Genomic DNA, 47,488 nt, shown 5'->3' on the forward strand with positions numbered 1-47,488 from the left:
CGCTCGACCTGCGCACGGGCCGCTTCACCAGCCCGCACCTGGAGAAGATGAGCGAGCGGATCAGCATCGACGGGGAGACCCTGACCGACGAGGAGTTCGTGCGTGCGTTCAACGACGTGGCGGCCTACACCCACCTCGTGGACGCCGACCAGGCCCATCCGCTGAGCTTCTTCGAGACCATGGTCGGCATGGCGTACGCCGCCTTCGCCGACGCGCCGGTCGACGTCGGCGTGATCGAGGTCGGCATGGGCGGGACGTGGGACGCGACCAACGTCGCCGACGCCGACGTGGCGGTCGTGCTGCCGATCGCGGTCGACCACGCGCAGTACCTCGGCGACTCCGTGAGCGCCATCGCTGACGAGAAGGCCGGCATCATCAAGCCCGGCTCGATCGCCGTGCTCGCCCAGCAGGAGCCCGACGTGGCCGCGCTGCTCATCGAGCGCGCGACCGAGGTCGGCGCGACCGTCGCGCGCGAGGGCATGGAGTTCGGCGTGGTGTCCCGGGTCCCCGCCATCGGCGGCCAGATGGTCGCCCTCCAGGGCATCCGGGCCCGGTACGACGACGTCTTCCTGCCGCTGTACGGCGCGCACCAGGCGCAGAACGCGGCCGTGGCCCTGGCGGCGGTCGAGGCCTTCGCCGGCGACGAGCCGCTGGACGAGGACCTCGTCCGCGCCGCCTTCGCGGAGGTCACCTCGCCGGGTCGGCTGGAGATCATCCGCCGCAGCCCGACCATCGTGCTCGACGCCGCCCACAACCCGCACGGGGCGGCGGCGACGGCGGCCGCGATCGAGGACTCGTTCACGTTCTCCCCGCTGATCGGCGTCATGGCCGTGATGGGCGACAAGGACGCCGTCGGGCTGCTGGAGGCCTTCGAGCCGCACCTCGAGCACGTCATCTGCACCCAGAACTCGACCTCGCGCTCGATGAGCGCCGACGCGCTGGCCGCGGCGGCCATCGAGATCTACGGCGAGGACCGGGTGACGGTGGTCCGGGACCTGGCCGACGCCATCGAGCGGGGTGCGACCCTCGCCGAGGCCGGTGAGGCGTTCGGCGACCCGCTGGGCTCCGGCGCCGTGCTGGTCACCGGGTCGGTCGTCACGGTGGGGGAGGCGCGCAGCATGCTCCTGCGCCGGGGGCACAAGTGAGCGACGTCTCCGCACCCCACGGGCAGTCCCCCCAGAACACCGAGCGCTCCCCGCGGCGCGGGATGTGTGCCGCCGTGCTCTGCCTCGAGGCCATCACCATCGGCCTCACCACGCCGGTGCTGATCACCATCGCCGACGTGCCGGTGGGTCGGTCCCTCGTCATCGGCCTCGGGCTGGCCCTGGCCTGCCTGCTGCTCGCGGGGATGCTCCGGAAGCCGTGGGCCTACGCCGTCGGGTGGGTGCTCCAGGTCGGTGCCGTCGCCATCGGCTTCCTGGTCCCGCTGATGTTCGTCCTCGGCGGGATCTTCGCCCTCCTGTGGGGGCTCGCCGACTTCCTCGGGCGCAAGATCGAGCGCGAGCGCGCCGAGGCCTGGGCGGCGTACCGGGCCGAGAACCCGGGCTGACCCCGAGCGAGCGCCGGCGACCCGCCCCGGCGAGCGGTGGCCCAGCCACCTTTTCCCGGCTGCGAATGTCGCTCGCGCACCACCCACCCGGCGTGTCCCGGCGACGCGCCCGGGTGGCGGTGGCCCAACCACGTTTCCCCGGCCCGGAATGTGGCCTGCTCACCGCTCCGCGGGCGGACCCGAGCGCCGCTCCCGGGCCGGACGACCGGCCGAGAGCCCGGGCTGACCCCGACCCGACCCGCCGGATAGGCTCCGGCCCATGACTGAGCGTTCTCTCGTCCTCGTCAAGCCGGACGGTGTCCGACGTGGCCTCACCGGTGAGGTGATCCGTCGCGTCGAGGCGAAGGGCTACCGCCTCGTCGCGCTCGAGCTGCGGCCCGCCACCCGCGAGCTGCTCGCCGAGCACTACGCCGAGCACGAGGGCAAGCCCTTCTACGAGCCGCTGGTGGAGTTCATGCTCTCGGGACCCGTCGCCGCCATGGTGCTCGAGGGGGAGCGCTGCATCGAGGGCTTCCGCTCGCTGGCCGGCACGACCGACCCGACGACCGCGGCGCCCGGCACCATCCGTGGCGACCTGGGTCGTGACTGGGGCCTGAAGGTCCAGCAGAACCTCGTCCACGGCTCCGACTCGCCCGAGTCCGCCGCCCGCGAGATCGGCATCTGGTTCCCGGGACTCTGATCCCGTGAGGCGCGCGCTGGTCGCCGGGCTGCTGCTGTCCGGACCGGTGTGGACCGCCTGCACCTCTGCGCCCACGCCGCCCGGGGAGGAGACGACCCGGACGGCGCGGGTCGTGGACTGCRGGATCGCCTACGACGACGTCCGCGGCCCGGAGCCGGGGGAGCCCCACGGCAGCCTGCGGGACTACCGCGCCGCCGACGCCGTCTGCGACGCGTGGTGGCTCGACCTGCCCGACGACTTCGTCCCCCAGGGCCTCGAGATCGCCGCGTCGGCGGCGTACGTCGTGGGGCACCGGGCCGGCGACGTCGGGAGCAAGCCCTGCCAGGTCGCGGCCGTCGCGCTGCCGTCCGGGGACACCCGCGCCTTCGCGGAGCGGCTCGACCCGCCCGGCGCCCCGTCCGGCGGCACGACCTACTGCCGCCACGGCGGCGGCGCCGCGCTCACCGACGCCGGGCTGTGGGTCGTCGAGACCTCCCGGCTCTGGCTGCTGGACCCCGACCGCCTCGACGCCGACCCGGTGCTGCGGGTGTGGCAGCTCGGTGAGGGCGTCCGCGGCTCGACCATGGCGGCGACCCGTGGTCAGCTCGTCATCGCCGGCTACCGGCCCAGCGGTCCCGGCCGCGCCCGCTGGTACGACGAGTCGTCGCTGCTGCGGACCGGCGTCACCACCCTCGTGGAGGGCGACGCCGGCGCGGGACAGGTGGCGATGACCCGCTCCACCCGGGTGCCCAGCCGCCTCCAGGGGCTCGCCTTCACCCGCGCGGGTCTGGCATGGGCCGTCTCCTCACGCGTCTCGTGCGGTGTCGTGCGCCCCGGCGGTCCGCCGCTCGACTTCGTGCCCGGCGCGGAGGACCTCGTGGTCGACCGCAGGAGCATCTGGACGGTCAGCGAGGCGAGCGCCCCGCCGTACCGCGACCCCGCGGGGGCGCTCGTGCCGCGGCTGCTGCGCCTGGACCGGGCGGCCGTCGAGGACGGCGGCCCGGCGACATGCGAGCTGTGACCCGGACGGTTCACACACGCCGCGCGTGTCCTGCCGAGATGGCGCGCGTCGCCTCCTTACCCTGAGCGGAGGGCCGGCGACCCGGGTGTCGGCTCCTTCCCCGACCCGCAGTGTTTCGACACGCGAGCACAAGAGGCAGCGCAATGGCACACAGTCTCATCGGCCGCGACATGGCCGTGGACCTCGGCACCGCCAACACGCTGGTCTACGTCCGCGGCAGGGGCGTCGTCCTGGACGAGCCCTCCGTCGTCGCCATGAACGCCAGCACCGGTGAGGTGCTGGCGGTCGGGCACGAGGCCAAGCGGATGATCGGTCGCACCCCCGACAACATCACGGCCATCCGTCCCCTCAAGGACGGCGTCATCGCCGACTTCGAGGCGACCGAGCAGATGCTGCGCTACTTCATCCAGCAGGTGCACCGGCGCCGCTACTTCGCCAAGCCGCGGATGGTCATCTGCGTGCCCAGCGGCATCACCGCCGTCGAGCAGCGCGCCGTCAAGGAGGCCGGCTACCAGGCCGGCGCCCGCAAGGTCTACATCGTCGAGGAGCCGATGGCCGCCGCGATCGGCGCCGGGCTGCCCGTCCACGAGGCCACCGGCAACATGGTGGTCGACGTCGGCGGCGGCACGACCGAGGTCGCGGTCATCAGCCTCGGCGGCATCGTCACCAGCATGAGCGTGCGCACCGCCGGTGACGACCTCGACCAGGCGATCATCGCGTGGATGAAGAAGGAGTACTCCCTGATGCTGGGGGAGCGCACCGCCGAGGAGATGAAGATGACCCTCGGGTCGGCCTTCCCGCTGCCCACCGAGCCGGAGGCGGAGATCCGCGGCCGCGACATGGTCTCGGGCCTGCCCCGCACCGTCGTGGTCTCCAGCGCCGAGGTCCGCCAGGCCCTCGAGGAGCCGCTGCACAACATCATCGACGCCGTCCGCGGCACGCTGGACCAGACGCCGCCCGAGCTGGCCGGCGACATCATGGACCGCGGCATCGTGCTCACCGGTGGCGGCGCCCTGCTCCGCGGTCTCGACGAGCGGCTGCGCCACGAGACCGGGATGCCCGTCCACGTCGCCGAGGACCCGCTGTCGTCGGTCGCGTTCGGCGCCGGCAAGTGCGTCGAGGAGTTCGAGGCCCTCCAGCAGGTGCTCGTCTCGGACCCGAGGCGCTTCTGATGCCCGACACCCGTGAGCGGCGCTGGCGCGGCCTGGACCGCCTCGACGCCCGCAACCGGCCGCCCCGGTCGCTGTTCGTGGCGCTGCTGCTGGCGAGCGTCACGCTGATCACCCTCGACTACCACGGGGGCTCCGACTCGGCGATGGAGCCGGCCCGCCGCGCGGTCGGCGAGGCCTTCGGTCCCGTCGAGTCGGTCACCGCTGCCGTGGTGCGCCCGTTCACCTCCGTGCCCTCGTGGATGCGCAGCCAGGGTGCGCTGAGCGACGAGATCCGCGACCTCGAGGCCGAGAACTCCGCGCTCCGCACCGAGGTCGAGACGGCCGGCTTCGACCGCAACCGTCTCGAGTCGTACGACGGCCTGACCCAGGCCGCCCAGGACCTCGGCCAGGCGCTCGTCCCCGCCCGCGTGGTCGCGGTGGGCCCGTCGCAGTCGTTCAGCAACACCGTGACCATCGACGCCGGCTCCCAGGCCGGGATCGGACCGGACATGACGGTCGTCAACAACGACGGCCTGGTGGGCCGGGTGCTGCGGGTGACCCGCTCGACCGCCACCGTCCTGCTCGTCACCGACACCGAGTCGATCGTCGGCGGCCGGGTGGGCTCGAGCATGGAGATCGGCTTCGTCCACGGCCGCGGCTCGCTCGCCGACGACGGCGGTCTCGACCTGCGCCTCATCGACAACGCCGTCGTCCCCGCCGAGCACGACACCGTCGTGACGTGGGGCAGCGCGAGCGGCCCCTACGAGCGCGGCGTACCGATCGGCGAGGTCACCGAGGTCTACAGCAGCCTGCTCGAGACCTCCCAGCGCGCGGTGATCAAGCCGTTCGTCAACTTCTCCGCCCTCGACGTCGTGGGCGTGATGGTGCCGACCGGCACCACCAGCGACCGCGCCGTGGTCGAGGCGGACGGGGCGCTGCGATGAACCGCCTCCGCGTGCTCGTCGCCCTCGTGGCGATCCTCGTCGCCCTCGTGCTCCAGGTCTCGCTCTTCCCGCACCTGGCCTGGCAGGGGATCGTGCCCAACCTGTGCCTGCTCGTCGTGGTCGCCGCGGCCCTCACGCTCGACGCACCCTCCGCGCTGCTGCTCGGCTTCGCCGCCGGGGTCGCCCTCGACCTCGCCCCGCCCGCCGACCACGTCGCCGGTCGCTGGGCGCTGGCGCTGACGGTGGTGGCCTTCCTCGCGGCCCGGGTCCGCCAGGACGTGCGCCCCACGGCCGTGGCCGTCGTCGGCACCGTGGCGGCGGCGTCCTTCATCGGCACCTCGATCTTCGCGCTCACCGGACTCGTGCTCGGCGACGCCTGGTCGGTCTCGGAGCTGCTGCGGGTCATCGTCATCGCCGTGGTCTGGGACGTCCTGCTGACCCCGTTCGTGCTGCCGCCGCTGATGAAGCTGTTCGGGCGCCTCGACCCCCGGTGGGCGTCGGCCTGATGGGCGCAGTGAACGGTTCGCAGCGCAGCCGCCTGCGCCTGGTGGTGGTGCAGGCCCTCGTCTTCTCGCTCTTCGCGACGCTCTTCGTCCGGCTCTACTACCTCCAGGTCGTCGGCGGCGACGACTACCAGGCGATGGCCGCCGACCAGTCGGTGCGCGACATCGTGGTGCAGCCGCAGCGCGGCCTCATCGTGGACGACCAGGGTCGCCCGCTCGTCGCCAACCGCACGTCGTGGGTCATCTCGATGGACCGCAACCTGATGGGCAAGATGACCGACCGGCAGCGCACCGAGCTGGTGCGCCGGGTGTCGGTCGTGGTGGGCGAGACCACCGAGGGCATCGAGCAGCGCCTCGTGACCTGCGGCCACGAGGACAGCATCCGGGGCACCTGCTGGAACGGCTCGCCCTACCAGCCCGTCCCGGTGGCCACCGATGTCTCCAAGGACGTCGCGCTGCGGGTGCTCGAGCAGCCCGAGGACTACCCGGGCGTGGTCGCCGAGCAGCAGAGCGTGCGGGCCTACCCCAAGCCCTACGGCGTCAACCTGGCCCACGTGCTCGGCTACCTCAGCCCGATCACCGAGGACGAGTACGACGCGGCGCAGGACGTCGACGACCAGTCGCTCAACGGCGGTTCCTCGGTGGGTCGTGCCGGCGTCGAGAAGCAGTACGACGAGTGGCTGCGCGGCCTGCCCGGCTACCGGCGGGTCGCGGTCGACTCGATGGGCCGCGTCCTCGGCGACGACTCGACGGTGGAGAGCACCCCCGGCGACACGCTCGTCACCTCGATCGACGCCAAGGTGCAGAGCGCCGTGGAGAAGGCGCTGGCCGAGCGGATCAAGGTCCAGCGCGCCACCTTCGACCCGGTGACGGGCCGCAACTACGAGGCGGACTCCGGCGCTGCCGTGGTGCTCGAGGCCAGGACGGGTCGCGTCGTCGCGATGGCCAGCCAGCCGACGTACGACCCGGGGGTGTGGGTCGGCGGCATCAGCAACGACGAGCTGGACCGCCTCTACTCCGAGCAGGCCGGCACGCCGCTGCTCTCGCGCGCCACCCAGGGCCAGTTCGCACCCGGCTCCACGTGGAAGCCGATCATGACCGCCGGTGCGCTCACGAACGGCTACCGCACCGACAGCACCCTGACCTGCCCGTCGGGGGTGCAGATCGGCAACCGCGTCTTCCACAACCACGAGTCGTCCGCGATCGGCGGCGCGGTCGGCTTCGCCAAGGCCCTCGAGGTGTCCTGCAACACGTTCTTCTACCAGATCGGCTACCGCTACTGGCAGAAGTTCGGCAGCGACGAGGCCGACGTGGACGCGCGCGACCCGCTCGTCGAGGAGGCCAAGACCTTCGGGTTCGGCTCGCGCACCGGCATCGACATCCCCGGTGAGGCCCCCGGCCGCATCGCTGACCGGCACTGGAAGCGCGACTACTACGACTCGATGAAGGACTACTACTGCGGGATCGCGGACAAGCCGCAGGACGGCAAGACGAGCGACTTCGTCTACCAGTTCTCCCGCGAGTTCTGCATCGACGGCTACGCCTACCGCGCCGGCGATGCGGCCAACTTCGCGATCGGTCAGGGCGACACCATCGTCACGCCGCTCCAGCTGGCGCGCGCCTACGGGGCCATCGCCAACGGCGGCACGCTCTACGCCCCGACCATCGCCAAGGCCCTCGTCAGCCCGGACGGCGAGGTGCTGCAGCGCTTCAACCCCCGGCGTACCGGCTCGGTGCACGTGCCCAAGAAGGACCTCGACTACATCGACGAGGCGCTCAAGGGCGTCACCCGGGTCGGCACGATGGCCTGGAAGATGGGCGGCTTCCCGCTCGACGACGTCGTGGTGCGCTCCAAGACGGGCTCGGCCGAGGTCTACGGCAAGCAGTCGACCGGCTGGGTCGCCTCCTACACCGACGACTACGTCGTGGTGATGATGATGAGCCAGGCGGGCACGGGATCGGGATCGGTCGGCGACGGCGTCCGCAAGGTCTGGGAGGCGCTGTACGGCGTGGACGGCGAGACGGTCAAGCCCCGCAACGCCTCCATCCCCGGCGTCGTCTCCCCGAAGAAGCTCCCCAACTTCCTCGACGACGGCTCCATCCTGCCGCCGGCCGTGCCGGGCGCGGGAGGCCTCTCGTGAGGACCACCCACGCACCCACCGGGCGGTCCGCCCTGCGCGCCCCCGGCCTGGACTGGCTGCTCATGGGGGCGGCGCTCGGCCTGGTCGCCATCGGCACCCTGCTCGTCTGGTCGGCCACCTCGACCCGCGCGGACCTCACCGGCGGCGACGCCACGGCGTACCTGCGCAAGCAGCTCGTCAACGTCGCCATCGGCCTGGTGCTGATGGTGATGGTGCTTGCCACCGACCACCGCTGGGTGCGGATCCTGGCCCCGCTCGTCTACGTCGGCTCGATCGTCGGCCTCCTCGGCGTGCTCGTGGCCGGCAGCACCATCAACGGCTCGCGCTCGTGGCTCCAGCTGGGGGGCATGTCGATCCAGCCGTCGGAGTTCGCCAAGCTCGCGGTGGTGATCGGAATGGCGTTGCTGGTCGCCGAGCGCAGCGAGGGGCGGTGGCGCCGCGGCGTCAAGACGCCCGAGGTGCTGGGCATGCTGCTCATCGCCGGCGTCCCGGCGGCACTGATCCTGCTGCAGCCTGACCTCGGCACCATGCTGGTGCTCTCCGCGACCGTCTTCGGGGTGCTGGCCGTGGCCGGCGCGGCCCGCCGCTGGCTCATCGGGCTCACGCTCGTCGGGGTCGGCGGCGCCGCGGTGGCGGTGGCGGCCGGGGTCCTCAAGGACTACCAGGTCGACCGGTTCATGGCCTTCACCAACCCCGGGCTCGACCCGCGCGGTGCCGGCTACAACACCGAGCAGGCCCGGATCGCGGTCGGCAACGGTGGGCTCTTCGGCCAGGGACTCTTCGAGGGCTCCCAGACCCGCTCGGGCTTCGTGCCCGAGCAGCACACCGACTTCATCTTCACCGTGGCCGGCGAGGAGCTCGGACTCGTCGGTGCCGGCCTGCTCATCGTCCTGCTGGGCGTCGTGATCTGGCGGGCGCTGGCCATCGCGATGGACACCGACGACGTCTTCGGCCGGGTGGCCGCGGCCGGCATCGCCTGCTGGTTCGGCTTCCAGGCCTTCCAGAACGTCGGCATGTGCCTGGGCATCATGCCGGTCACCGGCGTGCCGCTGCCCTTCGTGTCGTACGGCGGGTCGTCGATGTTCGCGGGCATGCTCGCGCTCGGCCTGCTCCAGAACATCCACCTGCGGGCCTCGGCGCCGCTGCCGACCCGGTTCCTCGCGAGCCCGCGGGTGCTGGCCAGCCGCTGAGCCGGCCTCAGCCCCGGCGCCGGCGCGTGGGGCAGTCGGTCGAGGCGGGCACCACGTAGTCGACGTAGATGCGGGCGTGGTCGGACACGGCCGAGCGGAGGACCTGGGCGCGCTGCGGCTCCAGCGTCGGGCTGGCCATCACGAAGTCGATGCGCGAGCCGTTGGGGCCGGTGCCCTCGGGGCCGGAGCCGGCGACCGGCCAGGCGTCGACGAGCTGGGCGAGCAGGGGGCCGAGCGTCGGGGTGTTGGCGGTGGCGTTCATGTCGCCGCCGAGGATGGTCGGCTGCTCCTCGCCGGCCAATATGCCGGCCACGTGGCGGGCCTGGGACTCCCGCAGCCCGACCAGCTTGTTCTGGAGGTGGGTGGTGTAGACCCGCACCTCCTGGCCGCCGATCTCCAGGCCGGCCCACTGGAGGCCTCGGGGCTCGCCGCCGGCCGCGTTGGGCAGCGGGAAGCGCCCCGAGTCGAGGATCTCGAAGCGGGACAGGATCGCGGTGCCGTACTGCCCGCTGCCCTGGACGACGTTGGGGCTGAAGGTGCCCTGCATGCCCAGCGCGTCGGCGAAGTACGCGACCTGGTCGATGCCGCCGGTCCGGCCGTGGAAGCGGTCCACCTCCTGGAGCAGCACGATGTCGGGGTCCAGCGAGCGGATCTCCTGCGCGATGGTGGCGATCCCGCCGAAGGAGCGGTGGGTGTTGAACGAGACGACCCGGACGTCGACCGACTCCTGGAGCTTGCGGCAGGCGATCGCCTCGATGCCGGGCGGGGGAGTCGGGATCTCGTCGGTGGGTCCCGGGGTACCGGGCTTGCCGGGCTTCCCCGGCTTGCCGGGCTTGCCGGTGCCCTCGGCCGACGGCAGCGGCGTCTCGATGGTCACCGACGGGGTGGGCGTGGCGACCTCGACGCCCTCGGGCAGGTCGTCACCCCGGCGGCGGTCGACGACGATGAGGGCCGCCACCACCCCGAGGACGAGCACGAGCAGCGCGGCGCGCACCAGCTGCTCCCGTCTCGTCACGCAGAGAAGTGTGCACGGCGCCGCCCAGAAATCGGGGGACCGGTCCCTTTTCGCTCACCGCACCGCGCGGCGTACCCTTGAGGGCTGGCCCTTCCCCCGACTCCTCGAGGTGTTCCCGCGTGTCCGTCTCCACCTCCGTGCCCGCTCCGGCGTCGGTCTTCCCGCTGCTGGAGTCCCGTCTCCCGTCGGTGCAGAAGCCCATCCAGTACGTCGGCGGTGAGCTCAACTCGACGGTGAAGGAGTGGGACTGCGCGCCGGACGGCGAGTCGGTGCGCTGGGCCCTGATGTACCCCGACGCCTACGAGGTCGGGCTGCCCAACCAGGGCGTCCAGATCCTCTACGAGGTCCTCAACGAGCGCGACTGGATCGTCGCCGAGCGCACGTACGCCGTGTGGCCCGACATGGAGGCCGTGATGCGGGAGCACGACATCCCGCAGTTCACCGTCGACAGCCACCGCCCGGTGCGCGCCTTCGACGTGCTCGGCCTGTCGTTCTCCACCGAGCTCGGCTACACCAACATGCTCAACGCCCTCGACCTCGCCGGCATCGCGCTGCACGCGGTCGACCGCGGCGACGACGAGCCGATCGTCCTCGCCGGCGGGCACGCGGCCTTCAACCCCGAGCCGATCGCCGACTTCATCGATGCCGCCGTGCTCGGTGACGGCGAGGAGGTCGTGCTGGCGATCTCCGAGGTCGTGCGCGAGTGGAAGGCCGAGGGCCGGCCCGGGGGTCGCGACGAGCTGCTGCGCCGGCTCGCGGTGAGCGGAGGCGTCTACGTCCCCAAGTTCTACGACGTCGTCTACGCCGCCGACGGGACCATCGAGGCCGTCGTCCCCAACAAGCCCGGCATCCCGTTCCGGGTCCGCAAGCACACGCTGATGGACCTCGACGCGTGGCCCTACCCGGCCAAGCCCCTGGTCCCGCTCGCCGAGACCGTCCACGAGCGCTTCAGCGTCGAGATCTTCCGCGGCTGCACGCGCGGCTGCCGCTTCTGCCAGGCCGGCATGATCACCCGTCCCGTGCGCGAGCGGTCCATCAAGACCATCGGCGACATGGTCGAGAACGGCATCCGCAAGTCCGGCTTCGAGGAGGTCGGCCTCCTGTCGCTCTCCAGCGCCGACCACACCGAGATCGGCGAGGTCGCCAAGGGCCTGGCCGACCGCTACGAGGGCTCCAACGTCTCCCTGTCGCTGCCCTCGACCCGCGTCGACGCCTTCAACATCACCCTGGCCAACGAGTTCTCCCGCAACGGGCGCCGCTCCGGGCTGACGTTCGCGCCCGAGGGCGGCTCCGAGCGGATGCGCAAGGTCATCAACAAGATGGTCAGCGAGGAGGACCTCATCCGCACGGTCGCGGCGGCGTACTCCCACGGCTGGCGCCAGGTGAAGCTCTACTTCATGGTCGGACTCCCGACCGAGACCGACGAGGACGTCCTCCAGGTCGCCGACCTCGCCAAGAAGGTCATCGCCAAGGGCCGCGAGGTCGCCGGCCACAACGACATCCGCTGCACCGTGTCGATCGGCGGCTTCGTGCCCAAGCCGCACACGCCGTTCCAGTGGGCCGCCCAGCTCGACCACGAGACCACCGACAGCCGCCTCAAGAAGCTGCGCGACACCGTCCGCGAGGACAAGCGCTACGGCCGCGCCATCGGCTTCCGCTACCACGACGGCAAGCCCGGCATCGTCGAGGGACTCCTGTCCCGCGGCGACCGCCGCGTCGGCCGGGTCATCGAGGAGGTCTGGCGCGACGGTGGCCGCTTCGACGGGTGGAGCGAGCACTTCTCCTACGACCGCTGGATGGGCGCCACCGAGCGTGGCCTCGCCGGCACCGGTGTCGACGTCGACTGGTACACGATCCGCGAGCGCGAGTACGACGAGGTCCTGCCCTGGGACCACCTCGACTCGGGCCTCGACAAGGACTGGCTGTGGGCCGACTGGGAGGACGCGCTCGCCGCGGCCGACGGTGCCGACATCGAGGTCGAGGACTGCCGCTGGACGCCCTGCTACGACTGCGGCGTGTGCCCGGAGATGAACACCGAGATCCAGATCGGCCCGACGGGTCAGACGCTGCTGCCGCTCAGCGTCGTCTGACGCCCGGGCGCGTCACCCCCGTCAGGAGAGCCCGGTGTCGGGCAGGGCGCCGCGGAAGTGGTCCTCGATCTGCTCCCGGCTGTACGACGTGGGCTCGGGCGGGGGCGGCTGCCCGAGCCCGAAGAGGTCCCGGAACGCCTGCCGGTCGTTGAGGTTCGGGACGGGCCGGTCCGGGACCGGCACCCCCAGGAAGTCGCACAGCGGCTCCCACCCCTCGGTGATGTCGTAGACCAGCAGCCGGTCGGCGGGCACCCCCTCGACCACCTCCCGGTTGTGGCGCTCGTAGGCGGCCATGAGGTGGTCGGGAGCCTGGTCGGCGTACGGCGCCGGGAACGAGCGCGTGGTGAGCACCCGGCCGAAGTGGTCCAGGCCCGCCAGCTCCGGGCCGACCTCGGCGGGGTCGAGGGGTGGTTGTCGCATCAGCGCGTGGATGGTGTCGCGGTAGGAGCTCCACCACCGCTCGCGGGGCCGGACGGTCAGCAGCACCCGGGCGTCGGGATGGACCTCCATCAGCTCGCGCCACAGGGAGCACCCGGGCCAGTCGACGGTGGCTCCGTAGGGGGCCAGCACGTCGGGCAGCCGGGAGGGGTCGCCGTCGGCGGCCGCCAGCCAGGCGGGGTGGTGCTCGAGGTGCGCCAGGGCCTCGAACATGTGGTAGCACGGCCGCCCCAGCAGGATCTCGAGGGCGGCCTTGGTCGACGTGGTGCCGGTGCGTCCGAACCCGGCCCCGATCACCTGGAGCATGCGGCCTCCCTCGCGTGGGTGCCGTCCAGTCTGCTCCCCCGGATGCGCTGGGTCCACGGGTGAGGACGTCAGCGACCGGTCAGGAGAGCTGCTCGTCGAAGTAGCGGACGGTCCGGTCCATGCCGGCCGCGAAGGCGGGGCCGAAGGCGTGCCCGTCGTCGTACCACGCGAGCGTGCTCCTCACCCCGGCGCGCTGCATCGCCCGCTGGGTGGCCCTGGCCCAGCGCGGGGGACACGTGTCGTCGAAGCGGCCGTGCACGAGCAGCACCGGCTCGGTGATCGCGTCGAGGTAGGGCCGCGCAGAGGCGGCGCGCCAGAAGGCCGGCCGCCGCTCGGGCAGACCGTGGGCCTGCACGACGGCGTCGCGCCGGGCGTCGCCGTCGGGGCGGATGAACTGGTCGAAGTTGTCGCCCTCGAGCGAGGAGACCGACGCCCACAGTGACGCCGCCTGCACGAGGCCGGGCTCGGCGACGAGCGCCTTCATGACCACACCGCCGCCCATCGAGCGGCCCATCAGTGCCACCCGGTCGTCGTCGACCGGGACGTCGCGCGACGCGCGCAGGGCCTTGACCGCGGCGATCACGTCGGCGGAGTAGCCCAGCCGCAGGTCGCGGTCCGAGCGGGGGTCGTCGGTCGACTCGGCGTGCCCGCGGTAGTCGACGTGCAGGGCGACGTACCCCCGGCCGGCGAGGACCCCGCGCTCGCGGGTCATCCCCTGCCCGCGCACGTAGTAGGCCGGGTCGATGTAGCCGTGGGCCAGCACCACCGCGGGGAAGGGGCCACGCCCGGTCGGCACGTTGAGCACGCCGCTGATGGTGAAGCGCCGCGTCCCGCGGTCGTCGGTGGTGGTCGAGCGGTAGGTGACGTCGTACGACGTGTAGGCGGCTGTCCGCTCGCGCACGGCGCCCAACCGGAGCCGGTCCCCGGTGTGCTCGGCGGCGGACAGGGCGGCCATCGACACGGGGTCCGGAGGCTCGGTGGGCTCCGGCGTGGGCTCCGCGGCGGCGGAGGAGGAGGGCGTCGTGGGGGCGGCGTCCTCGCCGTCCGGGCCCGCGGAGCAGGCGGCCAGGGCGAGCACGGTGGCGAGGGAGGCAGCCAGTCCGGCGACGGGGCGGCGTACGGCCTGGAGAGTCACGTCCGGGATCCTCGGGTCGGGACCTCCACGGTACGGGGCAGGCGTGACGATAGGGTCGCGCCGTGGCTGACCAGGGACAACCGGACCCGCTCGGGGAGCAGACGCAGCAGGAGATCACGCGCCTGRCCGAGGAGCTCGCGACCACCCGCGCCGAGCTCGCCGCGCTGCGCCGGCAGGCCGAGCAGTGGGGGGAGAAGGAGTCCAGGATCCGCACCGCGCGCGACCGGGCCGTGAAGTCCGCCGACGAGCTGTCCGCGGCCCTCGCCAGGCGGCTGCGCATCGACGCGGCCGGCGACGCCGGGGGCCGCAAGGGCGTGGCCCTCTTCAAGGACCGCCAGCAGCCGGTGACCAAGGAGGAGGCCGCCCAGCTCGAGGTCATCCGCGGCTCGTCCCTCTTCGACGACGCGTGGTACCTGCGGACCTACCACGACGTCGCACACCTGGGGGAGGACCCGGCGCTGCACTTCCTGCGCCACCCCTACAACCCGTTCCGGCGGCCCAGCGACGACTTCGACATCGGCCAGTACGTCATCGACCACCCCGAGGTGCTCGCCGACGACGTCAACCCGCTCGTGCACTTCCTGATGTCCCCGGAGTCCGAGGGCGCGGACGCCTACCCGCCCCGGCCCCGATGACCGAGCTCGAGCAGCGCCGCGAGGCCGTCGCCGACTTCCAGCGCCGTTGGTGGCGCTTCGCCCGCCAGTGGCGCGCGGCCGCCCGTCGGGGTCCGCAGGAGGCGTCCGCGCTCGTCGACAGGGTGTTGGCCGAGGGGCTGCCGCCGATCGCCGACGGCGACCCGCAGCCGCCCCCGCCCGAGGTGCAGGACGACGCCCACCGTGCGGTGGTGGCCGCCAGCGGCTTCCTCGACGCCGACGAGTACGCCGTCCAGCACCGGCTGCTGCGCCGCCAGGACCCGGCGCGCCACTTCGTCGAGACCGGCTGGCGCACCCTGCGCGCCCCCAGCCTGCGCTTCGACCTCTGGCACTACTGGGCCACGCACCTCGATCCCACCGGCGAGGAGGTCGACCCGCTGCTCCACTTCCTGCTCGTCGGTCGGCACGCGGGGCTCGAGCCGCTGCCCCGCCCGGCGCCCACCCGCACCCCCACGACGTACGCACCGGGACGGCAGGTCCGGCGGGCCTGCCTCTTCGCCGGCTACGACGCGGACGGCCTGGTCGACGACTACGTCGTGGACTACCTGACCGAGCTGGCCCGCCACGCCGACGTCTTCTACGTGGCCGACGGCGTGCTCGAGCCCGGCCAGCTGGACCGGCTCGACGGGATCGTCGCCGACGCGTGGAGCGTCCCGCACGGCGCCTACGACTTCGGCTCGTTCTCGCTGCTGGCCCGCGACCTCGTCGGCTGGGACCGCCTGGACGACTACGACGAGGTGATCCTGGCCAACGACTCCTGCTACCTGCTGCGACCGCTCGACGAGGTCCTCACGGAGATGGACACCCGCGCCTGCGACTGGTGGAGCCTGCAGGCCACCTCGATGGAGCACGACGAGTCGTACGTCGTCGACGACGCGCCGATCCCGCTCGCCGAGGCCAAGGCCCGCCTCCTGGGCCACCGGCAGTGGACCGACGTGCGGCACCTGCACCTGTCGTCGTACTTCCTGGTCTTCCGGCGTCCCGTGCTCGACGACCCCGGCTTCCGGTGGCGCCTGGACCACGTCGCCCCGCAGGGCGACAAGATGCTGGTGATCCACAAGTACGAGGTCGGCATCAGCCGCTACCTCACCGACTCCGGCTTCGACTTCGACACCTTCATCCCCGAGCTCTACGCCTTCCACCCGCTCTACTCCCGGCACTTCTTCGAGCTGGTCGAGCGCGGCTTCCCGCTGGTCAAGCGCAACTTCCTGGGCGAGAACCCGCGCCACGTGCTCGGCCTCGAGCAGTGGCCCGAGCGGCTCCGGGAGCTCGTCCCCGACCTGCGGCTGGACCCGATCCTGGCCAACCTCGACCGCGTCAGCCCCGTGGACCGCCTGCACGAGGCCCACGACATCCGGCTCGACACGGACGGCCGGCGCCGGCTGATCCCGCGCCGGGCCGTGTGGGGAGGCGCGCTGCGCACCCTCGACCGGGAGAGCCCGACGTTCGAGCACTGGTGGGCCTTCGTGTCCTCGCCCACCACGGGACGCCTGGACCCCGGCGTGCGGGCCGTGCTGGACGAGGTGCGCGACGACCCGAGCATCCACAAGGTCGTCCTGTCGCGCTCGCGCCGGCTGCCCGACGACGTGCGCGGCGAGAACCTCACGGTGCTCCCGATCCACACCGTCGACGGCCAGCACGCGCTGGTCCGGTGCGGTCGCATCGTCGTGGACGTCGAGCCCAACGTCGCCATCGACCTGCCGCTGTCACCCTCGCGCCACGACTTCCTGCACGTCGGGATCGGCGTGCCGGTGCTGGCGCACGACGCGTCCCGCACGCCGGGAGGGGAGTGGCGCAAGGTGCTCGCCGCCGCGGTCACCTCGCAGGCCGACGCGCTGGTGCGCAGCGCCGGCGACCCGGACCTCGGCCTGGCCAAGGCCTGGCCGACCGGCCTGCCGCGCCACGACCTCCTGGTGCGCGAGCACCTGCCGGCCGACCTCGCGGCCGAGGAGGCCCGCGTCCGTGGGCTGGTCGGGGACCGGCGCCTGGTCGTGTGGTGGCCTCACGCCGGGACGGTCGCGACCTGCACCCCCGACGAGGTGGCCCGCCTCGCCGCCTGGGCGCGCGAGCACGGCGTGGTCCTCGGCGTCCGCGAGCCGCGCGTCGACCGGATGGACGGGTGGACCCGCGCCCTGGCCGACGCCGGCGCGCTCAGCCTCTCGGCGCGCAGCGTGCCCTGGTCGACCGTCGTGCACCGGGTCGCCTCCGCCGTGGTCACCGACCGCTCCCCGGAGGCGTACGACGCGCTGGTCACCGGCACGCCGCTCCTCGTGCAGGCACCCCCGGCCGGTCCCACCCACCGGGTGGAGGCGTCGTACGGGGGCGACGGCTGGCCGCAGCCCCGGGAGGTCGCGTCCCTCGACGCGCTGCTGGACACGCTCTCCGAGGTCGCCGCCGGCGGCTGGGCCGTCGTGCCCCCCGCCGCCGCACGACCCGGTGTGGCGCCCCTGGACGGGCACGCCGCCTGGCGTTTCGCCCAGCGGGTGCGCGAGCTCAGCCTGCGCTGACGTCCTGCTCCCACTCGGCGTAGGGCAGGTAGGTCGCCTTGATGCGGTGGACCAGCCGCTCGCCGCTGTGCCCGTCGCTGGCGGAGTGCAGCGACCGACCCCACGCCAGCCAGGCCTCGTCGACCGGGGTGCCGTCGAGGAACGCCTCGACCGCGACCAGTCCGTCCGCCAGCGTCGGGTGCTCCACGAGGGGGCTGCCGGACGCACCCGGCAGGGCGACGAGGGGCACCGGGAGCACGGCCGCGTCGGCGAGGTCGGAGCTCCAGCCGGTGGCGACCACGTCGGCGATCCGCCAGGCCATCTCGGGCTGGACCGGGTGCGGGGCGAGCGCGTGGGGCCGCAGCAGGGCCGCGTCGTACAGGTCGACCAGCGGCGTCGGCACCGGCGTGGTCCAGCCGGGCGGGGCGGCCCACAGGAGCGCGACGTCGTCGTGGTCCTCGGCCCAGGCGCCCAGGGCGTCGACGTCCTCGGTGGTCGCGGCCAGCGGAGAGACGACCACGACGCGCCGTCCCGACACCACCGTCCGGAGGGCGGCGAGGTCGGCGCGCAGCGCGGCCGACAGGTCGGCCTCGTCGGCGAGCAGCAGGTCCACCCGCGGCGACCCGGTCGCCCACACGTCGTCGGGCGCGACGCGGCCGTGCGTCGCCACGACGCCCTCGACGAGGGACGGAGACGACACGACGGCATGTGTCACGAGCGAGCGCTCGTAGGCCTCGGGCGGCGGGTCGTGCTCGCCCCAGAGACCGGTGAGCACCATCCGCGGCGGCTCCAGGCCGGCGGGGGAGCCGACCTTGAGGAAGCGGTGGTGGCGGGCCGAGAGCGGGTGGTTGACGTCGCTGCGCGGGCCGGCGGTCACCACGATCGTGCCGGCGCGCAGGGCGTACATCTGCCCCGGGGCGCTCTCGCCGGGGACGGTGACGACGCGCGCGCCGCCGACCTTGACCGGACGGTGCGCGGACAGCACGATCGCGTGGACCGAGGGGTCGTCGCGGATCGCCTCCAACAGCCCGCGCACCTCACCGGGCAGCACGCCCGTGCGCGGGTCGACGGGGAAGACCCACCAGTGCGGGTGCGTCGGCGTCCAGCGGTCCTCGTCGTCGAAGGTGTCCGGACCCGGGGCCRCCGGCAGCTCGATCGTGCCGTCGGGCCGCGAGCGGATCGCGAAGCTGCGGTGCAGGCTCCATGCCGGGGCCACGCGGTGCAGGTTGCGCTCCATGGCCTCGACGTCGGCGCCGGGGGCGATCGCGAGGACGCGTTCCTTCCACTGTCGTAGGTCCGGCCGCGAGAAGGGGTTCTCGTACAGGAACTGCCGCTTCAGCAGCGGGAAGCCGTCGCGCATCAGCTCGAAGGCCGACTCCCGGTAGACGGGGTGGTAGGGCAGGATCCCCTCGACGAACGTGGCGAGGTGGTAGCCGCCCAGGATGAGCAGGCGCGAGAAGCCGATCTCGTACTTGAGGATGATCGTCGTCTTGTCGGTCTGGGCGGTCACGCCGTCCAGCCGGGCCCGGAACGCGGGGTCGTCGATGACCCGCCTGCGGTAGCCCACGAAGTAGGAGCCGACGTGGATGAAGTCGTTGTAGCGCCACAGGTCGATCTGGCGCATCTGCTCCTCGACGTCGTCGATGGCCAGCGGTCGTCCCAGCCGCTCGAAGTCGGAGGTGGTGAAGTCCTCGTACGTCGCCTGCATGCCCCACCAGTCACAGGCCCGCGCCTCCATCCGGGCGAAGACCTGGTCGAAGGGCTGCACCAGGTAGCACGAGTCGTTGGCCAGGAGGAGCTCGTCGTACTGCTCGATCGTGTCCCAGCCGACGAGGTCGCGCGCGAGCATGGAGTAGGAGCCGAAGTCGTAGCGGCCGTGCCGGATCGCCCAGCGACCCCGGGTGTACGGCGCGACCTTGTCCAGCTCGGACTGCTCCATCTCGCAGTCGGCGAGGTAGTAGACGTCGGCGAACCGGCTGAGGTCGGCCAGGTAGGCGACGACGGTCGGGTCGACGACGCCGTCGAGGTCGTAGGCGGCGAACAGGCACACCCGGCGCAACGGACCCGTGGGTGCCGGGGCGGGCTCGAGGACGCGCACCTCGGGCAGGGTCGCCAACCCGGCTCGGCGGCCCTCCAGGACGTAGTGCAGGAACGGGTTGACGGCCTCGCTGGTGGGGTCGAGGTGCGCGTTCCAGTAGAACCACAGGTCGAAGGACGGCGACGGGTGACGCAGCTCCTTCCAGCCCTGGGTGACGAAGTGCTGCAGCTCCTCGGGGTAGCCGCACAGGGTCCACGCCCGGTCCTGGTTGTGCCACCAGTAGCCGAAGGAGTCGAACTCACCGCTCGCCGCGACGACGGCCATCTCGGCCCTCACCCGGTCCGCCACCGGCAGGTCGGTGGCCAGCAGCGGCTCCCCGGTCGCCGGGGGCAGCCCGTGCTCGAGGGCGTCCGCCACCAGGGCCCCGCGCTGCTCGGTCGGCGCGTCGGCGAAGCGGCGTACGAACGCCAGCCAGCGCTGCTCGAAGTCGTCCATGCACCTCACCCCCGTCGGTCCGTTCCGACCACACACCCTAGTGGGCGGCCCCGTGGGCCGACGCGCCGCCGATGCTAGGTTTCCCCGCGTGGAGCAGCACACGGAGGAGCCCGCCGGATCGACGGGCGCGGAGCAGGACGCGGCGAGCCTCCGCGACACCCTGCGCCTGGCCCGGCGTGAGCTGAAGTGGACCCAGATCGAGCACGAGCACCAGGCCGAGTCGCTGCAGCGGGTACGTCGGCAGCGGGCGCGGCTGCGCGAGCAGCTCGACCTCACCAGCGACGTGCTGGCCGCCGTCCTGAGCGAGCAGTACTGGGCCCAGGAGCGGGGACCGAGGGCGGCTCTCGGCCGACTGGCCCGCCGCGGTCGCACCGAGGGCGACTCCTCCGAGGCCGACCTCGTGGCGGAGGTCGAGGCCTCCGACCTCTTCGACGGTGGGTGGTACCTCCGCCGCTACCCGGAGGCGGTCCGCGACCGGGTGGCCCCGGCCGTCCACCTCGTGCGCCACGGCAACGAGCAGGGCCTCGATCCCAGCGAGCTCTTCGGGACCCGGGCCCACCTCGACGCCCACCCGGAGGCCGGGGACCTGCCCGCGCTGGTCCACCACCTCCGGACGTCGGGCTCTCGCACCGGCACCGCGTCCGCCCGGGACTGAGATCCCTGTGACCGGGACGGCGCACGACCACGTCGTCGTCGGCGGCGGCATCGTCGGGCTCGCCACCGCGCACCACCTGTTGCAGTCGCGCCCCGGGGCGGACGTCCTCGTCCTCGACAAGGAGTCGGACGTCGGCCGCCACCAGACCGGCCACAACAGCGGCGTCATCCACTCCGGCATCTACTACGAGCCCGGGTCGCTGAAGGCGCGGTTGTGCCGGGAGGGCGCCCGTCGCACCGAGGAGTACGCCGCACAGCGCGGCGTCCCGGTCCGGGTCATCGGCAAGCTCCTCGTGGCGACCGACGAGCGCGAGCTCGCCGGCATGCATGCCCTGCGCGAGCGGGCCGAGGTCAACAGGGTGGCCGCCGAGGTCATCGACGCGGCGCAGCTGCGTGCCCGCGAGCCCGCGGTCGCCGGTCTGGGGGCGCTCTGGCTGCCGGGCACCGGCATCACCGACTACGGCGCCCTCGCCCGGGCGCTGGCCGCCGACGTGCGCGGAGCCGGGGGCGAGGTGCGCACCGGGTGCGAGGTCCGCGCGATCGAGGAGGTCGGCGACGAGGTCCGGCTGACCACCTCCACGGGGGTCGTCCGGGCCCGCGACGTGGTGTTCTGCGCCGGCGTCCAGGCCGACCGGATCGCCCGGATGGCGGGGCTGGACGTCGATCTCGCCATCGTGCCGTTCCGCGGGGAGTACTTCGACGTGGTGCCGGAGCGGGCCGACCTCGTCTCGTCGCTGATCTACCCGATCCCGGACCCCGCGCTGCCGTTCCTCGGCGTCCACCTGACCCCCACCGTCGACGGTGGTCTCACGGTGGGACCCAACGCCGTGCTCGGCCTCGCCCGCGAGGGCTACCCGAAGCTCTCGTTCAGCTGGCGCGACACCGCCGAGATGGCCCGCTTCCGCGGCATGTACCCCCTGGCCCGCCAGAACGTCCGCACCGGCGTCCGCGAGCTGCGCAACTCGGTGTGGAAGACCGGCTACCTGCGCGAGTGCCAGAAGTACGCCCCGGACCTCACCGCCGACGACCTCGTGCCGCGCGAGGCCGGCATCCGCGCGCAGGCGGTGCTGCGGGACGGGACGTTCGTGCACGACTTCCTGCTGCGTCGTACGCCGCGCACGTTGCACGTGCTCAATGCTCCGTCACCGGCCGCGACGTCCGCGCTGCCCATCGGCCGGGTGCTGGCCCGCATGGTCCTCACCGGTGAGGACCACGTCGAGGCCTGAGGCGGTCGTCAGCGGCTGACGGCGTGGCGGACGACGGCGCGCAGCTGGGTGGGCGAGCGTCGACGCAGCGCAGCGGGCGCGAGTGCCAGCGCGTGCAGCCGCGAGACCCATCGCCGGCGGGCGGCCCGGGCGGCGCGCTCCCAGCCGAGGTCGTGCATCCGTCGCGCGGCCTCGGCGAAGTAGTCGCGGTCCTCGGCGAAGCGGTCGCCGGTGTGCAGCCCCTGCGACGACGCGCTCTGCTCGTGCCGCCGGTAGGAGAAGCAGACGGCCGGGTCGACGACCAGCCGCGACCCCCCGGCCACCAGGTCGAGGACCAGGGCGAGGTCGAGGATCGTCGGCAGGTCCGCACGGAAGCGCACCCGCTGGAGCGCCTCGTGGGTGAAGACCAGGGACGGCCAGTACAGCCAGTTGCCGCGCAGCAGGCTGGTGGCGAGCTCCTCGCCCCCGAGCACCTGCGGGCCGTCGCCGCGCGGCATCAGCCGCAGCTTGATCCGCTCGGTGAGCCCGTCGGCGGGCCGGCCCTCGTCGTCGATCACCTCGACCCCGAGCTGCACGATGTCGGCGTCGGGGTGCTGCTCGTGCGCGCGCCACGCGTGGGCGACGTACGACGGGTGGAGCAGGTCGTCGCTGCCCAGGAACGCCACGAGCGTCCCGGTGGCCAGCTGACGGGCCTTCTCGAAGTTGCCGGCGACGCCGAGGTTGGTCTCGTTGCGCAGGTAGGCGATGCGCTCGTCGGGGTGGTCGGCCCAGGTGCGCCGGGCGGTGGGGTCGGGGTAGCCGTCGTCGATGACGGTGACCCGCCACCGGGGGTCGGTCTGGGCCAGGACGCTGCGCATGGTCAGGTCGAGCAGGGCGGGGTCACCCCAGTAGGGGACGACCAGGTGCAGCCATGCCGCGTCGGCCGGTCCGCTCACGGCGTGGGGTCGGCGGGGTCGGCGGGCTCCGGCTGCTCGCCGGCCGCGTCGGTCGCACGTGTCCGGTCCACCTGCTCCAGGCCGAGCCGCAGCAGCGCGACCTCCTCGGCCAGGGTGCGCGTGCGCTCCTCCAGCCGACCGAGCTCGTAGCTGTGCTGCAGGCTCATGGCGAGCAGCAGGAGCGAGCCGAGGAAGAAGAGCAGGTTGGCCGGCACCTGCACGTGCAGCAGGTCGGCCGCCGCCGTGAGCACGGCCGGGAAGACGGTGATGACGATGAGGCCGAGGGCGACGAAGAACCACACCAGGGCGTACTTCTCGCGCAGCCGGTGGCGCCGCAGCATCTCGAACAGCACCACGGTCACGATGAGGGCGACGACCAGCCCCAGGATGCTCGGGGTCATCAGGAGCTCACCGCCGGCAGCGCGCCGGAGTCCGACACGCCCTCGTCGAAGGTCGCCGGCCAGCGGCGGACCAGGGCCAGCCCCAGCGCGACCACGGCGCGGCAGAGGAAGATCGCGGCCTTCACGGGGGAGGCGCTCGCCTGGCCGGCGGCGCGCGGGCGCATGTCGACGGGCAGCTGCCCGACCTTGCACCCGACCCGGGTGGCGATCACCAGGGACTCGACGGTGTCCCCGAGGTACTCGGCGGGGTAGTGCTCGGCGAAGACGGTCATCGCACGCCGGTTGCAGACCCGGAACCCCGACGTGACGTCGGTGAGGGTGGTGCCGGCGAGGCGGCTGAGCACGCCCGCGAGCAGGAACATCGCCCAGCGGCGCGGCCCGCGCACCCGGTAGGGGTCGTCGGGCCGGGCGAACCGGCTGCCGATGCAGATGTCGACCCGGTCGAGCTCGGCGATCAGGGTCTCCAGGTAGCGCGGGTCGTGCTGGCCGTCGGCGTCGATCTGGACGGCGACGTCGTAGCCGGACCGCAACGCGTGCCGGTAGCCGGTGCGCATGGCGCCGCCGACCCCGAGGTTGAAGGGCAGGCGTACGACGCTGGCCCCGGCCGCTGCGGCCACGGCCGCCGTGCGGTCGCCCGAGCCGTCGTCGACGACGAGCACGTCCACCGTCGGGTTGGTCGCGCGGATCTCGTGCACCGTCGCACCGACCGAGTCCTGCTCGTTCCAGGCCGGGACGATGACCAGGATGGCTCGAGATGTATCAGCCACAGTCATGGTGTGAGCCTAACGGTGGTGATCATCCGAGGCCGACCAGCGTGTGCACGGCCAGCGACAGGCTCAGTGCCGTGGTGACGCTGACCGCCACCAGGGCCAGTCGGGCGCGCAGGCAGACGGCGGCCGTGACGGCCATCAGGGCGATGAACGGGGCGCCGTACCGGTTGGGGAGCGGGAAGTAGTCGCTGGTGGTCAGGTAGTTCATGGTGACCAGGGCCAGCGTCAGCGCCACGACGACGCCGGCGGTGACCCGCGCGAGCCGCTGGTCGAGGACCCGTCCGGCCCCGAAGAGGGCGGCCGCCAGCAGCCCTCCGAGGAGCACCGCGGTGACCACCCGGCTCTCGAAGAAGGCCAGGCGCGGGTCACCGACGACCACCCACGGCGCCCCGAGCGGCGTCATCACCTGCGGGGGGCTCTCCAGCAGCCCCATCCACGGGAAGGACGGCACGTCGAAGCGGGTCGTCATCGCCGGGACCAGGTCGGTGGGGAAGTGCTCACGGGTGCCCTGGAGCACCGTCCAGCCGAGGCCGAGCACCAGCGAGGTGGCCCCGGTCACGACCGCGACCACGGCGGGCGCCCTGGCCCCCTGCCGGTCACCCGCGCGCCAGCGGTCGAGGGCGAGGGCGAGGAGGTAGAGGCAGGCGACGCCGACCGCGCCGACGTTGGTCAGCTTGACGAGGGTGGCGAGCACGGCGACGCCCACCAGGGCCACCGCCCACCACCGGCCCCGGCCCCGCTCCCAGCGCGTGAGGAGCAGGACGAGCAGTGATCCCCACAGCAGGGCCTGGCCGTCGGGGTTGATCGTCGCCGCGGGGTAGAGCAGGGCCGGTGCCGACAGGAGAAGCAGCCCCACCACGCCGGCCGCCCAGCGACCGGCGCCGCGGTAGCGCGCGGCGGCGTACAGCAGCGCGATCCCGCCGCCGAGCCAGACGATCCCGGCCAGCCGGGCGCCGGTCACCAGGTTGTCGACGGGTGTGAGCGCCTCGATGGTGGTGCCGACGACCTTGCCGAGCGTGTAGTAGACCGGCGAGTTGACCGAGGCGGTGTTGAAGCCGCTCTCCTGGAAGGCGTTGGGGTCGTAGGTGCCCCGCGGCCGGCACGGCGGCACCGGGTGGCCCGGGACGTCCAGGCCACGGCACGCCTGCTCGTTCATCGCCTGCTGCCCCACCCGGTCCCCCGGCGCGGGGGAGTCGGGAGCGATGTAGAGGTAGTCGATGTGCTGGAGCTCGTCGACCGGGCTCACCCGGGTGTAGGCGTCGACGTGCAGGGACACCATCACCGCGGCCACCAGGAAGAGTGCCGCGGCCACGAGAAGGTCCACCCAGCGGCGGGTCAGGGCGTCACGCATGAGGAGCAGGGTAGAGGGGGGACTGCGGCCGCCCGACAACCAGCGGCGTGTGAGAAGGCATACTTCCCGCGTGCCGACCCTGCCCCTCGTCAGTCGCCTCGCCCGCTGGCAGAAGCACGTCCTGCTGCTGCTCGCCTTCGCGATCGTCGCCGCTCCGCTGGTGGCGCACGAGGCCGTGAAGAACACCGAGCTCAGCATCTTCGACGAGTGGCAGTACGCCGACCGGGTGCACCAGGTCTCCGAGGGCGACCCGTTCATGCGCAACGGCGAGGTGCTCGGGCCGTGGTCCCAGGGCACCCGCGCCTGCCGCGGGATCATCCGGGTGGTCGGCCCCCAGCCCGATCCCTGCTGGGGCAAGGAGCCGGTGATCATCGCCAACTCCGCGGCCTCGGACCCGCCCTTCTACTTCGTGGCGACGGGGGCGGTCACCGGGGTCATGCTGGCCACCGGCATCACCGACAACCCCGTGATCACCGGGCGCCTCGTCGGCATCATCTGGATCGCCCTGAGCATGTGGTCGCTGTTCCTGCTGTCCCGGGCGATGGGGGCGACACGCGCCGCCTCCCTCGTCGTGTCGAGCACGCCGCTGCTCGTGCCGGCGTTCCTCCAGCAGTACACGTTCATCACCCCGCACGCCCTCGACATCCCCGTCGGGGCGCTCGCCGCGCTGGCGACGCTGCACTTCCTGCGCCGCGAGTGGCCGTGGTGGACGCTGGTCCTCGCCGGGCTCGGCGTGGCGGGGGTCAAGGGGTCCAACATCGTCATCGTGGTCGCGCTCGGCATCATGCTGCTCGCGGTCATCGCCTGGCCCGGCCGGCGCGAGGAGGCGGTCGTCGGGACGGGTGACGACCCCGAGGCGGATCCCGAGGTCGGGGACCGTGTCCAGGCGCCGCGCGGGAGGTTCTCCGACGACCGCAGTCGCGCGTTCGTCGCCGGGGCCCTGCTGGCCGGCAGCACCATCGTGTTCACCGTCGCCTGGATGGTCGTGGTCCGGATGACGCAGGTCCTGGAGCCGCCGCCGCCGGGTGACTTCATGGTCGACTCGCTCGACACGGTGGCGCTGGTCATCGACAGCTTCCGCTTCCTCTCGCCGTTCGGCGAGGGCCCGCTGGGCCTGCCCAGCGTGTGGTTCATCATGGCCATGACCGGCTCCGCGCTGGCCGTGTGGGCCGGCCTGGCCCGCCCCCAGCTCTCTTTCGTGCGCCAGCTCGCCCCCGGCTACCTCCTCGGTGCGGCCCTCTCGCCGCTGGTGCTGGACCTCATGGTCTTCGTCACCACGGGCCAGTACATCGGCATCCACCTGCGCTACGGCCTGTCGATCTACCCGCTGGGCCTCGCCTTCTTCGCCCTGCTGCTGCGCACCCGGACCTCGCTCGTCATCGCATCCGTCGCGCTGGTGCTGTACGCCGCAGGCCCGGCCCTGGCCGGCCTCGACAGCATCGCGATGTGAGCGGACGGGGCCACGACGTGAACGAGCCGGTCCGCCTGGTCACCGACGCGGAGCGTCGTGCCCGGATGGCGCGCCGTCACGGCATCGCCCCGCAGCACCGGGTCGCCGATCCGGTCGCGGCCACCCGCGCCATGACCGTCCTGCACTCCACCGAGCCGCCGACGCCGTACCTCTCGGTGCACGCCCGGGTCGACGGGGTCACCCGCGCCGACGTCGACCGGGCGCTGTACGACGACCGCACGCTGGTCAAGCAGCTGGCCATGCGGCGCACCCTGTTCGTCTTCCCACGAGACCTGCTGCCGGCGGCCTGGGGCAGCGCTTCGGCCCGGGTCGCGGGCATCGAGCGCCGACGGATCGCCAAGGACGTCGAGAAGGCCGGGTTCGCCCCCGACGGCGACGCCTGGCTCGACGACGCCCGCGCCCGCGTGCTCGCCCGTCTCGAGGAGCAGCCCGGGGGGATCGCCGCACGCGACCTGGGACGACTGTTCCCCGAGCTCGCCACGCCCGTGGCCGTCTCCGCCGGGTCGTCGTGGAACCACTCGCGCCTGCTCACCCACCTCGGTCTCACCGCCGACCTGGTGCGCGGTCGCAACGGCGGGYACTGGCGCATCTCGCGACCGGTGTGGACCCCGATGGCCGACTGGCTCGGGGAGGAGCCCGTCGCCCTGCCCGCCGAGGAGGGGTACGCCGCGCTGGTGGGCCGCTGGCTGCGGACCTTCGGGCCCGGCACCGAGACCGACGTGGTGTGGTGGCTCGGCGCGACCAAGGCCGCCGTACGCCGTGCGTTCGCCGACCTCGGGGCGGTCGCGGTGACGCTGGAGTCCGGCGACACGGGCTGGCTGCTCCCCGACGACCTCGAGCCCGAGCCCGCCGTGGAGCCGTGGGCGGCGCTGCTGCCCGTGCTCGACCCGACGTTGATGGGCTGGAAGCAGCGCGACTGGTACCTCGACCGCGACCACGTGCCGTACCTGTTCGACACCAACGGCAACGGTGGCACGACCGCCTGGTGGGACGGACGGGTGGTCGGCTGCTACGTCCAGGACGGCGCAGGGGTGGTGCACGTCGTGCTGCGCGAGGACCCTGGCCCGGACGCCCGGGCCGCCCTCGACGTCGAGGCCGGCCGGCTCACCGCCTGGCTGGGCGGCGAGTCGGTCAACAGCGTCTACGCCTCACGCCAGATGCGCGAGGCACGGCTGTCCTGAGCACCCTCCCCGCCGCGGTTCCACGCCACGCTTTCCGTGGTGGGCGTCGACGCGGATAGCCTGTGCCCGCCATGCCACGCCAGGATCCCCCGCAGCAGCCGCCCCCCGTCCAGCGCCTCCGGGTGCGCTACGCCAAGCGCGGCCGGCTGCGGTTCACCAGCCACCGCGACTTCAGCCGCGCCTTCGAGCGCGCCGTCTTCCGGGCCCGCATCCCGATGGCCTACTCGTCGGGCTTCAACCCGCACCCACGGATCTCCTACGCAGGCGYGGCCCCGACCGGCTCGGCCAGCGAGGCGGAGTACCTCGAGATCGCGCTCGCCGAGGTGCTCGTGCCGGGGGAGGTGCACACCCTGCTGGACGATTCGCTGCCCGACGGCCTCGACGTCATCGAGGTGGTCGAGTCGCCCGGCGGCTCGCTGGCCGACCGCCTCGAGGCCAGCCGGTGGCGCATCGACCTCGACGGTTCCCGGGAGGTCGTGGAGGCCGCGGTCGCCACCTTCCTGGCGGCCGAGGAGGTCCTCGTGGAGCGGATGACCAAGAAGGGCCTGCGCGAGTTCGACGCGCGCGGCGCCGTCGTGAGCCTGGAGGTCGGCCCGTCGGGGTACGACGACCGCTCGACGATCGACGTGGTGCTGCGGCACGGGGTGCCGGCGGTACGCCCGGACGACGTGCTGACCGCACTGGTCTCGGTCTCGGACGTCGTGCCCGGCCCCGCGCCGCTGATGACCCGCCTGGCCCAGGGACCGCTGTCGGAGGACGGCGCGGTCGGCGATCCGTTCGTCGCCTGACGCCTGACACCGCGGTTCGTGGTGAACCGGATCAGGGTCCGGTGTGCGATACTCGCCACGTTCGTCACGAGGTGGTCCGCCAGCTCGCCGACGGGCCGACGACGTTCTCGCCGTACCGACCAAGGGTCGGCACATCGGATGAAGGTCGTCACCAGACCGCGACGCGGCCTGTGGGTCGGTGACAGCGATCCACGTGGATGGGACCACCAGTCCCGACCGGGGCCCGGCGACCGCGGCAGGTGACGGCACGCACCCGGTGACGCACACGCGGAGGGTGTCGCCGCCACACGAAGGCTTTGCGCCCCGACGTCCCCTGCGGCCTCGCGGCGCCGACACGGCTCCGGACCTCGAGTCCGGTGCCGGCGAGGAGAGCGACATGCTCGACGACAACCCGAACGACAACGGCAGCACCACCGGCGAGGCCGGCGTGGAGGGCTCCGCCGGGAGCGCCTCGGCACCGCCGACCGTGACCCGCACCACGCGCAAGACCGCCGCGCGCAAGACCACCACCCCGCGGGCCCGCAAGGCGGCCGCCCCGGTGGCCGAGGGCGCCGGCTCGACCGAGCCGCCCGCGGCCCCGCCCGAGGCGTCCGATGCCTCCGCCGCACCGGTGGTGAAGAAGACCACCCGCACCCGTGCGCCGCGCAAGGTCGTCGCCACCGCGGCCGCCGAGACCCCGGCCGTCACCGCCACCGAGGCGTCGACCGCCACGTCCGACGCGCCCCCGCCGGCCAAGAAGGCAACGGTCCGCAAGACCACCCGCACCCGCAAGACCGCCGCGTCCGCTCCGGCCGACAGCAGCACGGACACCGGAGTCGAGGCCGCCACCGAGGCCACCACCGAGCCCGCTGCCTCCGCCGCGGCCGGCAGCACGGACGAGGCGCTCGCCCCCGCCAGGAAGGCGACGGCCCGCAAGGCGACGGCCCGCAAGAGCACCGCCAAGAAGGCCGCCGCGGCTCCCGTCGAGCCCACCGAGTCGGTCGACGCCGTCGACTCGGCCGAGCCCGCTGGGTCCGCCGACGCGACGTCCCCGGGTGCCGCCGACCGTCCGGCCCGGAAGACGGCCAAGAAGTCGGGGTCCCGCTCGGGCGCCAAGAAGGCCGCGGCCGTCTCCACCGACGCCGACGCGACCGAGGCGCCGGTGGGCGACGCCGTGGGCACCGCCGGCGACACCGCCAGCGACACCACCGCCGGGGGAGTGGTCCCGCTCTTCCAGGCCCCCGAGGCCACGCCGACCGTCACGCGACGTACCCGCAAGGCCCCGGCCACGAAGGTCGCCGCCCCCGTCGCGGAGCCCGAGGTCGTCGACCCGGACGCCGAGGACGAGGACGCCGCCGCGACTGCCGAGACCCCCGAGGCCCAGGACGAGGCCCCGACCGAGGGCCAGGACGAGGGCCAGGACGAGAGCCAGACCGACGAGTCCGACGACGAGTCGGGTGAGGGCGGCAACGGTCCGGCCCGCCGCCGACGCCGCCGTGGAGGCCGTCGCCGCCGCAAGGGGGGCGACGGGTCCGGGACCGACGCCGAGGGCGACGGTGGGGACGACGACGAGGCCTCCGAGGACTCCACCGCCTCGACCGACGAGTCCTCCGACGACTCCGGCGAGCAGGGCGAGGGCAGCTCGCGTCGCCGTCGCCGTCGCCGCCGTGCCGGCGAGGAGGGCGGGTCCGACGACGACGAGCCGAACACCGTCACCAGGGTGCGCAGCCGTCGCGCCGCCGAGGACCAGATCACCTCGCTGGCGGGCTCGACCCGCCTGGAGGCCAAGAAGCAGCGCCGCCGCGAGGGTCGGGAGGCCGGCCGACGTCGCGCGCCGATCGTGAGCGAGGCCGAGTTCCTGGCCCGCCGCGAGGCCGTCGACCGGGTCATGGTGATCCGCCAGCGCGAGGAGCTCACCCAGATCGGTGTCCTCGAGGACAAGGTGCTCGTCGAGCACTACGTCGCCCGCGAGTCGCAGACCTCGCTCATCGGCAACGTCTACCTCGGCCGGGTGCAGAACGTCCTGCCCTCCATGGAGGCCGCGTTCATCGACATCGGCCGCGGCCGCAACGCCGTGCTGTACGCCGGTGAGGTCAACTGGGCCGCGCTCGGCCACAAGGAGGGCCAGCCGCGCAAGATCGAGGCGGTCCTCTCCAGCGGCCAGCCGATCCTGGTGCAGGTCACCAAGGACCCGATCGGCCACAAGGGCGCCCGCCTGACCAGCCAGGTCAGCCTGGCCGGCCGCTTCCTGGTCTACGTGCCCGACGGCACCACGAGCGGCATCTCGCGCAAGCTCCCCGACACCGAGCGCAACCGCCTCAAGACCCTCCTCAAGGAGATCGTCCCGGACTCGGCCGGCGTCATCGTGCGCACGGCGGCCGAGGGGGCCAGCGAGGAGGAGCTGACGCGCGACGTCGAGCGCCTCAAGGCCCGCTGGGAGGACATCGAGGGCAAGGCCCGCGGCAACGCGCCGGCCCTGCTCTACGGCGAGCCCGACCTCACCCTCAAGGTCGTCCGCGACCTCTTCACCGAGGACTTCAACAAGCTCGTCATCCAGGGTGACGACGCGTGGGAGACCGTCCAGGGGTACGTCGAGCACGTCGCCCCGGACCTCGTCGACCGCGTCGAGAAGTTCGAGGCCCCCGAGGGTGCCTCGGCCAAGAAGGCCGACATCTTCGCGGTGCACCGCATCGACGAGCAGATCGCCAAGGGCCTGGACCGCAAGGTCTGGCTGCCCTCGGGCGGCTCGCTCGTCATCGACCGCACCGAGGCGATGACGGTCGTCGACGTCAACACCGGCAAGTTCACCGGCTCGGGCGGCAACCTCGAGGAGACGGTCACCAAGAACAACCTCGAGGCCGCGGAGGAGATCGTCCGCCAGCTCCGGCTGCGCGACATCGGCGGCATCATCGTCGTCGACTTCATCGACATGGTCCTGGAGTCCAACCGCGACCTGGTCGTACGCCGCCTGGTCGAGTGCCTGGGCCGGGACCGCACCCGCCACCAGGTCGCCGAGGTCACCTCGCTCGGCCTCGTGCAGATGACCCGCAAGCGGATCGGCACCGGCCTGCTGGAGTCCTTCAGCCACGACTGCGAGCACTGCCACGGCCGTGGCGTGGTCGTGCAGAGCGACCCCGTCGAGCCCGGCCGGGGCGGTGACGACGAGCCCCAGCGGTCCGGTCGCGCACGTGGCCGCGGTCGCGGACGTGACGGCGGGCCCGCCCAGCAGGGCGGCAGCCAGTCCGGCGGCCAGCAGTCGTCGGCACCCTCGCCCCGGGACGTGGCCTCGATGGCACGTGCGGAGAGGGCCGACGAGGACGCCCGCGCCGCCGAGTCCGGTGTGTCCACCGACGCCGGCACGTCCGGCGAGGACGTCCGTGCCGAGGACTCGCAGGCCGCGAGCACCGGCACCGATGCCCAGGAGGACACCCAGAGCGACAACCAGTCCGGAGCCTCCGAGGGTGGCAGTCGTCGTGGCTCGCGCCGCGGTGGCCGCTCCGGCGGCCGCTCCCGCGGTGGGGCCGGGTCCTCGCCCGAGGGCGGCACCCAGACCGCCGAGGTGACCGAGACGTCCCAGGACGCCCCGGTCGAGCCGGCCGGGCTCGAGGAGAGCACCGACGCGGTCGATGAGGGCACCGTCGAGACCGTCCCCGCGGCCGACACCGCCCCTGCGGCGGCGTCGCCCGAGCCGGGGGTGGCCGAGGTCGTCGAGGCCGCCGCCCCCGCGGAGGAGGAGACCGAGGAGCTGACCCGGGCGCCCGCTCCCGAGCCCGAGCGACCCCGGGTCGTCACCCGCACCCGTCGTCGCTCTGCCAGCCGTCCGGCGGGTCCGCCGTCCGGTGCGGCGGGCACCCTGCCCGAGTCGGGACGGGTCGAGCCGGGCACCTCCGACGTCGAGCCGGGCGGCGAGTCCGACCCGTCGGCTCCCGACGCCGGCTCGGAGCCGCACGTCGAGCACGTCCCGATCAAGAAGAAGGGCGCTCGCAAGCGCTGATCCACCGGAGACGGAGGGCGGCGGGGCCTCGTTTTGACCCTGCCGCCGTCCGGCCCGTAAAGTTGTCCCTTGTGCGCTTCGGCGTGCCACCTGACTTTGCCCGTGGCGGTTCCGCCCGGCATCCATGAAGACCCGAGGAGAGTGAGTCCGCCGTGTACGCAGTTGTGCGCAGTGGCAGCAAGCAGCAGAAGGTTGCTGTTGGCGACGTCATCGAGATCGACAAGATGGACCTGAAGGCCAACACGGTCGGCAGCACCCTGACTCTCCCCGTCGTGATGGTGGTCGACGGCGAGACCGTGACCGCGACCGGCCTGGACAAGGCTGCCGTCACGGTCGAGATCCTCGGCGCCACCAAGGGCCCGAAGATCGTCATCCAGAAGTACAAGAACAAGACCGGCTACAAGAAGCGCCAGGGTCACCGCCAGAAGTACACCCAGGTCAAGGTCACCGACATCTCCCTGTCGGCATAATTCGGACGAGCGTGTCGGCTTCGCCGCCACGCTGCCGTCCGGGAGCTCGTCACAGGAACCCACCCTCAGAAGGATTGAACTCATGGCTCACAAGAAGGGCGCCGCGTCCACCAAGAACGGCCGCGACTCCAACAGCCAGCGCCTCGGTGTGAAGCGCTTCGGCGGCCAGACCGTCAACGCCGGTGAGATCATCGTGCGTCAGCGCGGCACCCACTTCCACCCGGGTTCCGGCGTGGGCCGTGGCGGCGACGACACCCTCTTCGCGCTGCTGGCCGGTGCCGTCGAGTTCGGCACCAAGCGTGGCCGCAAGGTCGTCAACATCGTCCCCGGCGAGTGACGCTGCAGCGACACTGAATTCCACCGCGGAGGGCGTTCCTGATCTCGGGAACGCCCTTCACGCATTTCTTCACTACTGAGAGCGAAACCATGGCTGTCCCGACCTTCATCGACCAGGTCACGTTGCACATCAGTGCGGGTCGGGGCGGCAACGGCGTCGCGTCGGTCCACCGTGAGAAGTTCAAGCCCCTCGGCGGCCCCGACGGCGGCAACGGCGGTCCCGGCGGATCGGTGATCCTGCGGGTCGACCCCGACGTCACGACGCTCATCGACTACCACCACAGCAACAAGCGCCAGGCCGAGCACGGCGGCCACGGCGCCGGCGCGCACCGCAACGGTGCGCACGGCGCGGACATGGTCCTCCCGGTCCCCGACGGCACGCTGGTCAAGCGCGCTGACGGCGAGATCCTCGGCGACATGGTCGGGGCCGGCACCGAGATGGTCATCGCCCAGGGCGGACGTGGCGGCCTCGGCAACGCGGCCCTGGCGAGCAGCAAGCGCAAGGCGCCCGGCTTCGCCCTCCTCGGCGAGCCCGGCGGCGAGATCGACGTACGCCTGGAGCTCAAGGTCGTCGCCGACATCGGCCTGGTCGGCTTCCCCAGTGCGGGCAAGTCCAGCCTGATCGCCGCGATGTCGCGGGCCCGGCCCAAGATCGCCGACTACCCGTTCACCACCCTGGTGCCCAACCTGGGTGTCGTCCGAGCGGGCGACGTGACCTTCACCGTCGCCGACGTGCCGGGCCTCATCGAGGGCGCCGCCGACGGCCGCGGCCTCGGCCACGACTTCCTGCGCCACATCGAGCGCTGCGCCGCGCTGGTGCACGTCATCGACACCGCGACCATCGAGCCGGGTCGCAACCCGCTCGACGACCTCGACGTCATCGAGAACGAGCTGTCGCGCTACGGCGGCCTCGAGGACCGCCCCCGCCTCGTGGCCCTCAACAAGGTCGACGTGCCGGACGGCAGCGAGATCGCCGACATGGTCCTCGACGAGCTGGCCGAGCGTGGCCTGCGGGTCTTCCCGGTCAGCGCCGCCTCCGGCGCCGGCATGCCGGCCCTCACCTACGCGATGGCCGATCTCGTGCATCGTTCGCGCACCGAGACGCCGGTCGTCGAGGCGACACGCATCGTGATCCGGCCCCCGTCGATCGACGGCGGCGGCGACTTCGACGTCACCGAGACGACCGAGGGCTGGCGCGTCCGCGGCGAGAAGCCGGAGCGCTGGGTGCGCCAGACCGACTTCAGCAACGAGGAGGCCGTGGGCTTCCTGGCCGACCGGCTCAACCGGATCGGCATCGAGGACCGGCTGGTCAAGCTCGGCGCCCAGGAGGGCGACGCGGTCATCATCGGTCCCGAGAACAACGCGGTGGTCTTCGACTTCAAGCCCAGCGTCGAGGCCGGCGCCGAGATGCTCGGCCGCCGTGGCGAGGACGAGCGGCTGCGCGAGGAGCGCCCCTCGGCCACCCGTCGTCGCGACATCCAGGAGCAGATGCCCGACCGCTCCGAGACCGAGACCCGCGCCGACGTGGCCCGCCGCATCGACCGCAGCAAGGCTGCTCCGAAGACGGTGACGAGCTCCGGCATCGGCCCGATGTCCTACGAGATCGGCACGTCGGACGACCCCGACTGGGACGGCAGTGAGCAGGACTGACGGTCCCACCGCCGGGGCCACCGACCGGGCCGCCCTGGTCGTCGGGGCGCGCCGGATCGTGGTCAAGGTCGGCTCGTCGTCACTGACCACCGCGGCCGGGGGGATCGACCCGACCCGGATCCGACAGCTCGTCGAGGTGCTCGCCGTGGCGCGCGAGCGCGGTGCCGAGGTGGTCCTGGTCTCCTCCGGCGCGATCGCGGCCGGCCTGGCCCCGCTCGGCCTGACCCGCCGGCCCAAGGCGCTGGCGGCCCAGCAGGCTGCGGCCAGCGTGGGCCAGGGGTTGCTGGCGCACCGCTACCAGGAGGAGTTCGCCCGTCACGGCCTCGTCACCGGCCAGGTGCTCCTCACCGCCGAGGACGTCACTCGCCGCGCGCATTACCGCAACGCCTACCAGACCTTCGCCAAGCTCCTCGAGCTCGGCGTGCTGCCGATCGTCAACGAGAACGACACCGTCGCCACCTCCGAGATCCGCTTCGGTGACAACGACCGCCTCGCGGCCCTGGTCGCGCACCTCGTGCACGCGGACCTGCTGGTGCTGCTCTCCGACGTCGACGGCCTGTACGACGGCCCGCCCGGCCGCGCCGRCGCACGCCTGCTCACCGACGTCCGCTCCGCCGTCGATCTCGCCGCCGTCACCATCGGCACCACGGGACCCGCCGGGGTGGGTACCGGCGGCATGGTCACCAAGGTGGAGGCCGCACGCATCGCCACCGGCGCCGGCATCCCGGTCGTGCTCACCGCCGCCGACCACGCCTCCGCGGCCCTCGGCGGTGCCGAGGTCGGCACGCTCTTCCACGCCACGGGCGGGCGTCGTCCCACCCGGATGCTCTGGCTCGCGCACGCCACCGACCCGAAGGGCACGGTCACGCTCGACGCGGGAGCGGTCCGCGCCGTCACCGAGCGCGGTGCCTCGCTGCTCGCCGCCGGGGTCGTCGCCGTCGACGGGGCGTTCGTCGCCGGCGACCCGGTCGACCTCGTCGACCCAGCGGGGGTCGCGGTGGCCCGTGGCCTCGTCAACTACGACGCGGACGAGCTCCCCGAGCTGCTGGGGCGCTCCAGCCAGGACCTCAAGGCCGCGCTGGGACCGGCGTACGAGCGCGAGGTCGTGCACCGGGACGACCTCGTGCTGCTCTGACCGCGGAGTCCCCGCGTCAGGACGTCGTACGAGACAGCACCAGGCACACACCACCGGGGCGACCGGCACCGACAGGTAGGTTCGCCAGCCTGGGAAGTGCGGCAGGTGAGGAGCGACCGATGACGTGGGACCCGACACCGGAGGAGGTCGCCGAGGAGGCGGCCTTCCGGCGCCTGTACGGCGAGTGGGTCGCCCTCGACCCGGCGGGCACGGCGGCCTTCATGGCCGGCTACCCGGGGGAGTGGTGGGTCGTGGGCGGCTGGGCGATCGAGGCCTTCACCGGCGTGGCCCGCCGGCACGAGGACATCGACCTGGTGATCTGGCGACGGGACCTGCCGCTGCTGCGCACCCACGTCGGCGACCGTCACCACGTCTGGAGCGCCGGCAGCGGCGCGATCCGCCCGCTCAACGACGACTGGCCCGAGCCGCACGAGCACGCCGGCCAGGTGTGGCTGCGCGACCACGCCACCGCACCGTGGTTCCTCGACTGCATCCTCTCCGAGGACCGCGGGGGGCTCTGGGTGAGTCGACGTGACGACGCGCACGTGGTGCCGCTCGCCGACGTGACGTGGGTGGCCGCCGACGGCATCCGCTACATGCGTCCCGAGGTGGTGCTGCACCACAAGGCGCGGCTGCACCGGCCCAAGGACACCGTCGACCTCGAGGTGGCGTGGCCGCTGCTCGACGCGGGCACGCAGGCGTGGCTGCGCGACGCCGTACGCCGCGAACGCCCGGACCACCCGTGGCTGGTCGGGCCGATGGCGTCGTGAGCCCTGCTCACGAGCCGGCGGTCGCCCACGCCACGGCAGCCCGGGCCAGCGCACGGCCGTCGAGGCCGATCTCCCGGAGGAGGACCGCGTCGACCTGGGTCGCCGAGAGCGGCGCGGCCTGGCCGAGCCGGCGCCGCTCGGCGGTGAAGGCGTCCATCAGCGCCCACAGGCTCTGCGCACCGCGGGTGGCGGCGAGGTAGGTGCAGGCGGCGCCGGCCAGCCCGTAGCTGGCGTCGGCGTCGGCGTAGAACTCGGTGCCGTTGGCCAGGACAGGTACGGGCGAGCCGAGGTACGACAGGACGTAGGCCGCCATCCGGCGTTGCTGCGCGGCGGAGTAGTGGCTGCGGGACACGTACTCGGCGGCGCCCTCCGCCAGCCAGCGCGGGCTCTGGTCGTCCCTGCGGGCCAGCGCCACGTGGGCCAGCTCGTGGCGGAGCAGGAACTCGCGCTGCAGCTCGTTGTGGGCCACGTCCGGGTTGACGATGAAGCGGTAGGCGGCGACCTCGCTCGAGCCCGGGCTGACGGGGACCGGGTAGGCGACCCCGCCGGTCTCCTCGAGGTCCATCGGGGTGCGCTCCTCGAGGGCGGTGAGGTCGGAGATGTCGTAGGCCACGACCTGCCCGGACCAGTCCGGGACGGCCGCGAGGACGGTCTCCTGGGAGGCCTCGAGGTCGCTCATCACGGCGTCGGCGTAGGGCTCGGTCTCCTCGTCGAAGAAGCCGAGGATCGGGCCGCTCTCCCGGACCACCAGGTGGGCGACGTCCCACGGGTCCGGGAGCCACCCCGTACGGCGGTCGTCCTCGGCGTCGCGATCGTTGACGAGCACGACCTCGCCGTCGACCTGCCGGAACGTGTAGAGCAGCCGCTGCGTGACGCTGCGATCCTCGAAGCCGTCGAGCCGGAAGGTGAGGTCGACCGGCAGGAGGAGGTCGTCGCCCTCGGCACTCGGCGGGTCACCGGCCACGGGCTCCAGGTGGAGGTCCCCGACCGGCATCGCGGCCAGGTTGTCGAACCAGCGGGCCTGGGTGGCCACGAACTGGAGCGCGTCGTCGTCCACGGTGGACAGGAAGGCGGCCCGGTCCCCGTCGTGCAACGCGTCCTCACGCTGCGCCACGACGGCGCCGGCCGCGACCCGGAAGTCGTCCGGGCCGAGGGGCTGGACCGCCGCCGGGCGGCTGGGGTGGTCGTCGACCGCGCAGGCCCCGGTGCCGACGAGCAGCAGGCACAGGACGAGGACCCGGGACACCAGCCACATGCGCGGGACTCTAGGTGGCCTGCGGGCGGCCCGGGGTGGAACGCCGAGATGGACCTCGTGCACCCCGCGCGTAGGCTTGGCAGGTCATGACCACCGCCGGACCCCCCGTCTACCTCGACCACGCCGCGACGACGCCGATGCTGCCCGTCGCGCTGGACGCGATGACCGCGCAGCTGGCCTCGGTGGGCAACGCCAACTCGTTGCACGCCTCGGGACGCTCGGCCCGCCGGGTCGTGGAGGAGGCCCGCGAGACGATCGCGCGCTCCCTGGGCTGCCGTCCCGGGGACGTCGTCTTCACCTCCGGTGGCACCGAGGCCGACAACCTGGCGCTCAAGGGGATCTTCTGGGCACGGCGGGGCGAGGACCCGCGCCGCGTCCGGATCCTGTCCACCGCGATCGAGCACCACGCGGTCCTCGACCCGCTGCACTGGCTGGCCACCGACGACGGTGCCGAGGTCGAGCTGCTGCCCGTCGACGAGCGCGGTCGCCTCGACGTCGAGGCCCTGCGCCGCTCCATCGAGCGCGACCCGGCCACGGTGGCCCTCGTCTCGGTCATGTGGGCCAACAACGAGGTGGGCACCCTCCAGCCGGTCGACGAGGTGGTGGCGCTGGCCCACGAGCACGGCATCCCGGTCCACACCGACGCGGTCCAGGCCGTCGGCTCCGTCCCCGTCGACTTCGAGGCCTCGGGTGTCGACGCCCTCAGCTTCACCGGGCACAAGGTCGGCGGCCCCTACGGCGTCGGGGCCCTCGTCGTACGCCGCGACCTGCGGGTCTCCGCCCTCGTCCACGGCGGTGGGCAGGAGCGCGACATCCGCAGCGGCACGCTCGACCCGCCGGCCATCGCCGGGCTCGCCGCCGCCATCGAGGCGTCGGTCAAGGCCCAGCCCGAGCACGCGGAGCGCGTGGCCGCGCTGCGTGACGACCTGGTGCGCCGCGTGGTCGAGGCGGTGCCGGACGCGCACCTGCACGGCGCCGCGCTCGACGCCCCCGCCGACGGCTCGTCCGACGAGGCGGCCCCCGGCCGGCTCCCCGGCAACGCGCACCTGGGCTTCCCCGGCTGCGAGGGCGACTCCCTGCTCATGCTCCTCGACGCCCGGGGCATCGAGTGCTCCACCGGCTCGGCGTGCAGCGCCGGGGTCCCGCAGCCCTCCCACGTGCTGCTGGCCATGGGCTGCGACGCCGACCAGGCCCGCCACTCCCTGCGCTTCTCGCTCGGCCACACCTCCACCCCCGCCGACGTCGACGCCCTCGTCGAGGCCATCGGACCGGTCGTGGAGCGGGCCCGCGCGGCCAAGCCGCGGTGAGGCGACGGGTGAGGACGTCTCGATGAGGATCATCGCTGCCATGTCCGGCGGGGTCGACTCGGCCGTCGCCGCGGCCCGTGCCGTCGAGGCCGGCCACGACGTGACCGGCATCCACCTCGCCCTGTCGCGCAACCCCGCGTCGTACCGCACGGGGGCCCGCGGTTGCTGCACCATCGAGGACAGCAACGACGCCCGCCGCGCGGCCGACGTCATCGGCATCCCGTTCTACGTCTGGGACCTCTCCGACCGGTTCCACGAGGACGTGGTCGAGGACTTCATGGACGAGTACGCCGCCGGCCGCACGCCCAACCCGTGCCTGCGGTGCAACGAGAAGATCAAGTTCGCCGCCGTGCTCGACCGCGCGCTGGCCCTCGGGTTCGACGCCGTCGCGACCGGCCACTACGCCCAGCTGCGCACCGGCGAGGACGGACTCATCGAGATGCACCGGGCCGTCGACCACGGCAAGGACCAGTCCTACGTGCTCGGCGTGCTCGACCAGCGGCAGCTCGCCCACTCGCTGTTCCCGCTCGGTGACACCAGCAAGCCGAGGGTGCGCGAGGAGGCCGCCCGCCGCGGGCTGCTGGTGGCCGACAAGCCCGACTCGCACGACATCTGCTTCGTCGCCGACGGGGACAACGCCGGCTGGCTGCGCGACAAGCTGGGGGACCGCAACCCCAACGCCGGCGGCGACATCGTCGACGCCGCCTCGGGCGAGGTCCTGGGCCGGCACGAGGGGACCGTCGCCTACACCATCGGCCAGCGCCGTGGGCTGCGGCTCGGACGGCCGGCCCCGGACGGCAGGCCGCGCTTCGTCCTGGACATCGAGCCGGTCTCCGGCACGGTCACCGTGGGTCCCCGCGAGGGGCTGCGGATCGACCGGATCACCGGCATCCGGCCGCGCTGGTGCGGGACGGTCCCGGACCTGCTCGACGGTCCCGAGGTGACCGTCCAGCTGCGCGCCCACGGTGCCGAGCACCGCGCCGTCGTCACCGTCCATGCCGACGGGGTCGCCGTCGAGCTCCTCGAGCCGGCCGAGGGCATCGCCCCCGGTCAGGCGGTCGTGGTCTACGACGGGAGCCGGGTCGTGGGCTCCGCCACCATCAGTGCCACGGCCCGCTCGGAGGCCCTGGCGTGACCACCCTGGCCAGCGGCGTCGGGTCGATGCCCGGCACCGACGACCGGGAGTACGCCGAGGCCGTCCGTGTCGTCCTCGGCGAGCTCTCCCTGCCGCACGTCCCCGAGCTGCCCGGGCGGGGGGCGCTCGCGACCATGACCGGGCGCGGCCTGGCCGTGGTCGCCGGGCTCGGTGCGGACCTGCAGCCGGCCGGCTGGCGGCTGACCGACGCGCCCGGGGTCGACCACCGGCGCGCCCGCTCCCTGCTGGCCCAGGACCTCGACCAGGTCGAGGAGCAGGCCCAGGGGCACGTCGGCCCGTTCAAGGCCCAGGTCTGCGGCCCGTGGACGCTGGCCGCGACGGTCGAGAAGCCGCGCGGCGACAAGATCCTGTCCGACCACGGGGCCCGCCGCGACCTCGCGCAGGCGCTCGCCGAGGGGGTCCGCGACCACGTCGCCGACCTCCGCCGGCGTCTGCCCGACACCGAGCGGCTGGTCGTCCAGGTCGACGAGCCGGCGCTGCCCGCGGTCCTCGCGGGCGCGATCCCGACGGCCTCCGGCTTCGGCCGGCACCGGCGGGTGCACCCGCCCGAGGCCTCGGCCGCGCTGGAGTGGGTGCTGACCGCCATCACCGAGTCCGGGGCCGAGCCGTGGGTGCACTCGTGCGCGCCGGCGGTGCCCTGGTCGCTCGTCCGCGGTGCCGGTGCCCGGGGCCTCTCCGTGGACCTCGACGTCCTGCGGCCCGAGGACCTCGACCACCTCGCCGAGGCGCTCGAGGCGGGGGAGACCGTCGCGCTCGGCATCGTGCCCTCGACGGACCCCGACGGCGTCCCGACCGACACCGTGCTCACCGAGCGGGTGCTGCGCTGGCTGGACATGCTCGGCCTGGACCACGACGAGGCCGCGGGACGGCTGGTCGTGACGCCGTCCTGCGGCCTGGCCGGGGCGTCGTACGACTGGGCGCGGCAGGCGCTGCGCCTGTCCGGTGCGGTCGCCGGCCACCTCTGAGCGCGGCAGAGCGAGGGCAGACCTTCAGGCGGGGGCCAGGAGGCGCAGCGAGGCGTCGATCGCCACGTCGTTCCAGCGGTCCACGCCCGTCAGCATGTAGTGCCCCAGCACCCCCATGTCGTGCAGCGTGGCGTCCGGGGCGACGCCCCGGGCCCGCTCGACGTAGCGGCGGGTCTCGGCGTACGACGTGATCCGGTCGCGGCGCCCGTGGGCGGCCACCAGCGAACGGCCGGCCAGCGCGGAGACGGGGTCCTCGGCCGACCACCAGGGGGCGAGCCCGACGACGCCGACCACCGAGGGGTCGTCGGCGACGTGGACGGCCACCCGCGCGCCCATCGAGTGGCCCAGCAGCACGACCGGGACGTCCCCGTGCTCGGCGCGCAGGCGGTCCAGGGCCCAGCGGGCGTCGGCGACACGGCCCTCCCCACCGTTCCAGCCGCGCTCGCGGTAGCGCACCAGCCACACCCCCGTGCCCGCCTCGTGGGCACGCATCGCGATCGAGCGCTGCATCCACAGCGCGCGGCGCCACGAGGCGCTCCGGCCGTCGACGGACTGCCGCGACCGCGGCTTGCCGCCGTGCAGCATCAAGACCATCGCGTCGGGACGCCCGGGGGCGTCGTACCTCGTCAGCAGCGGCTCACTCACGGGACTCCTTCGAAGCGACGGGCAGGGACGGATGGGTGCCGACGGGTCGGGCCCGTGCGCGGAAATGGCCACGACCCGCCCGCGGTGCGCGGACGGGTCGTGGTCGGTACGGCGATCAGCCGACGTGGACGCCCTCGGGCGGGCCGTCCGTGGCCAGCTCCTCGTGCTTGACGTCGAGGAAGATCCACACGATGGCCGATGCGGCCAGCATCATCAGCGAGCCGACGAGGAACGCCATGGTCGCGCCCTCGGTGAAGGCGCCGAGGCTGGCCAGCTGGGCGATGGTGCCGTCGTCCATGCCGCCCTTGGCCGCGGCGGCGAGCGAGGGAGCGATCTCGTCCGCCCGGGTCTGGGCGAAGTGCAGCGAGACGGTGCTCAGGGTCGCGAGGCCCAGGGCGCCGCCGACCTGCTGCATCGTGTTGAGGACGCCGGAGCCGATGCCGGTGTCCGAGTCGCGCAGGTGGTGCACGGCGACCAGGGTCAGGGGCACGAAGTTGAGCCCCATGCCGAAGGCCATCAGCACGATGAACGGCAGGATCTGGGTCCAGTAGTTGACCCCGTCGCCGATCGGGACGCCCTGGCCGCCCAGCGAGCCCAGGATCGAGGCCGGGTCCTCGGGGACCGTGATCCGGCTGAAGCCGTAGAGCGCCGCCGCGGAGAGCAGCGTGCCCACCCCGGACAGGAAGCGCGGGTCGACGTGGCTGATCAGCTTGGACGCGGCGGTCGCCGAGATGATCATCGCGACGGAGAACGGCAGGAACGCGACGCCGGTCTGCAGCGGCGAGTAGCCGACCACGAGCTGGATGAACAGCGAGAGGAAGAAGAACATCGCGAACATCGCGGCCGGGACGATCATCATCACGGCGAAGGCGGCGGCCCGGTTCTTGCTCTTGAAGATCCGGAACGGCATGAGGGGGTGCTCCACCCGCGACTCGACCAGCAGGAACACGCCGAGCAGTGCGAGGCCGACCACCAGGGCGATGATCGTGGTGGGGTCGGTGAAGCCGTGAGCCGCCTGGCCGGCGAGGGAGAGGCCGTAGACGATGGCGAGCAGGCCGCCGGTGCCGGTGATGGCGCCGGGGACGTCGAGCTCGCCGGAGTGCCGCTCCGACTCGTCGAAGAAGCGCGGGGCCAACAGGGCCGCCACCAGGCCGATCGGGACCACGATGAGGAAGGTGTAGCGCCAGCCGGCGATGCCGAGCGGGGAGTCGAGGCCGGTGAGCCAGCCACCCAGGATCAGGCCGACGGCGGCACCGACACCGGCCATCGCGGCGTACACGGCGAAGGCGCGGTTGCGCTCCTTGCCGGCCGGGAAGGTGGTCGTGATGAGCGCCAGGGCGGCGGGGGAGGCCATCGCGGCACCGGTGCCCTGGAAGGCCCGGGCGGACAGCAGCATGACCTCGTTCTGCGCGACGCCGCCGATGAGCGAGGCGAGCGCGAACACCAGGACGCCGACCATGAAGATCCGGCGGCGGCCGTAGAGGTCGGCGAGCCGGCCACCGAGCAGCAGGAAGCCGCCGAAGGTCAAGGCGTAGCCGGTGACGATCCACTGGAGGTTGGCCTGGTCGATGTCCAGGTCCTTGCCGATGAACGGCAGGGCGATGTTGGCGATGGTGGAGTCGAGCACCACCATGAGCTGGGCCAGGGAGATGAGGACGAGTGCCCACCGGAGCCGCTTGTGCTCCTGGGGGGTGACCTCGAYGGCCTCCGGGGCCTGGGTCTTCTCGGACATGGGGTTCCTTCGGGTTCGTGTGGAGCGGTCAGCCCACGGCGGCGGTGGTCGCGGCGGGCAGGATGATTTGGTCGAGGACGCGATCGATGAGCTCCGGGGTCGGAGCCTCACCGAGCATGAAGAAGCGGTGCAGGACGATGCCCGGAAGCGCCGGGCCGATCAGGGTGATGTCGATGTCGTCGCGCAGCTCGCCGCGGACCCTGGCGCGCTCGAAGATGGCGATCGTGTGCGCGATCTTCGGCCCGAGGACCTGGGTGCGGTAGGCGTGGGCGAACTCGGGATCCCGCCCGATGGCGGTGAGGACGCTGGTGAAGAGGATGACGGCCTCGGTGTCGGTGAGGCCGCCGAAGCCGCAGTACGCCGCCTCGAGGTCACCGCGCAGGGAGCCGGTGTCGGCCGGCTCGGGTGCGGCCTTCTGGGCGACGAGGGCGTCGATCACGAGGTTGAGCTTGGTGGTCCAGCGGCGGTAGAGCGTGGCCTTCGACGCCTTCGCCCGTGTTGCCACCGCGTCCATCGTGAGCCGGTCGTAGCCGACCGCACCCAGGACCTCGAGGGCCGCGTCGAGGATCTCCTGCTCGCGATCGCCCTCCACCCGGGGGCGGCTCGCGGTCTCGGCGGGGGTCATGCGTCTCCTCGGATCGGGTGGATGGAACGAAACTGTTCCGTTTCGTCACGAGCGTAGGCGTACATCGTGGACGGAACAAATCCGTTTCATCGTTTGATTCCCGGTGGTCTGGACCGGTCGGACGGCGACGTCGATCCACCCTGTCGGTCCAGGAGGGCAGACTGTGCGCCATGACCGTGGAGCCCGCCCCCACCGACGCCCGGGAGCGTCACCAGGACCTGCGTGAGCAGCTCGAGGACGCGCGCTGGCGCTACTACGTCCTGGACGACCCGACGCTCTCCGATGCCGACTTCGACGCCCGGATGCGCGAGCTGGAGGCACTCGAGGAGGAGCATCCCGAGCTCCGCACCCCCGACTCGCCGACCCAGACGGTGGGCGGGGCGGTGTCGACCGAGTTCACCGCCGTCGACCACCTGCAGCGGATGGAGAGCCTCGACAACGCGTTCTCCTTCGAGGAGCTCGACGCGTGGCATGCCCGCCTGCGGCGTGACGGGCTGGAGTCACCCGACCTGCTGTGCGAGCTCAAGGTCGACGGGCTGGCGATCAACCTGCTCTACGAGCAGGGGCGGCTGGTGCGCGCCCTCACCCGCGGGGACGGCCGCACCGGCGAGGACGTCACGCCCAACGTCAAGACCATCGGCTCCGTGCCGCACCGCTTGACCGGCACCGACGACCTCCCGGTCCCCGCGCTGCTCGAGGTCCGCGGCGAGGTCTTCYTGCCCGCCGAGGCGTTCGAGCGGCTCAACGCCTCCATGGCCGATGCCGGCAAGCCGCTGTTCGCCAACCCGCGCAACGCGGCCGCCGGCTCGCTGCGGCAGAAGGACCCCCGCGTCACCGCGACCCGGTCGCTCGGCATGGTCTGCCACGGCCTGGGCGCCCGCGAGGGCTTCGAGCCGGTCGCCCAGTCCGCGTCGTACGCCGCCATGCGCGCCTGGGGGCTGCCGACCTCCGACCAGGTGCGGGTGGTCCCGAGCATCGAGGAGGTGCGGGCCTACATCGACCACGTGGGGGACAACCGGCACACCATCGTGGGCTACGAGATCGACGGCGTGGTGGTCAAGGTCGACGACGTCTCGCTGCAGCGTCGCCTCGGCTCGACCAGCCGGGCCCCGCGCTGGGCCATCGCCTTCAAGTACCCGCCCGAGGAGGTCAACGCCAAGCTCCTCTCCATCGAGGTCAACGTGGGCCGCACCGGACGCGTCACGCCGTACGGCGTCATGGAGCCCACCCGCGTCGCCGGCTCCACGGTGGAGAACGCCACCCTCCACAACGCCCACGAGGTGAAGCGCAAGGACGTCCGGCCCGGTGACACGGTGGTGCTGCGCAAGGCCGGCGACGTGATCCCCGAGATCGTCGGTCCGGTGCTRCCGCTGCGACCCAAGGGCTTGCGGCCCTGGCGGATGCCGACGAGGTGTCCCGCCTGCCGCACCCCGCTGGCCCAGCAGAAGGAGGGCGACAAGGACCTGCGCTGCCCCAACCACGAGAAGTGCCCGGCCCAGGTCCGCGAGCGGGTGTTCCACGTYGCCGGGCGGGGCGCGTTCGACATCGAGGGGCTCGGCTACGAGGCCGCGGTCGCTCTGCTCGACGCGGGGGCGATCCGCAACGAGGGCGACCTCTTCGGGCTCGACGAGGCCGCGCTGCTGAGGGCCCCGCTGTTCACCCGCGCGCCGAAGAAGGACGAGGAAGGCCCCCAGCTGAGCGCCAACGGCGCCCGGCTGCTGGCCAACCTCCACGAGCGCAAGGAGCGGGTGCCGCTGTGGCGGGTCCTCGTGGCGCTGTCCATCCGGCACGTCGGACCCACGGCGGCCCGGGCGCTCGCCACCCAGTTCGGGTCGATGGCCGCGATCCGTGAGGCCGACGAGGAGACGCTGGCCAACACCGACGGCGTGGGGCCGACGATCGCGGCGTCGGTGCGCACGTGGTTCCACGGCAGCAGCGCGGGCGACGCCGAGACCGACGAGGTGGGCGACAACGTCGCCTGGCACAACGCCATCGTCGACACGTGGGCCGCCGCCGGGGTGACGATGGCCGACGAGCGCGACGCGTCGGTCCCGCGCACGCTCGAGGGGCTGACGGTCGTGGTCACCGGCTCGCTGGACGCCTACACCCGGGACTCGGTCAAGGAGGCGATCATCGTCCGCGGCGGCAAGGCCTCGGGGTCGGTGTCGAAGAAGACCGACTACGTCGTGGTGGGCGAGAACGCCGGGTCCAAGGCCGACAAGGCCGAGCAGCTCGGCGTGACCGTCCTCGACGAGGCCGGCTTCGAGCGTCTGCTGGCGCACGGGCCCGAGCAGCGCGACGAGCAGACCGACTGATCGGAGGGGCGCTCGACGTTTACCCCGTGGCCCCAGCGGTAGTAAGCAGGGGTACGCCACTTTCTCTGGGGGTCCCTCATGCGTCTCGTCCCGACTGCCGCAGTCACGCTCGCCCTGCTCGTCCCGGGCCTCGCGGTCACCGCCACCGCCGCCGAGGCGGCCGCGCCCACCTGCAACGGGCTCAGGGCCACGATCGTGGGCAACGCCAGGAGCAACAGGATCGACGGCACCCCGCAGCGCGACGTGATCGTCGCCGGTGACGGCAACGACACGATCGTCGCCGGCGGCGGCAACGACGTGATCTGCGGTGGCAAGGGCTCCGACACGATCTACGGCGGACCCGACAACGACCTCATCTACGGCGAGGCGGACGCCTACTGGACCGACTCCTTCGGCCTGGTCCACAAGCGCGGCGACGTGATCGTGCCGGGAGCGGGCAACGACCGGATGGATCCCGGCTTCGACACCCGCGGCACGTCGCCGGGCGTGCGGGTCGTGCCCGACTCCRTCAGCTACGCCGACGCGCCGGCCGCGGCGGTGGTCGATCTGCGGACCAGCCCCGTGGCGGTCGGCGCGGACGGCAGC

The 47,488-nt window shown here is 73.1% G+C and carries 39 protein-coding genes and 1 pseudogene; 28 read left to right on the plus strand and 12 right to left on the minus strand.

Features of this window, described 5'->3' with window-relative positions:
* From AC1DQF_RS07135 to rodA, 9 genes are all read left to right on the plus strand, one after another.
* The coding region (locus AC1DQF_RS07135) for a bifunctional folylpolyglutamate synthase/dihydrofolate synthase (protein ID WP_477524521.1) at positions 1 to 1,145 on the plus strand (1,145 nt) is incomplete at its 5' end.
* Positions 1,142 to 1,549, plus strand: coding sequence for a DUF4233 domain-containing protein (locus tag AC1DQF_RS07140; RefSeq protein WP_477524522.1), 408 nt, complete (start codon positions 1,142 to 1,144; stop codon positions 1,547 to 1,549). The genes AC1DQF_RS07135 and AC1DQF_RS07140, both read left to right, overlap by 4 nt.
* A 259-nt stretch (positions 1,550 to 1,808) precedes the next feature.
* The gene (ndk, locus tag AC1DQF_RS07145; protein WP_477524523.1) at positions 1,809 to 2,228 is read left to right on the plus strand and encodes a nucleoside-diphosphate kinase; all 420 of its coding nucleotides are present in this window, start codon (positions 1,809 to 1,811) and stop codon (positions 2,226 to 2,228) included.
* A gap of 4 nt (positions 2,229 to 2,232) precedes the next feature.
* Entirely contained in the window at positions 2,233 to 3,228 is a 996-nt protein-coding gene (locus AC1DQF_RS07150; RefSeq protein ID WP_477524524.1) for a hypothetical protein, read from the plus strand.
* 143 nt (positions 3,229 to 3,371) lie between these two features.
* Entirely contained in the window at positions 3,372 to 4,400 is a 1,029-nt protein-coding gene (locus AC1DQF_RS07155) for a rod shape-determining protein (RefSeq protein ID WP_477524525.1), read from the plus strand.
* The gene (gene mreC / locus AC1DQF_RS07160; RefSeq protein ID WP_477524526.1) at positions 4,400 to 5,323 is read left to right on the plus strand and encodes a rod shape-determining protein MreC; all 924 of its coding nucleotides are present in this window, start codon (positions 4,400 to 4,402) and stop codon (positions 5,321 to 5,323) included. Before AC1DQF_RS07155 ends, mreC begins: the two co-directional genes overlap by 1 nt.
* A complete protein-coding gene (gene mreD / locus AC1DQF_RS07165) occupies positions 5,320 to 5,829 on the plus strand; it encodes a rod shape-determining protein MreD (RefSeq protein WP_477524527.1) in 510 nt (169 codons plus the stop codon). Before mreC ends, mreD begins: the two co-directional genes overlap by 4 nt.
* On the plus strand, positions 5,829 to 7,967 hold the full coding sequence (gene mrdA, locus AC1DQF_RS07170; RefSeq protein WP_477524528.1) for a penicillin-binding protein 2: 2,139 nt from the start codon (positions 5,829 to 5,831) through the stop codon (positions 7,965 to 7,967). The genes mreD and mrdA overlap by 1 nt, the downstream gene beginning before the upstream one ends.
* Positions 7,964 to 9,157 (plus strand): rod shape-determining protein RodA, encoded by a 1,194-nt coding sequence (gene rodA / locus AC1DQF_RS07175; RefSeq protein ID WP_477524529.1) that lies wholly within the window; start codon positions 7,964 to 7,966, stop codon positions 9,155 to 9,157. The genes mrdA and rodA overlap by 4 nt, the downstream gene beginning before the upstream one ends.
* Before the next feature lie 7 nt (positions 9,158 to 9,164).
* On the opposite strand, the gene AC1DQF_RS07180 is transcribed toward rodA, so the two are convergent.
* Entirely contained in the window at positions 9,165 to 10,172 is a 1,008-nt protein-coding gene (locus tag AC1DQF_RS07180) for an endonuclease/exonuclease/phosphatase family protein (RefSeq protein ID WP_477524530.1), read from the minus strand.
* 137 nt (positions 10,173 to 10,309) lie between these two features.
* On the opposite strand from AC1DQF_RS07180, the gene AC1DQF_RS07185 reads away from it, so the two are divergent.
* Positions 10,310 to 12,262 carry a TIGR03960 family B12-binding radical SAM protein gene (locus tag AC1DQF_RS07185; protein WP_477524557.1) on the plus strand — a complete coding sequence of 651 codons (1,953 nt, stop codon included), beginning with the start codon at positions 10,310 to 10,312 and terminating at the stop codon, positions 12,260 to 12,262.
* 21 nt (positions 12,263 to 12,283) lie between these two features.
* Here the strand turns inward: AC1DQF_RS07185 and AC1DQF_RS07190 are convergent, their stop codons facing one another.
* Complete coding sequence (locus tag AC1DQF_RS07190; RefSeq protein WP_477524531.1) at positions 12,284 to 13,006, minus strand: sulfotransferase family protein; 723 nt, start codon at positions 13,004 to 13,006, stop codon at positions 12,284 to 12,286.
* 79 nt (positions 13,007 to 13,085) lie between these two features.
* Positions 13,086 to 14,141, minus strand: a complete 1,056-nt coding sequence (locus AC1DQF_RS07195) for an alpha/beta hydrolase family protein (RefSeq protein ID WP_477524532.1) — start codon at positions 14,139 to 14,141, stop codon at positions 13,086 to 13,088.
* Between the two features lie 62 nt (positions 14,142 to 14,203).
* On the opposite strand from AC1DQF_RS07195, the gene AC1DQF_RS07200 reads away from it, so the two are divergent.
* On the plus strand, positions 14,204 to 14,776 hold the full coding sequence (locus AC1DQF_RS07200; RefSeq protein ID WP_477524533.1) for a hypothetical protein: 573 nt from the start codon (positions 14,204 to 14,206) through the stop codon (positions 14,774 to 14,776).
* Positions 14,773 to 17,301 carry a rhamnan synthesis F family protein gene (locus AC1DQF_RS07205; protein WP_477524534.1) on the plus strand — a complete coding sequence of 843 codons (2,529 nt, stop codon included), beginning with the start codon at positions 14,773 to 14,775 and terminating at the stop codon, positions 17,299 to 17,301. The genes AC1DQF_RS07200 and AC1DQF_RS07205 overlap by 4 nt, the downstream gene beginning before the upstream one ends.
* Here the strand turns inward: AC1DQF_RS07205 and AC1DQF_RS07210 are convergent.
* Positions 17,288 to 19,813: a rhamnan synthesis F family protein gene (locus AC1DQF_RS07210; RefSeq protein ID WP_477524535.1), complete on the minus strand. Its 2,526-nt coding sequence runs from the start codon at positions 19,811 to 19,813 to the stop codon at positions 17,288 to 17,290. The genes AC1DQF_RS07205 and AC1DQF_RS07210 overlap by 14 nt on opposite strands.
* 88 nt (positions 19,814 to 19,901) lie before the next feature.
* Between AC1DQF_RS07210 and AC1DQF_RS07215 the strand changes: the two genes are divergently transcribed.
* A complete protein-coding gene (locus AC1DQF_RS07215) occupies positions 19,902 to 20,468 on the plus strand; it encodes a hypothetical protein (RefSeq protein ID WP_477524536.1) in 567 nt (188 codons plus the stop codon).
* A 7-nt stretch (positions 20,469 to 20,475) separates the two neighbouring features.
* Positions 20,476 to 21,693, plus strand: a complete 1,218-nt coding sequence (gene lhgO / locus AC1DQF_RS07220) for an L-2-hydroxyglutarate oxidase (RefSeq protein ID WP_477524537.1) — start codon at positions 20,476 to 20,478, stop codon at positions 21,691 to 21,693.
* 8 nt (positions 21,694 to 21,701) lie between these two features.
* Here the strand turns inward: lhgO and AC1DQF_RS07225 are convergent, their stop codons facing one another.
* Genes AC1DQF_RS07225 through AC1DQF_RS07240 form a run of 4 tightly spaced genes read right to left on the minus strand, consistent with a single transcriptional unit; the run spans position 21,702 to position 25,129 of the window.
* Entirely contained in the window at positions 21,702 to 22,607 is a 906-nt protein-coding gene (locus AC1DQF_RS07225; RefSeq protein WP_477524538.1) for a glycosyltransferase family A protein, read from the minus strand.
* The gene (locus tag AC1DQF_RS07230) at positions 22,604 to 23,008 is read right to left on the minus strand and encodes a DUF2304 domain-containing protein (RefSeq protein ID WP_477524539.1); all 405 of its coding nucleotides are present in this window, start codon (positions 23,006 to 23,008) and stop codon (positions 22,604 to 22,606) included. Before AC1DQF_RS07230 ends, AC1DQF_RS07225 begins: the two co-directional genes overlap by 4 nt.
* Complete coding sequence (locus AC1DQF_RS07235) at positions 23,008 to 23,781, minus strand: glycosyltransferase family 2 protein (protein ID WP_477524540.1); 774 nt, start codon at positions 23,779 to 23,781, stop codon at positions 23,008 to 23,010. Before AC1DQF_RS07235 ends, AC1DQF_RS07230 begins: the two co-directional genes overlap by 1 nt.
* Before the next feature lie 22 nt (positions 23,782 to 23,803).
* Complete coding sequence (locus tag AC1DQF_RS07240; protein WP_477524541.1) at positions 23,804 to 25,129, minus strand: hypothetical protein; 1,326 nt, start codon at positions 25,127 to 25,129, stop codon at positions 23,804 to 23,806.
* Positions 25,130 to 25,199: 70 nt separating this feature from the next.
* Here AC1DQF_RS07240 and AC1DQF_RS07245 point away from each other — a divergent pair, with 70 nt between their 5' ends.
* The 9 genes from AC1DQF_RS07245 to AC1DQF_RS07285 all read left to right on the plus strand — a co-directional run bounded on the left by AC1DQF_RS07245 (position 25,200) and on the right by AC1DQF_RS07285 (position 36,903).
* Positions 25,200 to 26,579, plus strand: a complete 1,380-nt coding sequence (locus AC1DQF_RS07245) for a glycosyltransferase family protein (RefSeq protein ID WP_477524542.1) — start codon at positions 25,200 to 25,202, stop codon at positions 26,577 to 26,579.
* Positions 26,576 to 27,781: a winged helix DNA-binding domain-containing protein gene (locus tag AC1DQF_RS07250; protein WP_477524543.1), complete on the plus strand. Its 1,206-nt coding sequence runs from the start codon at positions 26,576 to 26,578 to the stop codon at positions 27,779 to 27,781. Before AC1DQF_RS07245 ends, AC1DQF_RS07250 begins: the two co-directional genes overlap by 4 nt.
* Before the next feature lie 71 nt (positions 27,782 to 27,852).
* Complete coding sequence (locus AC1DQF_RS07255; protein WP_477524544.1) at positions 27,853 to 28,569, plus strand: TIGR03936 family radical SAM-associated protein; 717 nt, start codon at positions 27,853 to 27,855, stop codon at positions 28,567 to 28,569.
* 376 nt (positions 28,570 to 28,945) lie between these two features.
* Positions 28,946 to 32,542, plus strand: a complete 3,597-nt coding sequence (locus AC1DQF_RS07260; RefSeq protein WP_477524545.1) for an Rne/Rng family ribonuclease — start codon at positions 28,946 to 28,948, stop codon at positions 32,540 to 32,542.
* A gap of 152 nt (positions 32,543 to 32,694) precedes the next feature.
* The gene (rplU, locus tag AC1DQF_RS07265; RefSeq protein WP_056885726.1) at positions 32,695 to 33,012 is read left to right on the plus strand and encodes a 50S ribosomal protein L21; all 318 of its coding nucleotides are present in this window, start codon (positions 32,695 to 32,697) and stop codon (positions 33,010 to 33,012) included.
* 82 nt (positions 33,013 to 33,094) lie between these two features.
* Positions 33,095 to 33,349 carry a 50S ribosomal protein L27 gene (gene rpmA / locus AC1DQF_RS07270; protein WP_457207861.1) on the plus strand — a complete coding sequence of 85 codons (255 nt, stop codon included), beginning with the start codon at positions 33,095 to 33,097 and terminating at the stop codon, positions 33,347 to 33,349.
* Positions 33,350 to 33,438: 89 nt separating this feature from the next.
* The gene (gene obgE / locus AC1DQF_RS07275; protein ID WP_477524546.1) at positions 33,439 to 34,998 is read left to right on the plus strand and encodes a GTPase ObgE; all 1,560 of its coding nucleotides are present in this window, start codon (positions 33,439 to 33,441) and stop codon (positions 34,996 to 34,998) included.
* The gene (proB, locus tag AC1DQF_RS07280; protein WP_477524547.1) at positions 34,985 to 36,133 is read left to right on the plus strand and encodes a glutamate 5-kinase; all 1,149 of its coding nucleotides are present in this window, start codon (positions 34,985 to 34,987) and stop codon (positions 36,131 to 36,133) included. The genes obgE and proB overlap by 14 nt, the downstream gene beginning before the upstream one ends.
* Before the next feature lie 119 nt (positions 36,134 to 36,252).
* The gene (locus tag AC1DQF_RS07285) at positions 36,253 to 36,903 is read left to right on the plus strand and encodes a hypothetical protein (RefSeq protein ID WP_477524548.1); all 651 of its coding nucleotides are present in this window, start codon (positions 36,253 to 36,255) and stop codon (positions 36,901 to 36,903) included.
* A 7-nt stretch (positions 36,904 to 36,910) separates the two neighbouring features.
* On the opposite strand, the gene AC1DQF_RS07290 is transcribed toward AC1DQF_RS07285, so the two are convergent.
* Positions 36,911 to 38,158, minus strand: a complete 1,248-nt coding sequence (locus AC1DQF_RS07290; RefSeq protein WP_477524549.1) for a hypothetical protein — start codon at positions 38,156 to 38,158, stop codon at positions 36,911 to 36,913.
* Positions 38,159 to 38,244: 86 nt separating this feature from the next.
* Between AC1DQF_RS07290 and AC1DQF_RS07295 the strand changes: the two genes are divergently transcribed.
* From AC1DQF_RS07295 to AC1DQF_RS07305, 3 genes are read left to right on the plus strand one after another with little or no spacing between them, the layout of a single operon-like run.
* Entirely contained in the window at positions 38,245 to 39,465 is a 1,221-nt protein-coding gene (locus AC1DQF_RS07295) for a cysteine desulfurase family protein (protein WP_477524550.1), read from the plus strand.
* A 22-nt stretch (positions 39,466 to 39,487) separates the two neighbouring features.
* A complete protein-coding gene (gene mnmA / locus AC1DQF_RS07300; RefSeq protein ID WP_477524551.1) occupies positions 39,488 to 40,600 on the plus strand; it encodes a tRNA 2-thiouridine(34) synthase MnmA in 1,113 nt (370 codons plus the stop codon).
* Positions 40,597 to 41,586, plus strand: coding sequence for a methionine synthase (locus tag AC1DQF_RS07305; RefSeq protein WP_477524552.1), 990 nt, complete (start codon positions 40,597 to 40,599; stop codon positions 41,584 to 41,586). Before mnmA ends, AC1DQF_RS07305 begins: the two co-directional genes overlap by 4 nt.
* Positions 41,587 to 41,610: 24 nt before the next feature.
* Here the strand turns inward: AC1DQF_RS07305 and AC1DQF_RS07310 are convergent, their stop codons facing one another.
* The 3 genes from AC1DQF_RS07310 to AC1DQF_RS07320 all read right to left on the minus strand — a co-directional run bounded on the left by AC1DQF_RS07310 (position 41,611) and on the right by AC1DQF_RS07320 (position 44,588).
* Positions 41,611 to 42,231, minus strand: a complete 621-nt coding sequence (locus AC1DQF_RS07310; RefSeq protein ID WP_477524553.1) for an alpha/beta hydrolase — start codon at positions 42,229 to 42,231, stop codon at positions 41,611 to 41,613.
* 115 nt (positions 42,232 to 42,346) lie between these two features.
* Positions 42,347 to 43,963: a DHA2 family efflux MFS transporter permease subunit gene (locus AC1DQF_RS07315; protein WP_477524554.1), complete on the minus strand. Its 1,617-nt coding sequence runs from the start codon at positions 43,961 to 43,963 to the stop codon at positions 42,347 to 42,349.
* A 28-nt stretch (positions 43,964 to 43,991) separates the two neighbouring features.
* Positions 43,992 to 44,588 (minus strand): TetR/AcrR family transcriptional regulator, encoded by a 597-nt coding sequence (locus AC1DQF_RS07320; RefSeq protein WP_477524555.1) that lies wholly within the window; start codon positions 44,586 to 44,588, stop codon positions 43,992 to 43,994.
* A 170-nt stretch (positions 44,589 to 44,758) separates the two neighbouring features.
* Here AC1DQF_RS07320 and ligA point away from each other — a divergent pair, with 170 nt between their 5' ends.
* Together ligA and AC1DQF_RS07330 are read left to right on the plus strand one after the other, a co-directional pair.
* Positions 44,759 to 46,903 (plus strand): NAD-dependent DNA ligase LigA, encoded by a 2,145-nt coding sequence (gene ligA / locus AC1DQF_RS07325; RefSeq protein WP_477524556.1) that lies wholly within the window; start codon positions 44,759 to 44,761, stop codon positions 46,901 to 46,903.
* Between the two features lie 78 nt (positions 46,904 to 46,981).
* Positions 46,982 to 47,488: pseudogene (locus tag AC1DQF_RS07330) on the plus strand (hypothetical protein); the annotation flags it as partial.

The organism is Nocardioides sp. P4_G4, from assembly GCF_056401085.1.

Bases quoted from the DNA above. Each gene is read 5' to 3' on its own strand.
- AC1DQF_RS07295 (WP_477524550.1), top strand. From the start codon at position 38,245: ATGACCACCGCCGGACCCCCCGTCTACCTCGACCACGCCGCGACGACG.
- AC1DQF_RS07190 (WP_477524531.1), bottom strand. From the start codon at position 13,006: ATGCTCCAGGTGATCGGGGCCGGGTTCGGACGCACCGGCACCACGTCG.
- ndk (WP_477524523.1), top strand. From the start codon at position 1,809: ATGACTGAGCGTTCTCTCGTCCTCGTCAAGCCGGACGGTGTCCGACGT.
- AC1DQF_RS07240 (WP_477524541.1), bottom strand. From the start codon at position 25,129: ATGCGTGACGCCCTGACCCGCCGCTGGGTGGACCTTCTCGTGGCCGCG.
- AC1DQF_RS07205 (WP_477524534.1), top strand. From the start codon at position 14,773: ATGACCGAGCTCGAGCAGCGCCGCGAGGCCGTCGCCGACTTCCAGCGC.
- AC1DQF_RS07155 (WP_477524525.1), top strand. From the start codon at position 3,372: ATGGCACACAGTCTCATCGGCCGCGACATGGCCGTGGACCTCGGCACC.
- AC1DQF_RS07320 (WP_477524555.1), bottom strand. From the start codon at position 44,588: ATGACCCCCGCCGAGACCGCGAGCCGCCCCCGGGTGGAGGGCGATCGC.
- mnmA (WP_477524551.1), top strand. From the start codon at position 39,488: ATGAGGATCATCGCTGCCATGTCCGGCGGGGTCGACTCGGCCGTCGCC.
- AC1DQF_RS07260 (WP_477524545.1), top strand. From the start codon at position 28,946: ATGCTCGACGACAACCCGAACGACAACGGCAGCACCACCGGCGAGGCC.
- AC1DQF_RS07290 (WP_477524549.1), bottom strand. From the start codon at position 38,158: ATGTGGCTGGTGTCCCGGGTCCTCGTCCTGTGCCTGCTGCTCGTCGGC.
- obgE (WP_477524546.1), top strand. From the start codon at position 33,439: ATGGCTGTCCCGACCTTCATCGACCAGGTCACGTTGCACATCAGTGCG.
- AC1DQF_RS07230 (WP_477524539.1), bottom strand. From the start codon at position 23,008: ATGACCCCGAGCATCCTGGGGCTGGTCGTCGCCCTCATCGTGACCGTG.
- AC1DQF_RS07235 (WP_477524540.1), bottom strand. From the start codon at position 23,781: ATGACTGTGGCTGATACATCTCGAGCCATCCTGGTCATCGTCCCGGCC.
- mreD (WP_477524527.1), top strand. From the start codon at position 5,320: ATGAACCGCCTCCGCGTGCTCGTCGCCCTCGTGGCGATCCTCGTCGCC.
- mreC (WP_477524526.1), top strand. From the start codon at position 4,400: ATGCCCGACACCCGTGAGCGGCGCTGGCGCGGCCTGGACCGCCTCGAC.
- AC1DQF_RS07285 (WP_477524548.1), top strand. From the start codon at position 36,253: ATGACGTGGGACCCGACACCGGAGGAGGTCGCCGAGGAGGCGGCCTTC.
- rpmA (WP_457207861.1), top strand. From the start codon at position 33,095: ATGGCTCACAAGAAGGGCGCCGCGTCCACCAAGAACGGCCGCGACTCC.
- mrdA (WP_477524528.1), top strand. From the start codon at position 5,829: ATGGGCGCAGTGAACGGTTCGCAGCGCAGCCGCCTGCGCCTGGTGGTG.